Genomic DNA, 55,465 nt, shown 5'->3' on the forward strand with positions numbered 1-55,465 from the left:
TTCCCTGCGAAGTGCGCCCGGCAGCCTTATTGTTGCTAAGGCGAACGGGAGGCGCGGATGGATATCCGGGATCTGGATCGCAGGGCCGGCGCGGTGCTCGGAGAAGTCGTGATGCAGGTACGTACCGAGCAGCTGTGGTTCCCCACGCCGTGCCCGGATTGGACGGTTCGCGGGCTGATGCGCCACCTGGTCAGCCAGAACGAGGGCCTCGCCACGGCCGCGCTGAACGGCTCCGCCTCCGTGCACACCTGGAACAGCGGTCGCCTCGCCGACAACCCGGCCGGTGCCTACCGCCGCTCGAACGTGCGCGTTGCGGACGCGTTCGCCGACGGCGGTGCGCTGGACCGGCTGGTGGCGGTGCGCGAGTTCGGCTCGTTTCCGCGCCGGATCGCGCTGACATTCCACCAACTGGACTGCATCGTGCACGCCTGGGACCTGGCCCGCGCGATCGACGTCCCGTACAACCCGCCGCCGGACATGGTCGAGCTGGCCCTGCTGCTGGCCCGCCGGATCCCCGACACCGACGCGAACCGCGGCTCCGGCTACGCGTTCGAGCGCAGCGTCAAGGTGTCCGGCACGGCCCCCGACCTCGACCAGCTACTCGGCCTCCTCGGCCGCAACCCGGAGTGGGTCTCCCCGCTGGACTAGCTCGTGTCTGGATCACCGGACACGAGTTAAGTAGTCGGGCAGCTCGATCGCGTCCGGTTTCGCGGCCGACATCTTCGTGATGACTCCGGACATCACCCGCGACGTCATCACCCGGAGGCCGAAGTCGCGGTACGCGATCCCGAACGCCGTCATCGGCATCGCCAGCTTGATCCCGCCCGGCGGCAGCTCCATCCGTTGCTCGACGTACGCCTGCATCCGCCGCTGGTAAGCCCGGAACGCCCGGACGTGATCGCCCTCCGCGGCGGCCAACTCCCCCGCGAGTACGTACGCGCCGACGAGCGAGAGCGCCGTACCGTGACCGGCCATCGGCGAGCCGCAGTACCCGGCGTCGCCGACGAGCGCGATCCGGTCGCGCGACCACTGCGTTACGACGACGCGGCTGGTGGAGTCGAGGTAGAAGTCGTCCGCGAGATCCAGGCCCTTCAGCACCTGCGGCGTGTGCCAGCCGAGCCCTTCGAACCGCTCGCGGACCAGCCGCTTCTGCGCCGCGACATCGCGGCGGTCGTAGTTGAGGAGCGGCGACCGGAAGCTCAGCAGCACCTTCGCGTACCGCGGGTCGCGGTCCGGACGCAGGGCGACCCAGCGGCCGCCCGGCGCCGTGTAGACCTTCATCCAATGCTCCAGATCCTCCGGTGCCTCGATCGTGAAGTACGAGGTGTAGCCGCCGAGGTGGTGCACGTACTCCGGCTCTGGCCCGAACGCGAGCCGCCGGACCCGCGAGTGCACGCCGTCGGCCCCGATCACAAGGTCGAACCGTTGCCGGGTCCCGCTCGCGAAGGTCACGTCGACACCGGCCGGATCCTGCGCCAACTCGGCGATCGAGTCGCCGTACCGGAACTCCACGTCGCTCGCCGCCGTCATCAGGATCTCGGCGAGGTCGCCACGCAGGATCTCGATCTCGGCGACCGGTCCCGCGCCGTCGAGCAGGTCCGCGGGCATCTCGGCCGTACGCCGCCCGTCGGCCTTCACGTACGCGAGCCCGCGCTCGTGCACCTGCCGATCGGCCACAGCCGGCATCACCCCCATCCGTTCCGCGACCACCCGGGACACCCCGCGCAGGTCCACGGTCTGCCCGCCCGGCCGCGGCTCCGGCGCGATCTCGACAACCGTCGGCGCGAACCCGAACCGCCGCAGCCAGCACCCCAACGCCGGCCCCGCAATCCCAGCCCCCGAAATCAGCACAGTCTTCATCTCAAGCCCCTTAGAACTAGTGCGCGTACGCCGTACACGGTGCACTAGCTCACCCATCCAGCACCAGCGCGCACTAGTGCACCGCGGCGAGCTGCACTAGATGCGGATCCCCAGGCCATCACAAATGCGCACCCAGGCCAGGCCGACGCTCAGCGCCGGAGAAGACGGCTGATTGTGATGGCCTGGAGATCCGGACCTGCGCCACTCACCAAGCGCGATGCCGGGCCGGGCTCGCACCGGCGCCGAGCGCGGCGCCGCCCGCGGCGTGGCGGTTGGTGAGTGTCCCAGGTCCGCGTCAGAGCGTGAGGGCGAGTCGGGTTGCCTGTTCGATGGCTCGCTTGGCGTCCAGCTCTGCGGCTACGTCGGCGCCACCGATCAGGTGGACGGGGCGCCCGGTTGCGTGGAGGGCTTCGGTCAGGTCGCGGAGCGGCTCTTGGCCGGCGCAGATCACCACGTTGTCGACGGCCAGCACCCGCGGCTTCTCCCGCTTCGCGCCGAACGTGATGTGCAGTCCCTCGTCGTCGATGCGCTCGTAGTTCACCCCACGCAACTGCTCGACCTGCTTGTTCTTCAGCGCGGCGCGATGCACCCACCCGGTCGTCTTCCCGAGTCCGGCACCGATCTTCCCCGCCTTGCGCTGCAGGAGGTACACCTTGCGCGGCGACGGTTCCGGCTGCGGCACGGCGAGCCCGCCGGGCAGCTTGGTCGGATCGCCGACGCCCCACTCTGCCTTCCACGCCGCGAGATCCGGCGCCGCCGCGGTGGTCAGGAACTCGCTGACGTCGACCCCGATCCCGCCGGCCCCGATCACCGCGACCGCGTCACCGACCGGTCGCCCCGCGCGGACCACATCGACGTACGAGAGCACCTTGGGGTGGTCGATGCCGGGGATCGCCGGCACCCGCGGTACGACGCCGGTCGCGAGCACGATCTCGTCGAACCCGGCCAGGTCCTCGGCGCCGGCCCGGTGCCCGAGGTGCAGCTTCACGCCGGTGAGGTCGAGCCGCCGCCGGTAGTACCGGACCGTCTCGGCGAACTCCTCCTTGCCGGGGATCCGTTGCGCGATCCCGAACTGCCCGCCGATCTCTCCGGCCGCCTCGAACAGCTCGACGTGATGCCCGCGCTCAGCGGCCGTGACCGCCGCCGCCAGACCCGCAGGCCCGGCGCCGACCACCGCCACATCCTTGGTACGGCGGGTTGGCAGCAGCCGGAGCTCCGTCTCGCGGGCTGCCCGCGGGTTCACCATGCAACTCGCCTTCTTCTTGGCGAACACATGATCCAGACAGGCCTGGTTGCAGGCGATGCAGACGTTGATCTCGTCGGCGCGATCGGTGGTTGCCTTAAGCACCCATTCCGGATCGGCGAGGAACGGCCGTGCCATGCTCACCAGGTCCGCGTCGCCGCGCGCGAGCACCTCTTCGGCGACCTGCGGCAGGTTGATCCGGTTCGAGGTGACGACCGGGATCTGGACGTACGGCCTGAACGCCGCGGTCACGCTGGTGAAGGCTGCTCGCGGTACGGACGTGACGATGGTCGGCACCCGGGCCTCGTGCCAGCCGATCCCGGTGTTGATGATCGACGCCCCGGCGGCCTCGATCTCCTTGCCCAGCGCAACCACTTCGTCCCAGGTCTGACCACCCTCGACCAGGTCGGCCATCGACAGCCGGTAGATGATCAGGAAGTCGTCGCCGACCCGCTCGCGGGTCTGCCGGACGATCTCGACCGCGATCCGGCGGCGGTTCTCCGGGCTGCCGCCCCAGCGGTCGGTCCGGTGGTTGGTCCGCTCGGAGAGGAACTGGTTGATGAAGTACCCCTCGGAGCCCATGATCTCGACGCCGTCGTAGCCGGCCTCGCGGGCGAGCTCCGCACAGTCGACGTACGCCTTGATCTGACCGACGACGCCGCGGTCGGACAGCGCGCGGGGCTTGAAGGGGTTGATCGGGGCCTTCAGCGCGGAGGCGGAGACGCTGAACGGGTGGTACGAGTACCGGCCGGCGTGCAGGATCTGCAGCGCGATCCGGCCGCCTTCGGCATGCACGGCATCGGTCAGCAGGCGGTGCTTGCGCGCCTGACGACGGCTGGTCAGTTTGGAGCCGAACGGTGTGAGCCAGCCCCGCCAGTTGGGCGCGTAGCCGCCGGTCACCATCAGGCCGACACCGCCGCGGGCCCGCTCGGCGAAGTACGCCGCGAGCTTGGGCAGATCGCTCAGCCGATCCTCGAGCCCGGTGTGCATCGACCCCATGATCACCCGGTTCGGCAACACGACATGGCCGAGATCCAACGGCTCGAGCAGATGCGGATAGGCGCTCATGGGTGGTCCTTTCGGAGGGCGTCGATCACCTCGTCGCACCAGGCGACGAAGGATTCCTCGGCTCGGATACCGCCGCGCAGGACGAGGTACTGGTGCAGGTCGCGCCCGTGCAGGCCGGCCGGCTTCGGGAAGTCGCGCTTCTGGATGCCGCGGTACACCTCGTGCCGCATCGCGTGCTCGGCCCGGTGCCGCTCGACCTCACGCAGTACGACACCGGCGTCACCCAGGGAGGCGCCACGGAGCTTCACTCCCAGACCGTCCCGCAGTACGGCAGGATCCTCCGGCGCGGCCAGCCAACGGGTCAGCTCCGCGCGCCCGGCCGCCGCGATCCGGTACACCTTCTTGTCCGGGCGACCGTCCTGCGCGATCTCGGTGGGCCGCACCCAGCCGGCGTCGTCCATCCGCCGCAGCACCCGGTAGATCTGCTGGTGCGTGGCCGGCCAGAAGTACCCGATCGAACGGTCGAACCGCCGGGCCAGCTCGTACCCGGAACCGGCCCGCTCGGTCAGCGAGACCAGGATCGCGTGCTCCAGCGCCATGAACCGAGGCTACCTATGCAACTCGTTGCACTGCACCTGATTGCAGCCCATGTCACACGTCTTGTCCGAACAAGCCTTGCCGCGTTTGAGAGAATGGTTGCAGACGCCTTGTATTCGTACCCGATGGATCGGAGCATCATGGACGCCCAGGCCCACCCGACGAAGACACCGTTGCCGGGGATCGGTATGCGCTACGACCTGGTCACCGAGGCCGGCAAGCACATCTCGGTGGTGGCGCACAACGACGGCCGGCGGTTCCTGGGCTTCCACAAACCCGAGGACGACGACGAGTGCCAGGCGTCGGTGCCGTTAGGCCGCGGCGAGGCGGCCGCGCTCGCGCAACTGCTCGTCCCGGACCGGATCGACCCGGTCCGCGGCGAGATGGAGATCGACCTGGTCACCGAGCACATCCCGGTGACGGCCAAGTCGCCGTACGCGGGCCGTACCCTCGGCGACACCCAGGCGCGCAGCCGGACCGGGGCCTCGATCGTCGCCGTCCTGCGACGGACCGGGGCGACACCGTCACCGACGCCGGACTTCCGGTTCGCGATCGGGGACACGCTGGTCGTGGTCGGCACCCGCGAGGGCGTGGACGCCGTGGCCGATCTGATCGCGGGGGGCTGAGCATGCACGAAAACATCACCGCTCTACTGATCGAACTGGGCGCGGTCATTCTTGCCCTGGGCATCCTCGGCCGGATCGCCGGCCGACTCGGTTTCTCCCCGATCCCCCTGTACCTGCTGGCCGGGCTCGCGTTCGGGCACGGCGGCCTCCTGCCGCTCGCCGCGAGCGAGGAGTTCGTTGCCACGGGCGCCGAGATCGGCGTCATCCTGCTGCTGTTGCTGCTCGGCCTCGAGTACACGGCGTCGGATCTCGTCGGCACGCTCAAGACGCAGTACGTCTCGGGTGCGGTCGACTTCTTGCTGAACGCGTTGCCCGGTGCGGCAGTTGCGTTGCTGCTCGGTTGGGGTCCGGTGGCGGCGGTTGCGCTCGCCGGTGTCACCTGGATCTCCTCGTCCGGCGTGATCGCGAAGGTGGTCGGCGACCTCGGTCGGCTCGGTAACCGTGAAACCCCTGTGGTGCTGGGGATTCTCGTGCTCGAGGACCTGTCGATGGCGGTCTACCTGCCGATCCTGACTGCGCTGCTCGCGGGCGTCGGGCTGGCCGGTGGGAGCATGACGCTGCTGATCTCGCTCGGCACGGTCAGTGTGGTGCTGTTCCTCGCAGTGCGCTACGGGCGGGTGATCAGCCGGGCGGTCTCGTCGGACAATCCCGAGATGCTGCTGCTCGTCGTACTCGGACTCACGCTGCTGGTCGCGGGCATCGCGCAGCAGTTGCAGGTGTCGGCGGCGGTCGGTGCGTTCCTGGTCGGGATCGCTTTGTCCGGTGAGGTCGCGCACGGTGCGCGGAACCTGCTGAGCCCGCTGCGCGACCTGTTCGCCGCGGTGTTCTTCGTGTTCTTCGGGTTGAGCACCGATCCGCGGAAGATCCCGCCGGTGCTGGCGATCGCGTTCGGTCTGGCGGTACTGACGGCACTCACCAAGATCGCCACCGGGTGGTTCGCCGCGCGTCGTGCGGGGATCGCGACCGCCGGACGCTGGCGCGCCGGTGGGACGCTGGTCGCCCGCGGTGAGTTCTCGATCGTCATCGCCGGCCTGGCGGTCGGCGTCGAGCCGAAGCTGGGGCCGCTGGCCACGGCGTACGTGCTGATCCTGGTCATCCTCGGCCCGGTCGCAGCCCGCTACACCGAGCCGATCGCCCGCCGTCTCACCCGCAAAGCCCCAGCCCCGGCGGCAATGCCCGCCGCCGAGCAACTGGAAGAAGACCCCGCCAACACCTGATGCGGACCGCCAGCACTCATCAACTGCACGTCGAACCCCACCGCGAGCGTGAACCCGCCCGCAACAGCTCAATTGATGAGTGCCTGGCGTCCGCCCGCATGGTCAAGGAGGCACCCGCCTAGAACAGTTTGCCGCCCTGTTCGTGGTCGAGGAGCGTGCGTTTGCGCTCGATGCCGCCGCCGTAGCCGGTGAGGCTGCCGGTCGCGCCGAGCAGGCGGTGGCACGGGACGATGATGCTGATCGGGTTCTTCCCGTTCGCGAGACCGACCGCCCGGGCCGACTGCGGCTTCAGCCCGAGCGCGCCGGCGAGGCCGCCGTACGTCATGGTCTCGCCGTACGGGATGTCCTGCAGCGCATCCCAGATCCGCCGCTGGAAGTCCGTACCGACCAGGTGCAGCGGTACGTCGAACGTCGTACGCCCGTGGTGGAAGTACTCGTCCAACTGCTCCGCGACCGCGGGCAGCGCCGAGTCGTCGCGATCGCCGAATCGCGCCTCCTCCGGGCGGTAGCGCTGGCGATCCATGTACAGCCCGGTGAGCTCACCCGACTCGGTGCCCACGAGCGTGAGCGGACCGAGCGGGCTGTCGATCACCGCGTACGTCACCGGGTGGATTCCCACTGCTCACGGTCGATCCGGTAGAGCACGTGCCGGCGCAGCCGGTGCCCGTCCTCGATCCGTGGGTGGTCGAAGTCGCCGGGCTCGTCGTGCACCATGCCGATCCGCTGCATCACCCGCTGGGACGGCAGGTTCGTGGTCGTGGTGAACGACACCACCCCGTCGAGGCCGGCCGGGCCGAAGCCGTGCGCCAGCGACGCCCGGGCCGCCTCCGTGGCATAACCGTTGCCCCAGGCACCCTTCGCCAACCGCCAGCCGATCTCCACGGCCGGCAGGAAATGCGCCTCGAAACTCGGCACCGACAGCCCGGTGAAGCCGATGAACTCGCCGGTGTCGCGCACCTCGACGGCCCACAGCCCCCAGCCGCGCTCCTCGATGGCGGTCGTGTTCCGGTCGATCAGGCCGTCGCTCTGCTCGCGGGACTGCAGGGCCGGAAAGTGTTCCATCACCGCGGGATCCGCGTTCATCGCCGCGAACGGCTCCCGGTCGGAGTCCCGCCAGTTCCGGAGCAGGAGGCGGTCGGTGGTCAATTCGGTCATCGTCACTCCACAGGGATCTTGTTGATCGCATGGTCGCCGGTGGCCCACAGGTACTGCACTGCGTACGCACGCCAAGGCCGCCACGCCCAGGCGTGGCTGGTCAAGGGTTTGGGGGCCTCGGGCAAGCCTAGATCACGAGCGGCGTAGCGGATACCGAGATCACTGGCCACAAAGGCGTCCGGGTCGCCGAGCGCGCGCATCGCGATCGACTCGACGGTCCACGGACCGATCCCCGGCAGCGCGCTCAACTGCTCCCGCGCGCGATCCCAGTCGGCGCCCGCGCCCAGATCGATCTCGCCGTTCGCGAGAGTGCCGATCAAGGTGGTCAGTGTCGTACGGCGGGACTTGGGAAACGCCAGCGTCTCCGGATCGAGCCCCGCGAGCGCCTGCATCGTCGGGAACAGGTGCGTGAGTCCGCCGGCCGGATCCTCGATCGGCTCGCCGTGCTGCAGGACGAGGCGGTGCGCGTGGGTCCGGGCGGCTGCCGTCGACACCTGCTGGCCAAGAACCGCCCGTACGGCGAACTCCTCACCGTCGACCGTGTGCGGGACGCGGCGGCCGGGTGCCTTCGCGATCAGCGGCGCGAGGACAGGGTCGTTGCTGAGCAGGTCGTCGACCGCGACCGGATCCGCGTCGAGGTCGAGCATCCGGCGGCAGCGGCTGATCGCGATCGCCAGGTCGCGCTGGTCGGTGAGCGAGAGCTGGCAGGCGATGTGGTCGGGCATCGGCCGGAGCGCGACGACACCGTGGCCGTGCGGGAGCCGGAGCGTCCGGCGGTAGTAGCCGTCACGCCACTCCTCCACCCCTGGTACGCCGGTCGCGATCAAGTGCCCGAACAGGTTGTCGGGCGTCAGCGGCGCGCGGAACGGCAGCCGGAGCGAGATCGTGCCGGGTGTGGCCGTCGACGTCCCCTTGCGGGCTCGCCGCCGCAGCTCGGTCGGGGCGAGCGCGAACACCTCCTGCACCGTCTCGTTGAACGTCCGTACGCTGGCGAAGCCCGCGGCGAACGCGACGTCGGCCATCTGCAGCTCGCTCGTCTCGATCAGCAGCCGCGCGGTCTGGGCGCGCTGGGCGCGAGCGAGAGCGAGTGGTCCGGCGCCGAGCTCGGCGTGCAACTGGCGCTGGACCTGACGGACGCTGTACCCGAGCCGGGCGGCGAGTCCTGGTACACCGTCGCGATCGACGACCCCGTCTGCGATCAGGCGCATCGCCCGCGCAACCAGGTCGGCACGGTCGTTCCACTCCGGGGACCCCGGGCTGGCGTCCGGCCGGCAGCGCTTGCAGGCGCGGAACCCGGCCTGCTGCGCGGCGGCCGCGCTCGGGTAGAACCGCATGTTCTCGACCTTCGGCGGCACCACCGGACAGCTCGGCCGGCAGTAGATCCTGGTGGTCAGTACGGCCGTGAAGAACCAGCCGTCGAACCGCGCGTCCTTCGACTGCACCGCCCGGACACATCGCTCCCTGCACTCGTACACGCCCTCCAGCATCCCTGCCGGCGCCGACAGTCGCTAGCGGTTTTACGACATGGAGGTGCGGCGCCCGATCAGTTCCTCGGTCGACGCCTGGTACGCGGTGGCCGCCTCACCGAAGTACCGGAAGAGGGTCTCCTGCTCGGCGGCCGAGTACTCGCCGATCACCGCCCCGATCCGGCGGCGGGCGCCGGCGACGGCCTTGCCGACCGACTCCGGCGGCTTGCCCATCTCGACGACGACCTTGCGGCGGTCACTCGGATCGTAGCCGCGCTGCACGTGCCCGCGCTGCTCGAGGCGGTCGATCATCCGCGTGGTGGCGCCGGTACTGAGGCCGGTCCAGCGCGCGAGCTCGCCAGAGGTGAGGGGGCCGGTCAGGTCGAGCAGATTGAGGACGAAGTAGTCGGTCGCATTCAGTCCGGCCGCGTCGGCGCTGGCCAGGCTGTGCAGCACCATCGCGCTCAGGTACCGCCGGAAGACGGCGCTGTGGTCCTGATCGGTTGACATGGCGGGGCCACCTCCGGTTAGATATCTGCATCAGAGCAGATAATCACTTGGAACAGATACTGCAAGGGAGAAGCTATCATGAAGGTGCTGGAGGAGACCCGGATCCTGGCGGTGCTCGAGCGGCTGACGGCGGCCTGGGACGCCGGCGACGCGGTGGCGTACGGTCGGGAGTTCACGGCGGACGCGTCGTACGTGACGTACGTCGGGACGGTCTATCGGGGGCGGGACGACCTGGCGGCGGGGCATGCCGCGCTGTTCGGGAAGTTCCTGAAGGGCACGCGGATGTTCTCCGAGGTCGTCGAGCTGCGGATGTACGGCGAGCGGACGGCGGTCGTGGTGACGCGGGGCGACGTCGGGAAGAAGCGGCCGGCGCGACTGGCGAAGGTGCAGACGTTCACGCTGGTGCTCGAGGACGACGGGGAGTGGCGGGTGGCCGCGTTCCAGAACACCAAGCACCACAAGCTGATGGAGGCGGTGTCGTTCCGGATGCTGCCGGCCAGCGCGCCGCGGTGAGTTGGCGGTTTTGCGACGGCAGGATCCGGTGGCGGATTCTCGCCAGCTTCGCCGGCCGCGGACCGGTGAACTTGAAACATGAACGAACTGCTTGGCAAGAAGGCACTGGTGACCGGCGGCAGCCGCGGGATCGGCGCGGCGACCGCCGTCGCCCTGGCGGAGCGCGGCGCCGACGTCGCGATCACGTACAGCTCGTCCGCGGAGGCGGCACAGAAGGTCGTGAAGGAGATCGAGGCGCTCGGACGGCGCGGATATGCGTTCCCAGTCGACGCGGGTGACGCGGTGGCGGCTGCGGACGGTGTGCGGCGGGCCGCGGATTCCCTTGGTGGGTTGGACATCCTGGTCAACAACGCGGGCGTCGGGGCGATTGCGCCGATCGGCGACCTGACGCTCGAAGACGTCGACCGGGTCCTCGGCGTGAACGTCCGGGGTGTGTACACGACCACGCAGGCCGCTGTACCGCTGCTGTCCGACGGTGCGCGACTGATCCACCTCGGCAGCTGCGCCGCCGAACGCGTGACCTCTCCCGGCATGACGTTGTACGCGATGAGCAAGTCCGCACTCGTCGGCTTCAGCAAGGCGCTGGCCCGTGAGCTCGGCGCCCGCGACATCACCTCCAACGTCGTCCAGCCCGGACCCACCGACACCGACATGAACCCGTCCGACGGCCCCTTCGCGGAGCCCCAACTCGCCGACCTGGCCATCCACCGCTTCGCCACCCCAACCGAGGTCGCGGCCGCGGTCACCTACCTGGCCGGCCCGAACGCCTCCTACATCACCGGCACCGAACTGACGATCGCCGGCGGCCACACCGCCTGACCCGTACCGAAGAACGGGTAGTAGCACCGCGACACGCCCGTCCGGGCCCCATCCGCGCGCCGGACAGGCGACCACTACCCGTCCTTCGGTACGAAGTTGTCGGCGGAACGCCGTACCGTCGCCGCCATGAAGTTCTCGGTGACGGTCGGGGCGGCTGGGGTTGGGCGGGATCCGCGCGGGCTGGCGGAGTTGGCGCGGGTGGTCGAGGGTTCCGGGTGGGACGGGCTGTTCCTGGAGGACTACCTCGTCTACCAGGGCGATGCGCGCCTGCCGACGTACGATCCGTGGATCTGTCTGGCCGCGATCGCCGTCGCGACCGAGCGCATCCGGATCGGGACGACCGTCACCCCGCTCCCCCGCCGCCGGCCGTGGAAGGTGGCCGCGGAGGTCATTGCGCTGGACCAGCTCTCTGGCGGGCGGATGATCCTGGGCGTGGGGATCGGGGACCCCGGCGATCCCTTCCTGGAGAAGAAGAGCCCGCCAGTACTCGCCGCGATGCTCGACGAAGGGCTGGCGATCATCGACCAGTTGTGGACCGGGCAGCCCGTCAGCTTCCACGGGAAGCACTACCGGCTCGACGGCGTGCAGTTGACGGCGCGGGCGGTGCAGCGGTCACGGGTGCCGGTCTGGGTGGGTGGGAATCTGCTCGTTCCGGCCGTACGTCAGAGGATCCTGCGGTGGGACGGATCGTGTGCCTACAAAGGCACCACCGACTCTCCGCAGCAGATCACTCCGGACGACGTCCGCCGGTTGCGCGACGAAGGGGCGCGCGACGTGAAGGTGAGTGGTGGCGATCCGGCAGCGTTCGCAGCGGCGGGGGCGACCTGGTGGGGACGGTGGATCCCGCCACTGCCCGTGGCCGAGACCTTGGCCATCGTACGGCAGGGGCCGCCGACGATCTGAACCGTTGACAGGTTGACGATGGCGGGGGCAGACTGCGGGTAATTTGAACGTTCAAACGGGTGGAGGGTCTGTTGGCTACGTTGAAGCAGGTGGCTGCCCACGCGGACGTCTCGGTGCAGACGGTGTCGAATGCGCTGAACGCGCCGCACCGGCTTCGTGCGGACACGCTCGAACGGGTCAACCGGTCGATCGAGCTGCTCAACTATCGCCCCAATCGTAACGCCCGCAGTCTGCGGACCAGTGCGGTCGAGCTGATCGGGTACTGCGTGCCCAACTGGCCGAACCAGACGCACCTGGTGATGGACCAGTTCCTGCACGCCCTCTGTGCGGCCGCCGAAGGCAGCGGGCGGCACATCCTGCTGTTCACCGCGCCACCCGGTGTCGACGGCATGCCGACGTACGACGATCTGCACGCGCGCCGGATGGTCGACGGGTTCGTCCTGTCGCAGACGGAGACGCACGACCCGCGGCACGGTTGGCTGAAGGACCAGGGCATCCCGTTCGTCAGCTTCGGCCGCGTGTGGAAGCAGACCACGCAGCCCGGCCCGTGGGTGGACGTCGACGGCGCGACCGGTTCGGCGATCGCGGTTCGGCACCTGTACGAGACCGGCCGCCGCCGGATCGCCTTCCTGGGCTGGCCGAAGTCGTCCGGCCTCGCCGAGGATCGGGTCACCGGCTGGCGTACCGCCTGCAAGGATCTCGGCCTGCCGGTCAGCGGCCTGACCGTCCGTTGCCGCGAGGACAGCATCTCCGAAGGCGCCCGCGGCACCGCGCGACTGCTCGACGCCGGCCGGGACGTCGACGGAATCGTTGCCCTGAGCGACATTCTCGCGCTCGGCGCGCTCCGCGAGCTGACCCGCCGCGGCCTCACCCCCGGCCGCGACGTCGGCGTCGTCGGGTACGACGACTCACCACTCGCCGAGGTCGTCTCGCCCGGGCTGACCAGCCTCCGGCAACCGATGGACCAGATCGCCGAGGAACTGATCGCGATCCTCACCGGCCCCGAGACCGGGACGCCGGCCGAATGCCTGCTGCAGCCAGAACTGGTGATCAGGGGCAGCTCAGCCCCTGGATGATCCGGCGCTTCTCCCCGGGCGCCGCGAGAAGGAGGAACCGCCATGACTCCCCATCCGACCAACCCAACCAGCCGAAGTAGCTCATCGCCGCCCCGGCGCAGACCGGTCCGCCGTACGGTCGGCGTCGCGCTGCTCGCGACCGCAACCGTCCTTGCCGGCTCCGCCTCCGCCCTGGCCGGCCCGTCCCCAGCCGGATTCGCAACCGGCGCGTCCCCAGCAGCCGGCGTCGACACCAGCAATGCCGCAGCCTCCGCCGGCGGGTCCGAACTGTCCGAAACCACGCGCCTCGCCGATCGCCGCTCGCTCGTCGTCGGCGACCGCGCCTACGCGATGGGCGACGAGTCCGGCCTCTATCCCGCCGCCGGCTGGCACGTGCGCGGCGAGATGGGCGGCTTCTGGTCGCAGCCGATCAAGCTCCTCGACGGCATCTGGTTCGGCCTCGACGGGAACTGGCTCGGCAAGCAGGTCCCGGCCGCGAAATACACCAGCGGCCACGGCTACAGCCGGATCGACTACTCCGGCGCCGTGAACGTGCACCGTACGGACTTCGTCCCCGACGGGATCCGCGCGACGCTCGTCGGCCTGACGCTCAGCTCGAGTACGGCGAAGACGGTCAAGCTGGACGTCGACGCGCACTCGGAGTTGATGCAGTCGTACCCGTGGGACTGGACCGCGCCGGGCGCGGCGGACGCCAACCTGCCGGACACGGGTGCGTACGACGACGGCGCGCTGCAGTTCCGCGAGCAGGGCACGCCGCCGTACCCGAACGCGACCGCTCACGACTACGCCGCGTTCGTCGGATCGTCCCTGCGTCCGACGAGCCACGCGCTCGGCGCGGACCATCGCGGCCCGCAGGACCCAGCCGTGATCTGCCCGAAGGACGGGACCACACCTGCGCGCTGCGACGACTCGCTCGTCGGCAAGGGCACCGGCGGCCGGCTCACGTACGACGTGCAGTTGCAACCGGGTCAGCAGAAGACGATCTGGTTCGCCGTCGCCGGATCGGACCAGGGCAGCCGGGCCGCGGAACGTGAGTACGGCAAGGCGTTGAGCAACCCGGACAAGTTGCTGCGGGCAAAGACCGCGGCGCGGCAGCAGATCGACGCACAGTCCGCAGTGGACCTTCCTGGTGACCGGCTGCTGCAGCAGAGCGTCGAGTGGAGCAAGCAGAACCTCGCGGACTCGGTCCAGGAGGCGCGCAACCTGCAGATCCGGGACGTGAACGAGGGCAAGGACTACCCGGCCCCGCTCGGTACGGTACCGACCGCGCGCTGGTTCGGCGCCGGCTTCCCGGACTATCCGTGGCTGTTCGCGACCGACGGTGAGTACACGGCGTTCGCGGCCGTCGCGGCCGGTCAGTTCGACACCGTGAAGGAGCACCTGCGTGCGCTTCGCGACGTCAGCGACATCTTGAACAACCGCAGCGGCAAGGTCGCGCACGAGGTGACGCCGACGGGCTCGGTGTACTTCGGCTCGAATCAGAGCGCGGGCAACACCGACGAGACGGTGAAGTTCCCCAGTACGGTCGCGCTGTTGTGGCGGTGGACGGGCGACAACAAGTTCCGCGACGAGATGTACGACTTCAGCGTGCGGAACCTGCAGTACGTCTACAAGAACCTCGACAAGGACGGCGACGGCTGGCCCGAGGGCCTGGCGAACGTCGAACGCGCCGGCATGGGCGTGGAGAAACTCGACAGCACCGTGTACCTCGCCCGCGGGCTGCGCGACCTCGCCGACCTCGCGGCGTCCAAGCACGACGCGAAGGTGCAGCAGTGGGCAACCAGCCGGGCCAACGACCTGGAGTCCCGCTTCGAGGCGCAGTGGTGGGTGCCGCAGGCAATGGGGTACGCCGACTCGGTGGACAACGCGACCGATCCGGCGAACGACAACACCCCGATCTTCCAGCGGCACTGGATCGGCGTGACGCCGATGGAGGCCGTACTCAACCGCCCGGGCAACACCTCACCGCTCGCGTCGCCGGAGCACGCGAACACCGCACTCGATCAGCGCGAGAAGCCTTGCTACACAGGAGAATTCGGCCTGTTCCACACCGGTACCGGGCCGACGTCCGACCCGAAGGGCAACCCCGGCGCATCCTGTGACGGCATCGTGTCGCAGGTGCCGAGCGAGCGCAGCATCTTCGGTCTGAACACCTCGATCATGGCCGTTGCGGAAGGCAACTTCGGTCGCCTCGGTACGAAGCAGCAGCAGGTCTACACCACCGGGAACGCGCGGATCCAACTCGACCCGTCGGTGTGGGAGACGCCGGGTGCGATGCCAGAGATCGCGCCGTCGCCGGACTCGGCCGCGAACATCGGCCGGCCGTTCTACGACCGCTCGATGGCGCTGCAGGCCTGGGGAACGTACGGCATCCTGTGGCCGGTCGTCCACCAGCAGCTCGGTGTCGACCCGAATCTCGGTCACGGGCGGATTTCCGTTGTACCGCAGGTCCCGCAGGGCCAGCAGAAGGTGGCCGGCAGCAACATCCGGGTCGGTCGCGGAGCCGTCGAGGTGTCGGCACGCCTTGCTGGTAAGGCGTTGTCGACCGATGTGACCGCGAAGGGCGTCGGCGCGGCGCTCACGGTCGGTGCGGTCCTGCCGTCCGGCGCGACGGTCCGGAGCGTGAGGGTCAACGGCCACACTGCGTCGTACCGACTGGTGACCACCACCCGCGGGACGGAGGTGCAGGTGCCGGCGCACGGCGCGCACACGGCGCTCGCGATCACGCTGAAGTAGCACGTACAGCCTCGGACCCGGTCGGTGCGCAACCGTTCTGCGCATCGGCCGGTTCGGCATTTCCGGTACTTCGGAGTTCCCGTCCGCGCGGTCTTTGCGCAACAGAAGGCGGGCCCCTCCGAGTATGAGTCGGAGGGGCCCGCGCAGCTGAAGGAAAGTGACGTCTCCAGCTTCCCGATACGGGTCCGTGGAGGCCGGCAGACCCCGTCACCGGTCTACCTCGGTGGGGATCCCCACCGCGAGGGCCCTCGGTTTCCGTTCGACCCGCCGCCCCGATCCGAAGCAGCGTGTCGACAGTTCTACGCCCGTCGGCCGGGTCGGCACAAGCCTTTCCAGGCAACAGATTCGGTCGTCCACAGTGATCGCGCAACCATCCACAGAAACAACCCGAGTTATGCACACCCCCTGTGCATAACGTCTCTTAGCCCTTAGGCGGTTTGAGGGGCATCGGTTGCAGGATGCGATAGCCGGCGTACAGACCGAGTGCACTCACGACGAGCACCGACGGTACGGCGAGCGCGAGCGGTGGACGGTGGTAGCCGAGGTTGTTCAGGACGTCGGCGAGCCACTGTGCGACGAGCAGGAACTCCGCGGCCGCGGCCGGCAGCAGCGCGAGCGGCAGCACCAGGAGACCGCGCCAGAACCGGAGCCGGAGGAACGTGATGCCGAGCAGCCAGCCGGTCACCTCGTGGGACACGATCAGCAGGAAGAACTCCGCAAAGATCAGACCTGCCTGCGACGGGCTGGTGAACAGGTGCGGGTTGTTCAGCTTGTCGGGCCAGCCTTGCCACGCGTACAGCCCGCGTTCCACCTGGTAGACCAGCACCCAGAGCAACGCGGTCGCCGCCGCGGCGCCGGTCAGGTAGATGCCCGCAGCAAGCGAGAACATCCGCCGGGTGACGCCCTGTGAGACCAGCAAGGAGAAGTACGCCGGGGTGATGGTGATGCCGATCGCCATCGAGAAGTACTTCGGCGACTGGGTTCCGTAGTCCCACGCGCTACCGGTGACGCCGCCGGCCACGACCTGGATGATGACGCCGACGAGGAACAGGGCGAACACCATCACCACCCAGTAGCCCAGGAGCATCGGCCGCAGCCCGATCACCATCGACAGGACCACCTGCTTCAGCCGGTGCCAGTCGGTGGCCCCACGCGGCAGCGCGGCCCGCTCAACCGTCGTACTCACGAAGAGGCTCCCGTCAGGTGGACGAAGAGGTCCTGCAGGCCGACCGGGCCGATCTCCAGACCTGCCGCGGCGGCCTGGTCGAGCAGTGCCGGGTCGAGGTCGCCGAGGACCGTGGTGGACTTGGTGCCACCGAGGCGCTCCTCCGCGAGCACGGTGAACCCGGCGGTGAACTCGTCGACCGCCGCGGACGGGCCGACGATCGACGCTCCGCGGCCGCGGAGTGCGTCCACCGGCGACTGCGTGACAAGCCGGCCCTTGTCCAGAATCACGACCTCCTCGAGCATCGCGCTGACCTCGCTGACCAGGTGCGTGGAGAGCACGATCGTGCGCGGTACCTCCACGTAGTCGGCGAGCAGCATGTCGTAGAACAGGTTCCGGGACGGGACGTCCATGCCGAGGTAGCTCTCGTCGAAGATCGTCAACGGCGCGCGGCTGGCCAGCCCGAGGACCACGCCCAGCGCGGACTTCTTACCGCGGGACAGCTTCTGGATCTTCTTCGCCTGCGGCACCTCGAAGCGGTCCAGGAGCTCGTCGGCCAGCTCGGCGTTCCAGTACGGGCGGAGGGCGCCGGCGAGCCGGACGGCATGCTTCACCGAGGCGCTGTCCGGGATGTCACCGGACTCCCGGATCAGGCAGACCCGGCTGGTGACGACGGAGTTCTCGTACGGCTCCTGCGCCGCGCCGAGGTCACCGCCCTCGATCAGCACCCGGCCCTCGTCGGGGCGCCGGAACCCGGCCAGCGTGGCGGCGAGCGTGCTCTTGCCGGACCCGTTCCGGCCGAGCAGCCCGTGAATCTTCCCCGGCGCCAGCCGCAGGTCGAGCCGGTCCAGCGCAGGCACGTCGGCGAACCGTACCGACAGATCCTCGGTCCGCACAGTCAGAGCGGCGGTCATCAGACCCCACCCCCAGAACGGATGTGTTGCTGGATGTCTTTGAGGGGGATGCCGATCGCTTTGGCCTCCCGGATCATCGGGTCGACGACGTCGGCGAAGAACGAGTCGCGACGGCCGGTGCGGAGCAGGTCGCGGGCGTTCGGCGCGACGAACATGCCGATCCCGCGGCGTTTGTAGAGGATGCCGTCGTCGACCAGCTGGGCGAATCCCTTCGCCGCCGTGGCCGGGTTGATCCGGTAGAAGGCGGCGTACTGGTTGGTCGACATCACCTGCTCGTCCTCGGCCAGCACCCCACCGACGATGTCGTTCTTGATCTGCTCCGCAATCTGCAGATAGATCGGACTCCGATCGTCGAACACACCATCCCCCCTTCCTCGGTTCACTACCCGAGTAGTGGACCGTAGCACCGGGGCAGGGTCACCCCGCCGCGGAGTATTGGGATTGCTGGAGAGCCTTCTTCAAGGCCGGTACGGCAGGACCGACGCGAACCGCGAGCTGTGCCAGCCGATCCTTGTTACGCGTGCGCTGATCCTTGGAGACGACCGTCCGCAGATCCGCGGTCGCCGCGAGAACGACAACCGACGCGTCCCGGAGATCGACGCGGGACACCAGGCGCGAAGGCCGCAACGTGTCCTGGGCGCTGCGCAGAACGTGCCGCCGTACCAACGGATGCCGCAGCGCGATCCGGTCGGCCGGAATGATGCCGAGCACGCGATGCGGTTCGACCTTGATCAGATGCGCGCGGGCGAGCTCGTCGCGGACCAGGCGAACGGTGGCGCCACCACGGCGGTCGATCCAGTGCCGCCAGCGCCGCGGACCGACCGCGCGCAGCTCCTCGAGCACGGCCGCGCTCACCGGATCCACCGGCGACGGAGCGTTCGTCACCCGCGCACGTCCGTTGTCGTCGTCGAGGTTCCCGTTGAGTTGCAGGTCGACCAGTACGGCCGCCCGCAACACCTTGCCCAGCTTCGAACGGGCCGTCAGCCGGCCGCGCTGCGGATCGTAGGCCAGCAGGAAGATCCTTGCCGCCAAGGACTCCGGGCTCGCCGCGCTGCCGAGGGCAACCGTCTTCCGCAGCCGCGCCGGGTGCCTGGCCGACGTCGAACGCTCCGGCCGCCGCAGCGGCATCACCACAGCTCTACTCATCGTCTTCCTCCTTGGACGGGCGTCCCGGCCGGCGTTGCCTGGCGACACCGGACGGGAGCCGACCGGCGTCGGACAGGGCGCGACGGAGCAGGTACTCGATCTGGGCATTCGTGCTGCGCAGGTCGTCGTTCGCCCACCGGGCGAGCGCATCGTGCACCGCAGGATCCAGCCGGAGCAGGATCTTCTTCCGTTCGGCAGCCACCGGAGGCTGCCTAGTACAAGGAGCCGGCGTTGACCACAGGCTGGGCGTCGCGGTCGCCGCAAAGCACCACCATCAGGTTGCTCACCATGGTCGCCTTGCGCTCTTCATCCAGCTCGACGACCTCATGCTCGGACAGCCGGTCAAGCGCCAGCTCGACCATGCCGACCGCGCCCTCCACGATCCGCTGCCGGGCCGCGACCACGGCGCCGGCCTGCTGGCGGCGCAGCATCGCCTGGGCGATCTCCGGTGCGTACGCCAGGTGGGTGATCCGCGACTCGATCACCCGGACGCCGGCCGCATGCACCCGCGCCCCGATCTCCGCCGACAGCGTCTCGGTGATCTCGTCGGTACTGTCCCGCAGCGACAGGACGCCGTCGTCGGAGTGCACGTCGTACGGGTAGCTGTTGGCGATGTGCCGGACAGCGGTCTCGGTCTGGATCGCGACGAACTCGACGAAGTCGTCCACCTCGAACATCGCCTGGGCGGTGTCCTCGACCTGCCACACCACGACGGCGGCGATCTCGATCGGGTTGCCGTCGGCGTCGTTGACCTTGGCGACCGCGGTCTCGTGGTTCCGGATCCGGGTCGACACCTCGCGCCGCGAGGAGATCGGGTTCACCCAGCGCAGACCGTTGGTCCGGATGGTGCCGGAGTACCGCCCGAGGACCTGCAGCACCCGCGCCCGGCCCGGCGACACCGCGGTCAGTCCGGCGGCAACGATCATCGCGGCGAGCGTCACCAGGACACCGAGCCCGATCACCACACCGTTCGAGCCGTTGGCCCCGAGGATGATCACCACGATCCCCACCACCGCGAGCACGAACGCCAGTCCCGCTATCGGCCAGCCGTTCTGCTCGCCGCCGGCCCGCTCGGTCACCTTCGGCGCCGGCATCTCCACCACAACATCCGTCATCACAAGCTCCTCTCGAATAGCCCAAAGGTAGCAAAGTGATATCACATTTAGCAAGTGCGCGTGCAGCTCGACAGGACGTGTCCCGCTCTCGCGCAGGAATCCAGACCTCCGCAGGCGGGACCTGGCCGGCCGCCGGCGTATACGTCCTGTCGAAATTGCCGCTAGGGCGTGCGGTGAGGTGCCGTGCCGAGTGCCCCGCAGTCGGCGCGGGGTCAGGAGGCACGCCCTAGGGGAGGTTGGTGGCGAGGGCTTCCAGGTGTGACTGCCAGAGAGGGGCTTGGGAGTTGGGGAGGGGGTCGATGGGGGATGGGCCCCAGGCGTGGATGGGGCGGATGCCGTGCAAGGCGTTGACGAGCCAGGCTTCGGTGGTGTTCCGGAGGGCGTCGGGGGTGATGGGGTGTTCCGACACCTCGACGTCTTCTGTGGCAGCGATCCGGCGCAGGAGCGTTGCGGTGACGGACGGGAGGAGCGGCCGGTCGGCGGGCGGGAGGCAGAGCGTGCCGCCCTCCCACCACGCGACGGCAGAGTACGCAGCCTCGAGCACGGTGCCGTCCGCGTCCAGCAGCAGGATCTCGTCCGCACGGTCGGGCGCGGACTCCTTGAGCTTGCCGAGCAACTCGAGGTCAGGCCCCTTCACCCGCGGCGCGGTCCGTGGATCCGGTCCGTCGAGTACGGCGACCCGCACCCGACCACCGATCGGCGGCGCCGGCCGCAACTGCACCGCCAACTCCCCCGACCCCTGCAGCTCGAACCGCGGGAACCACCGCCCGAACCCGGGCAACCGGCCCGTCTGCTCGTCCCAGAACCGTTCCGCATCCACCCCCGCCGCCGCACACGAACCGACGAACCGCTCCCGATGCAGGTCCAGCCCGCGAACCTTGCCATTGGCAACCAAGAACGAATCCGCCACCAGCAGTTCAGTCATCCACCACTCCCCCAGCCCGGGCCCCGACCGCAGCCGTTGCCTTCAGCACCATTTCGTCGTACTCCGCGACCGGGTCGGAATCGAGCACGATCGCACCCCCGGCCCCGATCACCGTCTGGTCCGGCGTCAGCACCGCCGTCCTGATCACCACGCTCAGGTCCGCCCGCCCGTCCACGGTCAGATAGCCGAGCGCCCCGGAGTACACCCCCCGCGCACTCGACTCGAGCTCGTCGATGATCCGCATCGTGCGGATCTTCGGCGCACCCGTCATCGATCCCGGCGGGAAGCACGCCCGGACGGCGTCCACGGCCGTCACCCCGTCGCGCAACCGTCCCCGTACGGTCGTCACCAACTGGTGCACGGTCCGGTAGCTCTCGACCTGCATCAACTGCGGCACCGTCACGGTCCCTGGGACGCTGACCCGGCCGAGGTCGTTCCGGATCAGGTCGACGATCATCAGGTTCTCGGCGCGGGTCTTGTCGTCCTCGGCCAGCGCCTTCGCGGCGAGCTGGTCCTGCGCCGCGTCGAGGTCCCGCGGCGCGGTGCCCTTGATCGGCCGGCACTCCGCCCAGCCGTCGGCTTCGACAGTCAGGAACCGCTCCGGCGAGGAGCTCGCCACCGCGAGGTCGCCGTACCGGAGGAAGGCGGCGTACGGCGCCGGGTTCGCGGAGCGTTGCCAGCAGAAGAACTCGAACGGGTCCGGTACGGCGGGCAGGCGCACGCGGTTCGTCAGGTTGACCTCGTAGGTCTCGCCCGCCTCGAGCTCCTCCAGGACGCGGGCGACCCCGGCCAGGTACGTCGTCCGGTCCTGCTCGAGGTGCGACTCGAGATCGAGACGGGCGATCGCGGGCGCGTCCACGCCGCCCATCCACCAGTCCGCCGCGGCCTCCTCGGCACGATCCAGCCAGGCGTCACCACTGTCGAGACCACCGTCGAGGTCACCGTCGAGGGCGACCAGGTGCGTACGGTCCCGGTCGTGGTCGATGACGACGAACCGGTTCGCCCAGATCCACAGTGCGTCGGGCGTCGGGGCCTCGTGGGCGGTCACGCCACCGGTCAGGGCCTTCAGCTCGTACCCGAAGTAGCCGACGTAGCCGCCGCAGAACAGGCCGGCAAGCTCCGGCGGCGGCTCGGCGGCGCGCTCCGCGAGCAGCTGGTTCAGCTCGGCGAACACATCACCGTCGGCGACATCCCGCGTGATGACCTCCGCACCGGCACTCGTCCCCAGGACCGAGACGCGGCGCGGCAGCCGATCCGTGAGGCTGCCGTCGAGCCAGAACGCGACCGGTTCCGCGGCCAGCAGCTCGCGGTAGACCGTCTCACCGTCGAGCGCCCGGTCGAGCGTCCGGACAGACCACCGCAGCACACTCACAGACACACGTTACCGACCCAGACGAGTGTCAGACAGTCAGAGCGACCTTCGTCCGCATGGCGGTAATTCGGCGGATCGGGATTGCTACCTCGAGGCCGTCCTTGGACTCGGCGCGGTCTGCGAGCCAGGCGGCCGCGGTGTCCCGCCGTACGTCGGGGGTTCCCGGGAGGTAGAGCGCGTTCACCAGGCGGAGCGCGTCGTCGCGGCTGCGGATCATGTAGACGTACCGCTCGCGCTGGCTCTCCATCACGTCGAAACCGGCGTGCTTCAGCTGATCCTTGAGCTCGGTGATCTCGCCGCCGGCCGGGAACTGCGGTGTCGACCGCAGCCGGGTGGTGAGCCCGCTCAGCGTACGGATGTCGCCGCGCCGCAACGGCCGGACCGCGGGAACGATCGCGGCCAGTACGCCGCCGCGCCGCAGCACCCGCGCCGCCTCCGCGAGGACGTCCGGGAGTGGCTGCAGGACCATCAGCCCCATCGAGCAGGTGACGACGTCGAAGACCTCGTTCGCGAACGGCAGGTGCAGCGCGTCCGCCCGTACCTTCGGCCCCGGCGCGCTCTCGAGCTGGGCCGCGTTGTTGTCCACGCCGACCACCCAGCGCCCGTACAGCTCCCGGGCGACCGGCCCGTTGCCGCAGGCCAGGTCGAGAACCCGGCGGGCCTCACCCGAGACCGCGCGGACCAGCCATCGGTACGGCGTGTGATCGCCCGCTACGGCACGCGACAGCAACGCCTCCGTGCTACCCGGTGCGGCGGTGTGGAACTCCCGCAGGTACTGCGGCCAATCGACAGGATTCTCAGACATTGCGGCCCGACGCTACCGGCAGACCACCCGATGTACCCCATCGGGTGCTCTGCGTTAACGCAGAGTTGACTGTCGTCAGACCCGGCTGACGAAGATGTGGCCCGCGGTCTCGTCGCTGATCACGCCGCCGGCCTCCCGGCTGCCGACCAGCACGCCCTCGGCGTCCAGCGTCGAGTCGACCTCGCGGCCCGGCAGGGCACCGGCCTTCCGCAGCACGGCCATCGCGCCGTCGTCGGTCTGCACCGGCTCGGCGATCCGCCGGACGAGCACCCGGACGCTCTCGCCGGTGGCCGTGTCGAGCACCTGGTCGAGCGGCTCGACGCCGACCCGGAAGTCCTCGATGCCGCTGGCCTGGTGGTCCTTCTGCAGCTCCTCGAGGCCCGGGATCGGGTTGCCGTACGGCGATTCGGTCGGGTTGCCGAGCAGCTGCAGGAGCCGGAGCTCGACCGCGTCGCTCATCACGTGCTCCCAGCGGCAGGCCTCGGTGTGCACGTCCTCCCACTCGAGCCCGATCACGTCCACGAGCAGCCGCTCCGCGAGGCGGTGCTTGCGCATCACCCGGACGGCCTGCTTGCGGCCGACGCCGGTGAGCTCCAGATGGCGGTCGCCCTCCACCTTGATCAGGCCGTCGCGCTCCATCCGCGCCACCGTTTGACTGACCGTCGGACCGGACTGGTGCAGCCGCTCGGCGATCCGTGCCCGCAGCGGCACGATGCCCTCTTCTTCCAGCTCGTAGACGGTCCGCAGGTACATCTCGGTGGTATCGATCAGGTCGGTCACGACAACCATTCTCACCTATGCAGGCAAGCCTTACCCAATTGCCGTGGGTACTGGCCGAGGATGAGCATGGTGACGACAGTGATGTGGTTCCGGCGCGACCTCCGGCTGGGCGACAACCCGGCGCTCCTCGAGGCGGCGGCCGCGGGCCGGGTTGTGGGCCTGTTCGTGCTGGATCCGTTGCTCTGGGAACGATCCGGCGACCCACGGCGCGAGCACCTGGCGGCGTCGCTGCGCAGTCTGTCGGCCTCGATGGGCGGGCGACTCGTCGTCCGGCGGGGGGATCCGGCAACCGTCGTACCGGCGGTCGCGGACGAGGTCGGCGCCTCGAGTGTGCAGATCAGCGCGGATTACGGCCCGTACGGACAGCAACGTGACGAAGAAGTTGAAGCCTCATTGAACTGTCCGTTGCTGCGGACGGGATCGCCGTACGCCGTCGCACCGGGGCGGGTGCTCAACCAGCAGGGACGCTCGTACCAGGTGTTCACGCCGTACTTCAAAGCCTGGCTGGCGCACGGATGGCGGCAACCGGTGGAACCGCCGTCGAACGTTGAGTGGGTCAAGGCGGCCAGTGAGGAGCTGCCGGACAGGGCACAGGGCGCAGGCGCCGGCGCCGGCGAGCAGGCGGTGCTGACGCACTGGCACGAGTACCTCGACGGCGTCACGGAGTACGACGACCAGCGCGACCGGCCTGACCTCGACAGCACCTCGCGGATGTCGATCCCGCTGAAATGGGGCGAGATCCATCCGCGGACGATGCTCGCCGACCTCGCGCGCAAACGCAGCGACGGCGCGAAGGCGTACGCCCGCGAGCTGGCCTGGCGCGAGTTCTGCGCGGACCTCCTGGCCCGGAACCCGCATGCCGCGTGGAAACCGCTGCGGCCGGAGTTCGAGAGGATGCAGTACGACGAGCCGGACGAACTGTTCGACGCCTGGTGCGCGGGCCGTACCGGCTTCCCGTTCGTGGACGCGGGGATGCGGCAGCTCGCGGAGACCGGGTTCATGCACAACCGGGTCCGGATGGTCGTCGCGTCGTTCCTGGTCAAGGACCTGCATGTGCACTGGAAGTACGGTGCGCGCTGGTTCATGCGCTCGCTGTACGACGGCGACCTCGCCTCGAACTCGCTGAACTGGCAGTGGGTGGCCGGCTGCGGTGCGGACGCGGCGCCGTACTTCCGGATCTTCAACCCGGTCGGCCAGGGGCTGAAGTTCGACCCGGACGGGACGTACGTCCGGCGCTGGGTGCCCGAGCTGCGGCACCTCGACGGCCAGGCAGCGCACGAGCCCTGGAGGCACGGCGGCGCCGGCGGCTATCCCGAGCAGGTCGTCGACCACGGCGAGGCCCGGCGCGAGGCGCTGCGGAGGTACGCCGCGATCCGCTCTTGACATCCACTTGCTCCAAACATCTATAGTGCTAGTTACCTAGATGAATGGGGTTACGGATGATCGAGTTCCATCTGGACGGGCGGTCGGGGGTCTCGCCGTACCAGCAGATCGTGCAGCAGGTCCGGAACGCGCTGCGGCTCGGCCTGCTGCGGGAGGGTGACCAGCTGCCGACCGTGAAGGACGTGGTCGCGGCGTTGGCAATCAACCCGAACACGGTGCTCAAGGCGTACCGCGAGCTCGAGCACGAGGGCCTGGCGCAGGCCCGGCCCGGGCGCGGCACGTTCGTCACCCGGACGCTCACCGACAACACGCTCGCCGCCCACGGCCCGCTCCGCCAGGACCTCCGCCGCTGGCTGGCGAAGGCCCGCAAAGCAGGCCTCGACGACGAAAGCATCGAGGCCCTCTTCCTGACCACCTTTCGGTCCGCCGCTCAGGAGGACATAGCGTGAGCGCCGTTCTGCAGGCACATGGGTTGGGGAAGAAGTACGGGCGGCGTTGGGCGCTGACTGATTGCGAGTTGGAGGTGCCGGCGGGGCATGTCGTCGGGCTGGTCGGGCCGAACGGGGCCGGCAAAAGCACTCTGCTCAATCTGGCGGTCGGGATGATCACGCCCTCCGCGGGGGCGGTAGAGGTGCTCGGGGCCGCGGCCGGTGCGCAGCAGGCGAAGGTCGGGTACGTCGCGCAGGACACGCCGACGTACGCGCGGCTGAGTGTCGCCGACCACCTCAAGCTCGGCGCGCGACTCAACCCGGCATGGGACGATTCCCTTGCCCAGCAACGGATCCAGCACCTCAAGCTGGATCCGAAGCAGCGGGCGGGCCGGCTGTCCGGCGGCCAGCGTGCGCAACTCGCGCTCACGCTCGGGCTGGCGAAACATCCCGAGCTGCTGATCCTCGACGAACCCGTGGCCGCGCTCGATCCGCTCGCCCGGCGCGAGTTCCTCCAGGACCTGATGGAGGCGGTCGCCGACCAGGAGCTGAGCGTCCTGCTCTCGTCCCATCTCGTCTCGGACGTGGAACGCGCGTGCGACTACCTGATCGTGCTGGTGGACTCACGGGTGCAGGTCAGCGGCGAGATCGACACGCTGCTCGGGACGCACTTCCGGCTCGTCGGTCCGCGGCGCGACCCGAAGGACCTGCCGCAGGACCAGGTCGTGGTGACCGCGAGCCACACCGACCGGCAGTCGACATACCTGATCCGGACCGACCGGCCGATCCTCGATCCGGCCTGGACGGTCACCCAACTCACGCTCGAGGACCTCGTACTGGCCTACATGGGCCGCGATGTCCAGCCCGAGCGCCCGGTGCTGGAGGTGCAACGATGATCTGGCTGACCTGGCGACAGTTCCGCGTCCAGTTCCTGGTCGTCGCCGCGGTGGTCCTCGCCGCGCTGATCTTCCTCGCGGCCACCGGTCCGGGCCTGCTCGACCAGTACCACGAGCTGGCCGGCAACTTCATCAAGAACCTCGGCCTGGAACGGCTCAATCCCTTGCTCTACCAGTTCGGGATCGTCCTGCCGTACGTCGTGCCACCGGTGATCGGCGCCTTCTGGGGCGCGCCGCTGGTCGCCCGCGAACTGGAGACCGGCACCCACCGGCTGGTCTGGAGCCAGAGCATCTCACGGTGGCGCTGGCTGGCCGTCAAGCTCGGCGTCACCGGGGTGTCCGCGGTCGGGCTGGCCGGGCTGCTGAGCCTGGCGACGACCTGGTGGTCGGCCCCGATCGACGATGCACTCGACGCCGGCCAGGACTCGAACAGCTACCTGCCGCGGATGTTTCCCAGCACGTTCGGCTCCCGCGCACTGGTACCGGTCGGGTACGCCGCGTTCGCGTTCGCCCTCGGAGTCGCGGTCGGCCTGGTGGTACGCCGGACGATCGTGGCACTGGCCGTGACGCTGGCGGTCGTGATCCTCGTCGAGATCCTGGCCCCGTCACTGATCCGGCCACATCTGCTGCAACCGACCGACAAGTACGTCGTCGCGACCGCGGACAACATCCGTGGGTTCATGATCAACGGCGACGAAAGCAATCCCACGGTGAAACAGATCGAGGTCGCCACCAACGCCGTGGGTGCGTGGAAGCTGTACGACCGGACCGTCGACAAGTCGGGCAATGCCCTGAACAGCCTGCCGAGCTGGACCATCAAGTGCGCGCCGGGCGGGCCCGGTCCGGGCTCGGGCAAACCGGCGGTCTCCCCCGCCGACCAGGCTGCCTGTTTCCAGCGGCTCGCCGACGAAGGCTACCGGCAGCACATCAAGTACTTCACCGCTGACCGGTTCTGGGCTCTGCAGTGGCGGGAGTTCGGGCTCTTCATGGTGCTGGCACTGTTGCTGGCCGGGTTCAGCTTCTGGCGGATCCGGCGCGACCTGTCGTGAACCGCCGTACCAGCAGGCCGGCGGCGAGGAAGGCCGCGGCGACGATCGCGGACGTCCAGGGCAGCGACACCGCGAGCACGACGCAGCCGACCAGGCCGATCACGTTCACCGCGCGCGGCCACCGGCGCTGATCGGCCGGCTGGGTGAACGCGGAGGCGTTCGCGATCGCGTAGTACAGCAGGACACCGAACGAGGAGAAGCCGATCACCGCCCGGAGATCGGTGCTGAGGACGAGGATCCCGACCACCACGGCGAGCGCGAGCTCGGCGTGGTGCGGGACCTGGTAGCGCGGATGTACGGCGGCCAGCCAGCCCGGCAGGTCGCGATTGCGCGCCATCGCGAGCGTGGTGCGGCCGATGCCGGCGATCAGGGCGAGCAGGGCGCCGAGACTCGCCAGCGCGGCACCGATCCGGACGACCGGTGTCGCCCAGGCCGCACCGGCCCCGTCGACCGCGGCCGCGAGGGGCGCCGTGGTCGACGCGGGGTCGCCGGTCCGGAGCAGCGCGAAGGCCACCGCGAGATAGATGCCGATGGCAATCACCAGCGCGATGCCGATCGCCCGCGGGATGGTCCGCGCGGGCTCCCGGACCTCCTCCCCCATGGTCGCGATCCGCGCGTAGCCGGCGAACGCGAAGAACAGCAGGCCGGCCGACTGCAGCACGCCGTACGGAGACGTACTCCCCGAGGAGTGGTGAACCGGCGCGGAGGAGTACAGCAGGACGAGGACGAGGGCCAGTACGACGAGGGTGCAGGTGACGAGGATCCTGGTCAGGCGTGCCGTTCGCGTGACGCCGCGGTAGTTGACGGCCGCCAGCGCGACCACGGCGGCGAGTGCGAGGAGGCGCTGCAGCCAATGGTTCGGTACGACGTACGTCGCGAACGTCAGCGCCATCGCGGCGCAGGACGCGGTCTTGCCGATCACGAAGCACCACCCCGCGGCGAAACCCCACCACTCGCCGAGGCGCTCGCGCCCGTACATGTAGGTACCACCTGAGACCGGATAGACGGCCGCGAGCTGCGCCGACGACGAAGCGTTGCAGTAGGCAACCACCGCGGCGATCAGCAGGCCGATCAGCAGACCGGACCCGGCGGCCCGAGCGGCCGGGGACCAGACGGCGAAGACGCCGGCCCCGACCATCGAACCCAGCCCGATCACCACGGCGTCGCCGACTCCGAGGCGCCGCGCCAGCGCGGGCTGCTGCTGCTGGCTCATGTCAGCTGCTCGCCGCCATCGCCGCTGCGATCTTCGACTCGGCATCGGCAACAACCTCCTGAGGAGCTTCCGGCATCAGATCCGCCCACAGCGGCAGCATCTCCTTGCGCGCCTCCAGCATGCCCAGCGGGCGTGGGTAGAACCACACATGGAAGTGCGCCGACCCGTCGCCCCAGCGGTAGACGTGCACCCGCGCGATGTCGCCGAGCCCGAGGATGGCCCGCTCGATCCGCCCGACCACCGGGCCGTAGCTCTGCGCGACCTTGTCCGGCAGGTCGGCGAACGAGTCGTGGTGGCCGCGGCTCGCCAGCCAGACCAGGCCGGGGATGGTGACACCGGTCGCGCGGCACAGCGCCCAGTTGTCGTCGGTCCACAGCGGCGGCTGATGCTCGGAGTGCTCGAAGTCGGCCAGCCAGTCGCACAGGCTGCAGTGCGGTCCGCCGGGCTCACCGACCCGAAGAGGTTCAGGGATGACGCGCGGCTGCGGCGCGAGGCGGACGAGCGGTTCGGCGTACGGAAGTGTCATGACGAGCTCCTGCGCTCTGCGGTGATGATGCCGTCAGTGAAACATGCTTGTTGCAGGAAATGCAACAAGTATGTTTCAGGCCTCGACGACGCCACGGAGCACCAGATCCTGGGTGAGCTGCCGGGACCGGGACCGCGACCAGTGGTGGCGGCCGCGCATGTGCACGTAGGTGAAGGCCGCGGAGACCATCAGGACCTCGGCCACATCGCTGATCCGGCCGTGCGGGTGCAGCGAGCCGTCGGCGGCACCCTCGCGGAGGAACCGCTCGAACGGGTCGAGGAACGACACCGGCCCGCTGCGCGCCTGCTCCTGATGGAAGACCAGGTCGGATGAAAGCATCAGCGGAAGGTGCCGGTCGATCACGTCGAACAGGGCGCCGAGCGTACGGATCAGGCCCTCGCGTCCGGAGCCCGAGGCGGCCAGCACCGGCCACATCGTGTCGCGGTAGTCGTCGGCCAGCGCATCCAGCAACGAGTCCAGCAGCGCCTCGACGGTCAGCCCCTGGCGCCACAGGGTCACGCGCGAGCGGCCGACCTGCGCCGCCACCCGCTCCAGCGTCACACCGGTCCAGCCGTGTTCGCGCAGAACGGCGATGGTCGCCGTACGCAGCGTCTCGTCCACCGCGACCCCTTACTCTTGTGCAACACGACCGTTGCATTGCACGATGACTGTACCAACGATCGAGGAGGTACGCGTGGACACCAGGACCGAGCTCCGGGTGCAGTTCACCGATCAGGAGCGCGCCGGGCTGAGCGCGTTCGCGGCCGGGCTGCGCGGCGTGGCCGAGGTCGAGCTCAGCGAGGAGGACGCCCTGGTCGCGGCGCTGGAGTTCGCGCTCACCCGGTTGATCGACGACTTCGAGGTTCCGGACCCGGAGGCCCGCGAACAGGTCCAGGTCGCGCGCGACAACCTCCGCGCGCACTGGATCCGCGGCGGCGCCTCGCTCGGGTAGGTCAGGCGGCCTTCAGTACGCCGAGCAGCCGGGCCACCTCGGCGGCTACCGCGTCGCGGGCCGGGCCGAGGTACTTGCGGGTGTCGACGAGCTTCGGGTTGCCGGCGAGGACCTCGCGGACCTTGTCGGTGAAGACGTTGTTGAGGTGCGTCGCGATGTTCACCTTGGTCATGCCGGCCTCGACCGCACGGGTGAGGTCGGGGTCCGCGACACCCGACGAGCCGTGCAGGACGAGCGGTACGGCGACGGCCGCGTGCAGGCGGGTGATCAGGTCGAAGTCGAGCGTCGCCGTCCGCTCGGTCATCGCGTGCGACGAGCCGACCGCGACCGCGAGCGCGTCGACTCCCGTCGCCTCCGCGAACGCCACGGCCTCCTCCGGACGGGTCCGGGCGCCGGGCGCGTGCACACCGTCCTTGCCGCCGACCTCGCCGATCTCCGCCTCGACGAAGACGCCGTGATCGTGGCAGAAGGTGGTCACCTCGGTCGTCGCCGCCACGTTGTCGGCGTACTCCAGCTTCGACGCGTCGTACATCACCGACGTGAATCCGAGCGTCACCGCCTCGGTCACCAGGTCGCGATCCATCGCGTGGTCGAGGTGAACGACGACCGGCACCGTCGCGGCCGCCGCAGCAGCGAGCGTCGCGACACCGATCGGTTTGAGCGCGCCGTGGTACTTCACCGCGTTCTCACTGATCTGCAGGATCACGGGCGCACCGACCTGCTCGGCGCCCGCGATCAGCGCGATCGCGTGCTCCAGCTGGATCACATTGAACGCACCAGCACCACGCCCGGCCTTCGCGGCGCTCAGCACCACCTCGGCTCCGGAAACCAACGGCATGCGTCCTCCTAGTTCACAGTCACTTGGGGTTGCCAGCGGCGGTATGCGGCCAAGTCGATGTCTCCGGCAACGGGCGTCAGCACGGCAGCCGCAGAAGCGGCAACAGCAGACTTGAGTACGACGGACCAGTCCGGCTCGGGCGCTTCGGCCACCGCGGCCGCGACCACCGCCGTACACGCATCGCCTGCACCCGTGGGGTTTCCGCGCACGGTCTCGACCGGCAGCGCCCGCCAGACGCCCTTCTTGCTGGCGGCAACCATCCCGCGCGTACCGTCGGTGATCACAGCGGCCGACGCACCGAGCGCAACCAGCTCGGACGCACCGTCCTCGACGTCCACATCGCCAACAGCGGCACGCAGTTCGGCAGCGTTCGCCCGCACGACGGCGCCGGCGCTCGCCGCGGCCTTCAGCGCCTCACCACCGGCATCGATCACGGACAGTACGTCGTGATGCCGCGCCCGGACAGCGAGATCGGCGTACGCGCCGGAAGGTATTCCGGGCGGCAGGCTGCCCGAGCACGCGAGCACTCCGAGCCGTCCCCACGGCATCCGGTCGCCGAAGGCACGCCACTCGTCCGACGTCACCGTCGGGCCGGCCTCGTTGAAGATCGTGGCGTCCCCGTCCACATCGTTGACAATGGCAACGGTACGGCGGCTCTCACCGGCGATCGGCGTGAGCAGCGCGGTCAGCCCCGCGTCGAACAGCTCCTCCGCGACCAGCTCGCCCGTCACGCCGCCGACGAACCCCAGGACGAGCGCCTGGTGCCCGAGCGTCGCGGCGACCCGTGCCACGTTCACGCCCTTGCCGCCCGCGCGCCGCCGGATCCGGTCGACGCGATGGCTGCCGCCGACCTGCAACCGGTCGACCTCGTACGTCACGTCCAGCGCGAGGTTGAGCGTGACGGTCCCGATCAGTCCAGCCACGTCCCCGCCCGCATGACCTTCTGGACGGCGTACCCGTCGTCGAGCAGCACCAGGTCCGCCCGCTTCCCGGTCTCGATCGAACCCACGTCGTACCAGCCGAACTGCTGTGCCGGCGTGGTCGACGCCATCCGCGACGCGTCGACCAGTGAGACACCGGCCTGGACGGCGTTCTTGTACGCGACGTCCATGGTCAGTGTGCTGCCCGCGATCGAGTGGCTGCCGTGGGCGAGCGTCGCCAGGCCGTCCTTCACATCGACCTCGAGACTGCCGAGCATGTACCGGCCGTTCGGCATCCCGGTGGCGACCATCGCGTCGGTGATCAGCGCGATCCGGTGCACGCCGGCCGCGGCGAGCGCGACCCGGACCACCTGCGGGTCCAGGTGCATGCCGTCGTTGATCACCTCGAGCAGCAGCCGCTCGTCGTTCAGCGCGGCGCCGACCGGACCGGGATCGCGGTGGTGGAACGGCCGCATCCCGTTGAACAGGTGCGTGGCCACCGTCGCGCCGGCGTCCGCGCCCGCGACCATCTGCTCGTACGTCGCGTCCGTGTGCCCGAGCGCGGCGACCGCACCCGCGTCGACCACCTGGCGGATCGCGTCCAGCCCGTTCTCGAGCTCAGGAGCGATCGTGACCATCTTGACCGCGTCGCTGAGCACCTTGGCGACGTCGTCCTTCAGCGGCGGCCGGAGCAGCGACGGCTCGTGCGCACCGCAGCGGGCGGCCGACAGGAACGGTCCTTCGAGGTGGACGCCCGCGATCACGCCGTCCTCGATCAGCTCCGCGAGACAGGCGGTCTGCGCGACCAGTTCGTCGAGCGGCCCGGTCACCAGGCTGGCGAGCGTGGTCGTCGTACCGTGCCGGGAGTGGAAGGCCGCGACCTTGCGCGCCTCCTCGGGATCGGTGGTCGAGTACGTCGACCCGCCGCCGCCGTGGGTGTGGATGTCGACGAAGCCCGGGACGACCGTCACGTTGCCGAGGTCCTCGGGCCGCTTGCCGTCGGCCGGCATCCCCTCGGACCGGCGGCCGAACGCGCGGATGTCCTCGTCCTCCACCTGGATCCAGGCGTTCTCCAGTACGTCGTCCGGAGTCACCACCCGGCCCACCCGGTACGTCGTCATCGGGTCTCCTCCTCGTTGGCGCGGTCCCAGGCCATCTGGGCGGCGCCGAGCATGCCGGCTTCCTCGCCGAGTACGGCGGCGACGATTTCCGGCTCGCGCTGGAACGTGAGCCGGGCGTGGACGCCTTCGCGCAACGGCTGCAGCAGCGTCTCGCCGGCGCCGATCAGGCCGCCGCCGATCGCGATCCGGGTCGGCGCGACCAAGGTCGTGTAGAGGACCAGCGCGTCGATCAGCGCGGCCAGTGCGTCCTGCCAGACCTGCGCGGCGTCCGGGTCCCCGGCCGCCAGCAGCTCCATCACCTCGCGGGCGCCGTCAACAGTCCGTCCGGTACGGGCCGCGTACCGGCGGGCCAGCGCGGCGGCGGAGGCGACCGTCTCGAGGCAGCCCCACTGACCGCAGGCGCAGAGCTCGGCGGCGTCGCCGTGGATGAACTTGGAGTGGCCGAGCTCACCGGCGTACCCGTCGCCGCTGACCAGGGAGCCGTCGACGATCATCGCGGCCGCGATGCCGGTGCCGAGCGGCAGGAACATCGAGTTCGTGGTGCCGGCCAGGGCGCCCTGCCGGAACTCGGCGTACCCGCCGGCGCGGACGTCGTGGGCGAGCACGATCGGTACGTCCTCGGCGCCTGTCGCCCGGACCGCTGCCTGCAGCTCGGCGAGGACCGGCGTACCGACCCACTCCAGGTTCTCGGCGCCGACGGTGCCGTGCTCGGCATCGATGACGCCGGGGACGACGACGCCGATGGCGCGCACCCGATGGCCCTCGGCGGTCGCCTTCTGGCCGAGCTCGACGACGGTCTCCAGCAGCGCATCGAGCACGGCACGCCCGCCGTCCCGGGCGTCGGCCCGGGGTGTCGGCCTGGTCTCGCGGTGCAGCACGGCACCGTCCGCGGCGACCAGGCCGCACTTCATCCGGGTTCCACCGAGGTCGACGGCAACCACGACTTCACAGGGGTCCACGGAGCGCCATTATGCAGGCTTAACCTCCAGTCCGAACATCCACGAGCAAAACCCGGACAAACTCACAGGACCACTGTGGGCAGGGGAACCACAGTTTTCCGGTGATCAGGTTCGCAGGCCGCGGTCGAAGGCGGCGACCAGGAAGGCCACCAGGTTCTCGGCGAGCTTGCCCGGGTCCTCGGGGCCGGGAGCACCCGGCGGCGGGGCGAGGGCCTGCGACTGGTGCAGGGCCAGCAGGCCCTGCATATTGACGTACCCGAAGGCGACCGCATCCGGTGCCGCCTGTGGGAGCGCCCGTTGCAGCGCGGTCAGGTACCGGCTCTCGACCGGATCCGACTCGGCCGCGTACAGCTCACGGATCCGCCGGCTCGGGTCGAACGCGATCCGGCCGATGAACCGCGCGACCACGGCACCACGCTCGCCCCGGCGCAGCACCAACTCCAGCCCGGGCTCCACGAACGCCCGGATAAGTTCCTCGGGCGTCGGCGTCCCGCCCGCTTCCAACTGGTCCAGCCGACGTCGCCGTTCGGTGTTGACCGGCGTCATCGCCCGCCCCACGGCGGCCCGCAGCAGGGCTTCCTTCGAACCGAAGTGATAGTTGACCGCCGCGATGTTCGCGGCCGCCGCGACCGTGATGGCGCGCAGCGAGGTCCCTTCGTAACCCCCTTCACCGAACCGTTGCTCGGCGACGTTGAGCAATCGCTCCCTGGTCGTTTCGACCGGTGTTTCCACAGAGTTCTCCTTCCCCCCGACCACCGCTCGCGCAGGCACCCCACCTGCTCACGCGCAGTAGCCTGCAGTCAGCATAGTTCAAACGGTCGTTTGAACTGGAGGGCTCAGCTCGGTTATCTCCGAGAAATCCTCAGATTTCTCTGAACCCCATTTCTTCCCAGCACCCCCTCCCTTCACACCTCCACCACACTCAGTGCACGCCTCGGTGGAATCTGTTAGTGGGTTAGGCTCGGCGCCCATGAGTTTGGTGCGGGTCGAGCGGCGGTTCCAGGGGCCGGAGCGGTCGGGCAACGGCGGGTACGTCGCCGGTCTGGTCGGGACCGCGGTGGCGGCAGAGCTGGACGGATCGCACGTCCCGAAGGTGACGCTGCGGATGCCGCCGCCGCTGGACAAGGACCTCGAGCTCGCGGACGGCCGGCTCACCGACGGCGACGTACTGGTGGCCGAGGCCGTGCCCGTCGACAGCGACTTCCTGACCGACGCGACGATCGATCCGGTGCTGCCCGAAGAGGCCCGCGCGGCCGAGGCGTCGTACCGGGGGCTGCACGACCACCCGTTCCCGACCTGCTTCGTCTGCGGACCGGCGAACCAGAACGGCCTGCAGCTCAAGCCGGGTCCGATCGGCGACGGCCGGACGGCGTGCACCTGGGAGCCCGCGGCGGATCTCGCGACCGACGGTCTCGTCGACGAGGTGTTCCTGTGGGCGGCTCTCGACTGCCCCGGCGGCTGGACGATCGACCTCGAAGGACGACCGTCGGTCCTCGGCCGGCTGACCGCGTGCATCGACGCGCGCCCGCAGGCCGGCGAGGAGTGCGTCGCGCTCGGCCGCTACCTCGGCGAGGACGGCCGCAAGACGTTCACCGCGAGCACGCTGTACGACGCCGACGGCCGGGTCCTGGCCCGCGCCAAGCACACCTGGATCACGGTCGACCCGGCCGCCTTCAACTGATCCGGTTCTGCACGCAGGCAGAAGCCCGCGAAACCGGGCCAAAACGGGCCGAAAACGGGGGTTCTGCCTGCGTGGCGGTCCGTACCGCTACTAGCGCGCCGGTTGGGTGGCGTTCGGGACCTGGGTGGTGCCCGGTCCGCCGCCGGACTGGTTCGGCGTCGGCTGGGTGGGGGTCGGCACCGGGATGCTGACGTTCCCGTTCTGCGGGATGACCATGAACTGGATCTTGCCGGACTCGATCGCGGACTTCAGCAGGTAGCCGTTCGGGCCGAGCAGCTTGACCTGCTGCTGGACCGACTGCAGCTCCACCTGGACCTGCTGGTTCTTCTGCTCCTGGGTGGCCTTCGCCAATTCGGCGCGCTGCTTCGCCTCGAGCCCGTCGATGATGCCCTTGTCCAGCGGCATCGGCTTCTGGATCGTGAACGACAGCTCACCGCAGTCGTTGCTGCCGTTGTACCCCGGACCGCAGAAGTAGTCGCCACCGACCGCGGCCGGCAGCAGCCGGGTGAACTCCTTGGCCGCCGCGGACTGGAACTGCGACTTCTTCGCCTCGTTGTTGTACAGCTCGGCCCAACCGTAGGTGGACGCGATCGCGGCCAGCGCACGGTCGATCTGCGGCCGGAAGTAGCTCTGCAGCATGTCGTTCCAGCCGCGTTCCTCGTACGCGTCGGTCTTCAGCCCGATGCGCTCGTGGAACGACTTCAGCACGTTCTGGTCCCGGTTCAGCGTGAAGTACACCTGGACGCGGACGCCGAGCCGGACGTTGTCCTTGCTGACCACCGTCACCTCGTCACCGGCGTCGGTGTCGGCACCGTCGCCGCCGATGATGTACGAGCGCTGGTCGATCGGGTACGTGTACACGGTGTCGCCCGGGCCGATCAGCTTGTTCGTCGAGCCTGGCGGGATCACCGACTTGAACTTCTTGTCCTCGATCACGCCGCCGCCGTAGTGCAGGCCGATCCGGTTCGCGTCGGTGTTCGCGAAGTTGAAGATGTTGAACAAGATGATCAGCGCGATCACGCCGACCACCAGGCCCCCGATCACCTTCACCTTGACGCTGCCGCCCCCCTTGGGCTTGATCGCCGCCGCAGCGTTCCCCAGCTTTGCCATCAGTCGTCGGTCTCCTTGCGATCCACTAGTCGCCGGACATCGGCGATGGTCAGGTCGGCGGTGACCGCGACGTCGCGCGGCACCGACGGATGCGAGCTGAGCGTACGTAGCCCCTGCTCCGCAGCCGCGACTGCCCGCTCGAGCGCCCTGACCTCCTGCATCAGTGCCCGGTGCTCGTTGTTCAGTTCGGTCAGAGCCTGCTCCGCGTTCACCGCCCGGCGGTACGACGCCCACGCGAACCAGGCCGTTCCGATCAGCAGCACGATCGCCGGCAGTCCGAGTCTGATCATGCCGTCGATTGTGGTTCATCCCAGGGCGAAATCCGGTTGAAGGACGAACGTGGCGGCAGTAGGTTCTCAGTACACGCGAAGGGAGGTGGTCCAACGCATGAATTGCTATCGGACTCGTGAGGTGGCGGCGGGCTAACCGCCAACCACAGTTAAGTGGGCAAGTGGTCGGCCAATTCAACGCCAGCCACCGGGCCTGCGGGCAGTCAGGTAGTCCGCCTGACCCTGAGCGTTCCGGCCACCCGGCCGGTCGGTTCTGGAAGCGCCCGCAGGCTTCTTTCTGTTCTGAGGCTTATTCCGGGGCCGGGCAGTCCAGCCCGAGGGCCAGGCCGATCTCGTAGAGCTGCGCCTCGAAGTAGGCCGCAGCATCCGGCAGGACCCAGTGCAGCTGGCCGAAGACCTCCATGCAGATCAGGCCGTAGAGCCGCGTCCAGTACGTGAGCGACAGGTAGATCGCCCCGGGCGGCATGCCCTGGAACTCCTCTGACTCCGCCGCCAGCTGCGCGACGAGCTCGGCGCCGAGCCGTTCCTCCGGTGGGTACGGGAACGGCTTCCAGTGCCAGATCTGCGCGACCAACTCCTTGAACAGGCCGCCGAACCGCATCGCGGCCTGATGCCCCGGCGTCTCCTCGTGGTCGGCGGCGTCCGGGCTGAGCACCGCCGTACCGAACAGCAGCGTGAACTCCGCCGGGTGTGCCAGGCCCCAGTCGCGGAAGCCGTTCGCCAGCAGATAGAGCCGGGCGCCGAGATCCGCGTCCTCGTCGCTGCACTGCAGGTCCATCAGCGCGCCCGTGAGCTCGTCGTACAGGTCCGCGATCAGCGCCCCGATCAGCGCCTCGTGACTCGGGAAGTAGCGGTACAGCGCCGGCGGGGTGAGGCCGAGCTCGCGCGCGACCGCGCGCAGGCCGACCGCCGACGATCCACCGTTGACGAGCAGCTTGCGCGCGGCCGCCTTGATGTCGGCCAGCGTCGCCGCCCGGCGCCGGTCGCGTCCGGTCCCGCCCGAGTCCACGCGGAATTCCTCCTTGACATGAGTCCAGGTCACGAGTCTAGAGTGAACACCGTTAACAGTTAACGCTGTTCACTCATACTTCTGCGGTTCAATCTACGCCCTGGGGGACAGTTTCGTGTTCGAGGCACTCGGCCGCTTCACGTACCGGCGGCGCCGTCTGGTGCTCGCCCTGACCGGGGTCTTCGTGGTGCTCGGGCTCGCCTGGGGCACCGGCGTGTTCGGGTCGCTGGCGAACGGCGGCTTCGACGCGCCGGACACCGAGGCCGCGAACGCGGTCAGGACCATCGAGCAGAACGTCGGCCGGACCGGCACCGACGTGGTCGTGCTGTATCGCAGCCCGTCCGCGACCGTGGCCGACCCGGCCTTCCGGCAATCGGTCGAGAACCACCTGTCCGGGTTGCCGCACGCCGACGTGACCGGCGTCGCGACGTACTGGAGCACCAAGTCGCCGGCGTTCGTGTCGAAGGACCAGCACAGCACGTACGCCGTGCTCACCCTGGCCGGTGCGACGCAGGAGGAGCGGCTGGACACGTTCCACAGCATCGCCGCGCAGGTACGTTCGCAGGCGGACGGGCTGGAGACCAAGGTCGGCGGCGAGGTCGCGGTGTTCGACGAGGTGAACACCCAGACCGAGCACGACATCGTGAAGGCCGAGTCGATCTCGACGCCGATCGTGCTGATCCTGCTCGTCCTGGTCTTCGGTGGTCTGGTCACCGCCGCGCTGCCGCTGTTCGTCGGCGCGCTCGCGATCCTCGGCGCGTTCGTGCTGCTCCGCGGCCTGTCCGCGGTCACCGACGTGTCGATCTTCTCGATCAACATCGTCACGATGATCGGCCTCGGGCTGGCAATCGACTATGCGCTGTTCATCGTCACCCGGTTCCGCGAGGAGCTTGCGCACGGCAACGATATCGAGACCGCGCTGACCGCCACGATGGCGACCGCCGGGCGGACGGTGGCGTTCTCCGGCGTGACGGTCGGGGTCGCGATCAGCAGCCTGATGCTGTTCCCGGTGATGTTCCTGAAGTCGATGGCGTACGGCGGTGTGGCGGCGGTCGCGATCGCGATGATCGCGGCGCTCACCGCGCTGCCCGCCCTCCTGGGCGTACTGGGGCATCGGGTGAACAACCTGCGGATCCTCAAGACCCGTAAGGCTTCCGCGGAGCACGGCGCCTGGTACCGGCTCGCGCACAGCGTGATGCGGCGGCCCGTGCGGTACATCGTGGTGCTCGTGCCGGTGCTGCTCGTGCTCGGCATCCCGTTCCTGGGCGCGCAGCTCGGCGGCGTCGACCACCGGTCCTTGCCGGCCGGGGCGACCTCGCGGACCGTGACCGAGACGCTGCAACGGGACTTCCCTGGTGCCGGCGGCACGGACATCTACTCAGCGGTGCGATTCGACGCTGCTCCAGGCGATCCGGCGGCGGCGTTGGCGCCGTACATCGCGTCTCTGAAGCAGGTGCGGGACGTGGACGACGTACGGCTCGGTGGGTACAAGAACGGTGTCGCGTCGGTCGTGACGCACACCCGCTTCACCGGGCAGGAGTTGGCGGCGCGGGACGTGGTCCATGGTGTACGTGCAGTGCCGGTGCCGGCCGGGACGCAGGTGCAGGTCGGTGGTGAGACAGCGGCTGTGATCGATCTACTCGACGTGCTGAAGCAGCGCGCGCCGTATATGGCCGGGTTCATCGTGGTGGTCACGTTCGTGCTGCTGTTCGTTGCCTTCGGCTCCTTTGTACTGCCGGCGAAGGCGTTGCTGATGAACGTACTGTCATTGTCCGCGGCGTTCGGTGCGATGGTGTGGATCTTCCAGGACGGGCACCTGTCCGGGTTCCTGGACTTCACACCGGCCGGCTTCCTGGACGCGACCAACCCGGTGCTGCTGTTCGCCGTGCTGTTCGGGTTGTCGATGGACTACGAGGTGTTCCTGCTCAGCCGGATCCGGGAGGAGTACGACAAGACCGGCGACAACACGCAGGCGGTCGCGCTCGGGCTGCAGCGTACCGGCGGCATCATCACGAGCGCGGCGCTGCTGCTGATCATCGTGGTGGCGGCGTTCTCCACCTCGGGCATCGTGTTCGTGAAGATGATCGGCGTCGGGCTGGTGATCGCGATCGCGCTGGACGCGACGATCGTGCGGGCGCTGCTGGTGCCGGCGACGATGCGGCTGCTCGGCCGTGCGAACTGGTGGGCGCCGGCGCCGCTGGTGCGATGGTGGAAGCGGCACGGCTTCCGCGAGATCGACGATCAGGGCTGGAGCCGGGACAGCTCCCAGTCCTCGCCGGAGCTCGCGCGGCGGTAGGCCAGGCGGTCGTGCAGGCGGCCGGTGCGGCCCTGCCAGAACTCAACCGTCTCCGGGGCGACCAGGTAGCCGCCCCAGAAGTACGGTGTGGAGATCCCGGTGCCTTCCGGCCACTGCCGCTCGTACGACTCGTACTGCAGGTCGAGCTCCTCGCGGGACGCGACCGGCTGGCTCTGCTGCGACGCCCAGGCGCCCAACTGCGAGCCCCGCGGGCGACTGGCGAAGTAGTCGTCGACCTCGTCGGTGGGCAGCTTGGTCACGGTGCCTTCGACGCGGACCTGACGTTCCATCGCGTGCCACGGGAAGACCAGCGCGCACCTGGGGTTGGCGGCCAGGTCGTCGCCCTTGCGTGACTGCTGGTTGGTGTAGAACACGAAGCCGCGCTCGTCCACCCGCTTCAGCAGTACGGTCCGCGCCGACGGGCGGCCGTCCGCGTCGGCCGTGGCCAGCACCATGGCATTGGGCTCGGACAGGCCGGCCTGGCGCGCCTGCTCCAGCCAGGTCTGGAACTGCACCACCGGGTCGGCGTCGACCTGGCTCTCGAGCAGCTCACCCAGTCCGTACGTCTCCCGCATCTCCGCAAGGTCCACGCATCGAGCGTACTTACGCCCGTCGCTGCAACTTCCGGTAGGCCCTCCGCAACCTGCCGTTCGGTGCCGGGGTGATGTAGCGGTTCACCTCGGCCAGATGCTCGTCGAAGGTCGCCCGCCAGAGCGCCTGGCGCAGTGTGGCCTCACCGGTCGCCGAGCTGGCACCGACCGCCGAGGCAGCCCACAGGGTGTCGAGCGGCTCGAAGCCGTCGACGTGCTCGAGGAGCTGCTCGATCTGGTCTCGGTCGGCCGCGTCCGCAAGACAGCGCACCTTCGGCGTTCGCCGGGCGCTGACCATCGGGTTGGGAGTGAAGTACGGCACGTCGGTCCACTCCGGGACCAGGCGCCGTACCAGCTCCTGATGGAGTACGTTGCCGACACGTTGCGCAGGGTCGAGCGCGAATGCCGCTCGTACGAACGAGGGGATCAGGAGCGGCGAGACGATGCCAGTGCGCTCCCCTGCCGTACTCCAGCGGCGGAGTCGTTCGTCGACGAAGAAGTAGTCGAGCATCGTCGCGTTCTCGATGCCTCCGTGGACGGCGGTCCGCAGTACGTGCTCGATCTGTTGCGCGACTGCGGCCCGTGCCTCCTCGGTCGGCCCGGCGGTGGCAGGTACCAGCCGCGTCTGCAGGTGGTTGCTGAAGGCACGCAGCTTGCGCGGCAGCTGGAGTGCGTCGAGCTGCTGTACGTCGTGCGGGTAGAAGTACCCGTGCGCGACCTCGCCGCCGACACCGTTGATGGTGAGGTCGTCCTGCGTCCTGGGAGGTGTGTGGAACAGGTAGCTGGATGGTCGTAGCCCTTCCGCGTACCGGTGCCAGCTGAGGGCTCGGTTGATCATCTCCAGCGGCTGCGGCCTGGTTTGGGTGATCGTCCTGCGGCTCACCACCAGCTCCACTGGTTGCTCGAGGTGCGCTACGAGCGACTCCGCGACTTGCAGCTCACCTGGTACTGCGTCGCAGCTGTTGAGCTTCACGTCGACACCTGCGGCGAGGAAGGCGCCGGCAACGACTCGTGAGTCGCGGCCACCGCTCAGGTCGACGGCAGGTTGCCCCGGCCACAGGGCCGCCACCGAACGCGCCACGTCCTGCAGGGCCGCTGCTGTCTCCTCTGCGGCGCTCGCGGTGTCTGTCTTGTCGGTCGACCACACGCTGGTGGTTTCGATCCGGCTGACGGCCCGTTGCTGACGGTAGCCGTCGGCAACGATATGCGTAGCGCCCGGGACCGCCAGCACACCTTCGTACGGCGTGCTGTCGTCCATGAACCAGCCACAGGCTGCAGCGAACGTCCAGCCCCGTGATGCGGCCGCGGCCGGTACGCCGGCGAACAGCAGCGCCGCCACGGGCCGATTGGTCCAAACCCATCCGTCCGGCACCCGGAGCTGGAAGAGGCGTCCGACACCGACCGAGTCGGTGAAGAGGTCCAGACGCTGCGCTTCCGGGTCCAGGACCGCCATTGTGAACGGCGGCGCCAGTTCGAGGAAGTCGCCCGGAGCGCGCCGTACTGCCTTGGCCAGCAAGGCAGGAGCGTCGTACGGCGCCACGTCCCCGATGACACGTTGATAGCCGAGTGGTGCGTGCACGCTCGCCACCCGGAGGTCGCCGGCGTCCTGCCAGGACGGCCAGCGACACGTACGGTCCGGGCGATCCCACACGTGCAGTCCGACCGACTGGCTGTCGTACCCGTGGTGATCGGCCGTGTGCTGCCAGAGATCGCCGTAGTACGCCGCGACCCGCGCACACCCGGCAGCGGCCCGCGCCCGCGCGTCCTGCGCGAAGGTGTAGGCGATCAGCGTCTCCATGCAGAGCCAGATGCAAGCCCTGCGGTGAAAGTTATCGCGGTGGTTGCTGGCCCGGGTACTGCGGCGGCTGCTGCTGGCCCGGGTGCTGTGGCGGCTGATAGGGCTGCTGGCCCGGGTAGCCACCCCACTGCTGCGTCTGCGACGGGAACGTGTCCTGCAACTGTCCCTGCGGAAGCCTTGCCAGCTTGGCGTCCAGGGCCCAGCGCCGGATGCCGACGAGCAGCAACGGTATGCCGAGCAGGATGAGCGACCCGTCGTACATCATGTAGGTGCCGCCGAGCTTCGAACCGGGCAGCTGGAAGAGCTTCACGAAGTCGAACGACTGCCGCATCGGCAGCAGCATCGTGACCAGCGCCACCACGGTCAGCAAGAGTCCGGAACCGGTCGTCACACCGGCGCCGATCGACGGCACGATCATCAGCACGCCGAGCACCGCCGCGATCAGGACCAGCAACGCGAGCCACGGCAGCATCGAGGACTTGCTGCTGAACATCTGGATGCGCATGACCAGCCGGAAGGCCGTGTAGGAAGCGACGAGCAGCGCACCGTAGGTCGCGATGACGCCGATCACGAGCCCGAGGGCGGGGAGGGGCTTTGTCATGCGCCGACACTAGACCTCTCACCGGTCCACCCCCGACCGGCCGAACCCGTCACAAAGCTGTCCGCTCGCCGACGCGGAGAACTATGCTGCCTGAGCGCCCAGGATGCGCGGGCTGTCTGGTGTGCCCGCGTCCTGACCACGAGGACGAGGGAGTCGTAGTCGTATGTCTGATCCGAGGACCGAGGTGCAGCACGGGCTGGAGGGTGTGATCGCGTTCGACACCCAGATCGCCGAACCGGACAAGGAGGGTTCGGCGCTCCGCTACCGCGGTGTGGACATCGAGGACCTGGTCGGCCGGGTGCCGTTCGAGAACGTCTGGGGCCTGCTGGTCGACGGCGCATTCACGCCGGGTCTGCCGCCGGCCGAGCCGTTCCCGCTGCCCGTGCACACCGGCGACGTGCGCGTCGACGTACAGTCCGCGCTCGCGATGCTCGCACCTGCCTGGGGTCTGCGGCCGCTGTACGACATCGACGACGTGCAGGCCCGCGAGGACCTGTCGCGCGCGGCAGTGATGGCGTTGTCGTACGTCGCGCAGGCAGCCCGCGGTACGGGACAGCCGATGGTGCCGCAGCGCGAGGTGGACAAGGCGCAGACGATCACTGAGCGGTTCATGATCCGCTGGCGTGGCGAGCCGGACCCGAAACACGTGCGGGCGGTCGACGCGTACTGGACCTCCGCTGCCGAGCACGGGATGAACGCGTCGACGTTCACCGCTCGGGTGATCGCTTCCACCGGCGCTGATGTTGCTGCGGCGCTCTCAGGTGCGGTCGGCGCGATGTCCGGGCCGCTGCACGGCGGTGCGCCGGCCCGGGTGCTGACGATGATCGAGGGCGTCGAGCGTTCCGGCGATGCCCGGGCGTACGTGAAGGGTCTGCTGGACGCGGGCGAGCGGCTGATGGGCTTCGGGCACCGCGTGTACCGGGCCGAGGACCCGCGGGCGCGGGTGCTTCGCCGTACGGCACGTGAGCTGGCCGCCCCGCGGTACGAGGTGGCCGAGGCGCTGGAGCAGGCCGCGCTGGCCGAGCTCCGCGAGCGCCGGCCGGACCGGGTGCTGGAGACGAACGTGGAGTTCTGGGCGGCGATCGTCCTGGACTTCGCGGAGGTGCCGCCGCCGATGTTCACGTCGATGTTCACCTGCGCGCGTACCGCGGGCTGGAGCGCCCACGTCCTGGAGCAGAAGCGCACCGGCCGGCTGATCCGCCCGTCCGCGATCTACTCGGGCCCGCCGACCCGCCCCGCCGACTCCATCGAGGGCTGGGACACCAACTGGGCCTGACCGCCTACCGGTCCTGGCTGGGGGTGCGGCCGGTGCGTTGTTTGTACTGGCGGCTGAAGTACGGGACGTCTGTGTAGCCGAGAGCGGTGGCCGTTTCAGTGACGGTCATCCCGCTCTCGGTCAGCAGTTGGTGCGCGCGGTCGATCCGCGCCTGGATCAGGTACTGCGCCGGGGACATACCGAACTGCTTGATGAAGCGGCGGGTGAACTGCGCCCTGCTGAGTAGGGCACCGTCGGCCATCTCGCTGACGGTCCACTCGCGGCCCGGGTCCTGCCGGAGCTGCCGGGCGATCTCGTCGACCGCGGTGTCGGTGGCGGTGCGGTCCGGGCGGTGGACTGCGTCCCGGACCAGTGCGATCAGTTGCTCCAGGCACAGTTCGGCCTGATGGCGGCCGAGCGGGTCGCCGCGGCGAAAGTAGGCGTCGCTGGTGCGCGCCAGTACTCCGAGGAACTCGCGGTCCAGCACCTCGCCCCAGCGCGGCTCGGGCGCGGCTGGTTCGTTGTCGCTCGTGACGTCGAAGTGCATGCCGAAGACCAGCAGCCGCCGGTGCGGGTCGTGCGTCGCCCGCGGCGCGTCACCGGGCCTGAACACCGCGCACACCCCCGGATGCAGCTCCTGCCGATCGCCGGTGAGCTCGAGCTCACCCCGGCCGTCGAGCACACACCACAGCAGGTGATCCGCCAGCCGCCGCGAGGTCCAGGACCAACTGGGCTCGCACCGCCAGAACGTCGGTGGCGTCATCCGCACGATCCGGTGCATCAAAAGTTCAAGTCCTCGCGTGAATCGTCCGTGGTCCGGTACGAGCAGTTCGCAGGAAAATGGGGTCTGCTGGAACCCTATGGCACAGATGCGGGAGCTGTACATGAGCGTTTCATACAACCTCGATGCCGACGTACGCCGGGACGAGTTCGAGCAGGCCGGCTATACGCTCGTCCGGGGGCTGTTCTCGACCGACGAGGCCGAACGGCTGCGGGACCACTACATGACCGTCCGGAAGCACGGACCGCGGGCGCACGACTTCTCCGCCGACACCGCGACCAGCCGCGACCCACTCAAGCGGTACCCGCGGCTGGGGCAGATGCATCGCTGGGACGACGCGTCGCTGCAGTGGCTGATCGACCCACGCATCGACCAGGTGATCACCGCGCTGCTCGGCAGGTCGCCGTACGCGGTCCAGACGATGGTCTACTTCAAGCCGGCCGGCTCGCGTGGGCAGGCGCTGCACCAGGACAACTTCTATCTGAAGGCGGATCCGGGCACCTGCATCGCGGCCTGGATGGCGCTTGACCGGGTCGACGTCGCGAACGGTTGCCTCGAGGTCGTACCCGGCTCGCACCGCTGGCCGATCCTGTGCACCGAGAAGGCCGACACGACGGTCAGCTTCACCGACGTCACGGTGCCGCTGCCGACCGCCGCAGCCGCCGTACCGGTCGAGATGGAACCGGGCGACGTGCTGTTCTTCCACGGTGCGCTCGTGCACGGCAGCAACCCGAACGTCACCACGGACCGATTCCGGCGCGCGCTCATCGGGCACTACATCGAGGGCGAGGCCGAGCGCGTGGCGCAGTACTACCACCCTGCCCTCCGCATGGACGGCACCGAGCTCGCCCTGGAGGTAGCCGAAGGCGGCGGCGCCTGCGGCGAATGGACCGACACCCCCAACGGCCCCGTAGCCGTCCTGACCGGCACCGAAAACACCACCCGCAAACACGAGTAGCGCCGTCGGCGCCGACTTTGTGCACCAGGTCCGTGTTCGGCGGGTGCTGCGTACGGATGTGGTGCACAAGGTGCGGGGGTGGGTGTCCGGGCGGTGGGCCTGGGGCGGGGTGGTTGGGCGAGGTGTGCGAAGATGGAGCGCGCTGACAGCGTCGTCGGCCTACTGAAGTGCAGACGACGAAGGGAAACCGCTGGTGACCAGCGATATTACGATTCCTGCAGAGCTCAAGCCCGCCGACGGGCGCTTCGGCGCCGGACCGTCGAAGGTTCGCCCGGAAGCCGTCGCCGCACTGGCGACCGAGGGCGCGAAGCTGCTCGGCACCTCCCACCGTCAGGCCCCGGTCAAGAACCTGGTCAAGCGCGTCCAGGACGGCGTGGCCGAGCTGTTCCAGCTGCCGGACGGGTACCAGGTCGTGCTCGGCAACGGCGGCTCGACGGCGTTCTGGGACATCGCGACCTTCGGGCTGATCCGCGAGAAGAGCCAGCACCTGAGCTTCGGCGAGTTCTCCTCGAAGTTCGCGAAGGCCGCCCAGCAGGCGCCGCACCTCGGCGACCCGAGCGTCGTCAAGGCCGAGCCCGGCACCCGCCCGGTCGCCGTCGCGGAGGCCGGTGTCGACCTGTACGCGTGGCCGCACAACGAGACCTCCACCGGCGTGATGGCCCCGGTCAAGCGCGTCGAAGGCGCCGACGAAGGCGCGCTGGTCGCGATCGACGCGACGTCGGGTGCCGGCGGCCTGCCGGTCGACATCAACGAGGTCGACGCGTACTACTTCGCCCCGCAGAAGTGCTTCGCCTCGGACGGCGGCCTGTGGATCGCCGTGCTCAGCCCGGCGGCGCTCGCCCGGGTCGAGGAGATCACCGCTTCCGGCCGCTGGACCCCGGCGTTCCTGGACCTGGCGACCGCGATCGACAACTCGAGCAAGAACCAGACGTACAACACCCCGTCGCTGGCCACGCTGTTCCTGATGGCGGAGCAGACCGACTGGATCAACGGCCAGGGCGGCCTGGAGTGGAGCGTCGGCCGGACGACCGACTCCAGCAACCGGCTGTACACGTGGGCCGAGAAGTCGGAGTACGCGACGCCGTACGTCGCCGACCCGGACGCCCGCTCGCTGGTGATCGGCACCATCGACCTCGACGACGCGATCGACGCCGCCGCGGTCGCGAAGACCCTGCGCGCGAACGGGATCGTCGACACGGAGCCGTACCGCAAGCTCGGCCGCAACCAGCTCCGGGTCGCGATGTTCCCGGCCGTCGACCCCGACGACGTCGAGAAGCTCACCCAGGCCATCGACTACGTCGTCGAGAACCTGAAGTAGCCACCCGAAGCACCGCGCTCCACCCAGCAGCCGCCGTCCCCACCGGGCCGGCGGCTGCACTCGTCCCGGCCCCTGGAGGTTGCTGGGTGGGCAAGCGCAGCGCGGGGTGCCGGGTGCTGGTGGGGTCAGGAGTGTTGGCGGCGGCGGGGGGTTTGCGTGCCTTGGCCGGTGAGGCGGGCGTTTTCGGCTTGACGGTCCCGGCGTTCGCGGCGGCCCGGCGGGAAGGTGAAGACGGTGATGAGCAGGGCGAACAGGGCTGCGCCGATGATGATCCAGCGCAGGTTGTGGCTCTTGCCGGAGTCGGAGCTGTTGCTGTCCGGGGCGGTCGAGGCCTTGGGGGTGGCACTCGCGGTCGGGGTCTTGGCGGTGGTCGTCTTCGCCGGCACCTGGATCTGGTAGATGCCCGAGTTCGCACCTTCGCTGCCGACCACGACGGTGTTGTCGGTGGGGCCGAGCGCCACGGTCTCGCCCTGCCCGAGCGGCACCGGTCCGCGGGCAATCGCGGTCGGGGTGTCTCCCCACGCCACGGTCGCGGCGTCGGTGTACGTCCGCAGGATCACGCGCTGGCCGTCCGGCAGGAACGTGCCGTCGGTGATCACTCCCTCCGGCGCCGGCGCGAGCTTGCTGAGGTCGTTGGTGCCCTGGCGGCTCGGCGCGGGCGGCGCGGCGTAGATCGTGCCGGCGCCCTTGAGCGCCTTGGTCACGATGTACAGCTGGCTGGTGCCCGGCTCGATCAGCAGCGTCTCGGCGTCGTGCGCGCCGTCCGGGTACTGGAAGTCGTACTGGTGGTACTTGACGTTGGAGTCGCCTTGCAGGGTCTCCGGCTCCGGGATCGTGTAGATCTCGACCTGGTCCCGGTTCGCCTTGTTGTCGCCGATGTCCGCGACGTACAGCGTGCCGTCGCGGTCGATCCCGAGCGCCTCGACGTCCTTGACCTTCGCGCCGAACCGGAGGACCGCCTTCACCTTGCCGGTCAGGTCGACGCCGTAGATCCGGCCGCTGTCACCGGAGTCGTTCACGGTCCAGTACAGGTCCTGGTGCTTGGCGCTCTTGACGAGGCCGGACGACTCCTTGATCCGGTCGTCCTTGATCGAGAACAGCTTCTTCGGCGCGGGCGCCGTCGGGTCCGCGGTCCCGGCCGCCGACGCGGTGGTCGGCAGTGCGGCCCCGGCGAGGGCGCAGAGCGTCGCACCCAGCAGCGCGACCGCGGTCCGGAGCTGTCTCACGAAACCACCTCGGGATCGAGCAGGAGTTGCGCCAGCCTGGGCCTCACGTGCCACTCGTCGACCATTGCCTGGTACTCGGCGCGCAGGTCGGGAGTCGGTTTGGCCCCGGTCCGCGCGGCGCGGAGCAGGAGATTGCGCGGCGTGTGCTGACTGTCCACGAACTGCACGACCTCCACTCGGTACCCCACTTGTCGCAGCACCGCCGCCCGCAGGGAATCCGTCAGGACGTCGGCGAACCGCTCACGAACGATGCCATATCTGGTCATCAGCGCATAAGGCGCCGGTGGTGTGACGCTTCTCAGCTGCTTTTGGATGTCGTGATGACAACATGGGGCCGCGAGAACCAGTGCGGCCTCCCAGCGAACGGCCCGAGCGAGCGCGTCGTCGGTCGCCGTGTCGCAGGCGTGCAACGCCAGCACCACGTCCGGCTGCACATCCAGCTCGGCGCCCTCGATGGTCGCGTCCAGGAACCGCAGATGCTGCTCCCAGCCGAGCGCCTCGACGACTCGGGTGTTCCGCTTCCGAGCCGCCGGATTGTGGTCGATACCGGTCATCCGTACGTCGTGCCCGCCCGCGGTCAGCAGGTGGTACGCCGCCAGCGTCAGGTACGCGTTCCCGCAGCCGAGGTCGACCACCTGCAACGGCCGGCCTGCCGCGATCCGCCCCGCCGCGACCGCCTCGTCCAGTGCCGGCGCGAGCAGCTTGCAAAACTCTTCGATCTGCTTGTACTTCGCCTGCCGGGACGGCTTCACCCGGCCCTGGTGGTCGCTGATCCCGAGCTCGATCAGGAACGGCGCCGCCGGGTCGAGCACCCGCTGCTTCACCCGGTCGTGGCCGGTCTGCTGCTCGCGGGTGTCCTCCTGGCGATGCAGCAGCTCCTTGCCCTTCTTGGTGTACCGCAGCCGCAGTGTCTCGCTCGTCGTCTCGACGTGCCACGACCCGTACCCGACGTCGAGCAGCTCGTCGACGGCCTTCTCCAGGTCCTCGGCGGGCACGTTCCGGGTATGCGCCTGGCGCTCGTCGAACTCGGTGATCTGCAGGTGCCGCTGCCCCTTCAGATCGACGTACCGCACCTCGGCCCGCAGGTACGCCGGCGCCTCCGTCCCCCGCCGCCGGCCCGACCCGAGCGCCCGCACGAGTCCTGCCCGATCGAGCAACGCAGCACGCACCACGCCGAGCGCCCCGGACTCCTCCGGCTGCGCCGGCTCGCCCGACCGCACCTCAAGCTGCATCAGCCCATTGTCCCCGACCACCGGTCCCGACCCCAAAACCCGCCCCGGACGCCCCTCACCTCCGCACTCGCGCACAGAGCCGGTCAGGGGAGTCTCTGGTCCTCTTCCAGGAGGCCCAGGCCTCTCAGGCGGGTGATGATGCCGCCCTCCTGACGGCCGAGGGTTTCGATGAGGTGGTCGAGGGTGGCGCCGTTGTTGTACATCTCGACCAGGGTGTGTTCGTCGTCCGGACTCCACTGGCGGAAGGCGTTCGGGTGGGTCTTGCGGGCCTTCTCGATCTTGCGGGTCATCGATCGCGGGTTCAGCGGCTGGAGCGAGCTGATCCGGGCCTGCCGGTGGCGGCCGACCTCCTCGCCGTTGCGCCAGAACACCACCGCCCCGTCGTCGAACGTCAGCAGGTCGGCCGGGAGGTCGCAGTAGTCGGCGTCCTCGAGGGTCACGCGCATCATCGGTGGTCTCCATTCCTCGGTGGATGCGTGGTCGACAGAGAAGATGCCGCGATCCGCCCCACCCCGGCACACCGATCTGCAAGCTGTGGACAACCAATCGCACAATTCGTTTGCAAAATCTCTTTGCAAAGAGTCTTTGCAGTCCTATGCTTCAGTCATGAGCGACGACACCACCCCGGGCGCCACAGCAGACGGCGCAGCAGACGCAGCGCGTACCGTGCGCCTGGACCGGCACCTGGTCCGGGCCCTCGCGCACCCGATGCGGAACCGGATCCTCGGTCTGCTCCGGGTGTACGGCCCGCAGACCGCGACCTCGCTGGCCGGCCGGCTCGGGGTGAACACCGGTGCGACCAGCTACCACCTGCGGCAGCTCGCGGACGCCGGTCTGGTCGCCGAGGACGACAGCCGCGGCAACGCCCGCGACCGGTGGTGGAAGTCGGCGCACCAGGGCACCGAGTTCGACAAGGCCGAGCTGCTGGACCAGGAGCCGGAGCTCGCGCTGGGCTTCCTGCACGGTGTCGGCCAGACGTACGCCGAGAACATCTTCGGCTTCATCGACGCGATGCAGACGATGCCGGAGGACTGGCGCGACGCCAGTCTGCTCTCGGACTTCTTCTTCCACCTCCGCGCCGACCAGCTCGGCGCGATGATGCAGGAGGTCCTCGCGGTCCTCGAGAAGTACAAGACGGCCGACCTCACCGCTCCCCTGCCCGAGGGCGCCGAGCAGGTCACCGTCCAGATCCAGGCCTTCCCCCGCGAGACCCGGTAGGAGCAGCAGTGAGGCAGAAGGACCGTGCGCCCCTGGTGGCGTTCCTGGTGGCGAACGTCGTGTCGATCTGCGGGACCCGCGTCAGCGCGATCGCGATCCCCTGGTTCGTACTGATCACCACCGGCTCCCCCATCAAGACCGGCCTGGTGGCGATGGCCGAGATGGCCCCGCTGGTCATCGTGAAGGCAGTCGGTGGACCGCTGATCGACAAGGTCGGCGCACGCCGGATCAGCGTCCTGGCAGACACCGCCAGCACCGGCGTGGTCGCACTGGTACCGCTCCTGCACACGCTCGGCCTGCTGCACTTCCCCATCCTGCTCGTGCTCGTCGCGATCGCAGGCGCGCTCCGCGGTCCAGGTGACTCCGCCAAGGAGACGCTGATCCCTGACATCGCCCGAGCCGCCAAGGTTCCGCTTGAGCGAGTGACCGGCCTGGAGAGTACGACGGAGCGTCTGGCCGGCTTCTTCGCGTACGCACTGGCCGGCGGACTCATCACCCTGGTCGGAGCGGTCAACGCCCTGTGGATCGACGCCGCATCGTTCGGCATCTGCGCCGTACTGATCGCCCGCTGGATCCCCAAGCAGGACAAGCAGGTGGTGAGCGCCGAGGAGCCGTACGGACGCAGGTTGCTGGAGGGCTGGAACTTCCTCCGCACCGACAGGCTCCTGCTGCCGCTGGTCTCCATGATCGCGGTGACCAACCTGCTGGACGCCGCGACCAGCACCGTACTGCTGCCCGTCTGGATCAAGTCCCACGGCTACGGCCCCGGCCACACCAGCCTGATCCTCACCTCGTTCGGTGTGACCGCCACCGCGTTCGCCCTGCTGGCGTCTGCGATCGGCGACCGCATTCCACGCAAGCTGATCTTCACGCTCGCGTTCCTGATCGCCGGAGCACCGCGGTTCGTCGCGATGGCGACGGACGCGCCGGTCTGGGCGTTGATGGCGGTGTACGCCGTCGGCGGCATCGGCGCCGGCTTCATCAACCCGGTGCTCGGTGCGATCCGTGTCGAGCGGATCCCCAGCCATCTGCTCGGCCGCGTCAACTCGCTGTCCAACGCGGCCTGCTGGACCGGCGTACCGCTCGGTGGCGTGGTCGCGGGTGCCGGCATCGCCGCGATCGGTCTGGCACCGGCACTGCTCGCAGGTGGTGCGATCTACCTGATCGCGACCATGTCACCGGTACTGATCGGCCGCCGCGAGAACTGGAAAGCTACACCGGGTCCGTCGGATCCTCCGGAAACGGCGGAAGGTCCGGCTCGGGTGGCAGTCGGTGCGTCTTAGCCTTCGCGGCGTCGTCCAGTACGCGTCGCATGCGCTCCCGCTCCGCACGGAGCAGCCCGAGCATCACCAGGTCCAGGAGCATGCCACCGGCCGCCGCGAACTGTGTCGCGGCGAACTGGAAGACCTGTGTCATCAGCAACGACACCAGCACCGCCAGCTCGAACAGCCGGACCGCCCGCGCCCGGTTGCCCTTCCGCAACTGCAGTGCACCGCGCACCGTGAACGTTGCTGACAGCAAGCTCCCAGCACTCACCCCCAGCACCGGGAGGTGGTTGAACCCATTTCCGAGTACGGCTGCGATCACGAGCGCGCCGACCACCTGGATCGCCAGTACGGCGACCGCTACCGCGGGCGTTCTCGGGTGCGTGGCGAGCCGTTCGAACCCGCGCTGGATTGCCTGCCACGCTGCGTCCACCGGTGCCGCCAACTCGACCTCGTCAGGCGGGCAGACGGACAGCAGTTCGGTGGTTTCACGCCGCCCGCGCACCTCGCGGGGCACCAGGCCGAGCAGTTCCTCGGCCTCGGCGCGGCGGCGACGGGACAGTCCGCCGGCGACACCCTCGACGGCGTGGTCGATGACGTTCGCCAGCTCCTCGCGGGGGTCGATCGGCCGCCGCGTGGTGAGGAAGCGGAAGCCCAGCACGATCAGTACGAAGACGACGTACACGATCGCGGCACTGGGCTTGTAGAAGTAATTGTTGTCCGACGTGACGAACTTGCCCACCTCGTCGATGAACAGCCCGAACCCGATCCCGCCCACCGTCGCGGCGGCCGGCCGGACAACCGGGCCGACGTACCCGAGCAGCAGCGAGATCGCGATCAGCATCAGCAGCCCGCCGGGGAGGACGTGGGCGATGTGCAGGCCCTTGCCGCCGATCTGCGGGTACCCGCTGAGGCTGAGGAACAGCCGAGTCACGAGCACCGTCGCCACCCCGGACACCACGAACGTCGTCAGGTGCTCCCCCGACCGCACGTTACGAACCATCCCGGCCCGCAACAAGTACGACGAACGCTCACCGGTGGCGGAGGTGGTCACGGGGCCTCCCGGCCTGGACTGAGGAGTGGAGGGAGCGTAGCGACCGGAGCGACGAGGGAAGGGCGGGAGTTAGAGCCCCGTGACCCGCCGCGACGGAGTCGCGGCATGTGCACAGTCATGCAGGCGGACGTTACCGGAGGAAGGCCGCCACGACGACGATGGCGACCAGGGCGGCCAGTACGAGGGAGGTCACCAGTCGGCGCGTGCGGGGGTCCACGTGGTCAGGGTAGGCGGAAGTTCCCCACGAACGTGTCATCGGGGTCGACGCGGCGCTTGATCTCCCGCAGCCGCGTCAGGTCCGCCTCGCTGTAGCAGTCCCGCAGGGTGTTCCACGCGGACAGCCCGGACGGTGGCATGTACCCGGTACGCCAAGGCAACAGCCCCTCCTGCAACGCGCGTAGCTGATCCTCAGCAGCCTGCTGCAACTCCGGCGACGGCACGATGGACACAGCCAGGACCATGTACGGAGCTACCGGGTCCGCGGCCGCCGCACCGGGCCGGCCGCCCACCCCGCCGGACCGCAGGTGCCGGATCGCGACCTGGAAGATCAGTGAGGGCTCCCCGGCGTACGAGAGCAGCGTCCCGATCAGCTCCGGGGTGACCTCCTGGAATGCAGAGGTGATGAGCGACAGCGCCTGTGGCGGCGTGGGCACTGAGTTGAGGTCAGCGACCTCACTGGGCTGCAGCGGCCTGATGACCTCGGACAGTACGGTCCCAGCGGACCGGACCGTCGCCAGCACGCCGTCCAGCTCCCCGTCAGGTGTGATCACGTCGACCATGCAGAACGACTTGCCGCGCACGGCCTCGGGCAGCGCCGGCGACTGCGGGTAGTGCACCAGGTACGCCCACAGCGTCACGCTCTCCGGCGCCTCCTGCGTGGCCTTGCCGTACGCCGTGAGCACCGCAGCCGCCTGCTCGATCGGGAACATCAACCGACCACCTGTGATCGCAGGAGCCGGGTGCAACTCCACCTCAGCCGCAGTGACCACACCGAAGTTCCCGCCGCCACCGCGCAGCGCCCACATCAGGTCCGGATCGCTCGCGTCGTCGACCCACCGGCGGTCACCAGCCGCATCGACGAGCTCCACCGCGCGCAGGCTGCCCGCACCGCTCCCGTACGGGCGGGAGAACCAGGAGAAGCCGCCGTTCAAGCAGTACCCGACCACTGACACGCTCGCGGACGACCCGGGCAGTCCGGTCAGCCCCGTGCCGTCCAGGGCACCCTGCAGCGAGCCCCAGCGCACACCAGCACCCACCCGGGCGCTGCGAGCGGGCACATCGACAGAGAGCTCGTCCAGTGCATCCGTACGTACGACGATCGTGTCGTCGAGAGCATGGGTCGCGCCGTGCCCACCAGCTTGCGCAGAAACCTGCAGCCCGTGCGTACGCGCGTACCTGACGACCTGCTCGACGTCACCCGGCCCCGCTGCCTCAACGACAGCAGCAGGACGCTGATCGACGGACAGATTCCACCCGCTGCGCACCTGCTCCCAGTCCGGGCTCTCAGGTGTCACCAGCCGTCCACGCAGTTGTTCCAGCATGAACCC

Annotated in this window: 57 protein-coding genes; 20 read left to right on the plus strand and 37 right to left on the minus strand. The window is 69.3% G+C overall.

Annotated features, from left to right (window positions below):
- Positions 1 to 57 precede the first annotated feature (57 nt).
- Positions 58 to 648: a TIGR03086 family metal-binding protein gene (locus ACGFI6_RS18135; RefSeq protein WP_393119847.1), complete on the plus strand. Its 591-nt coding sequence runs from the start codon at positions 58 to 60 to the stop codon at positions 646 to 648.
- 12 nt (positions 649 to 660) lie between these two features.
- Here the strand turns inward: ACGFI6_RS18135 and ACGFI6_RS18140 are convergent, their stop codons facing one another.
- From ACGFI6_RS18140 to ACGFI6_RS18150, 3 genes are all read right to left on the minus strand, one after another.
- A complete protein-coding gene (locus tag ACGFI6_RS18140; protein WP_393119849.1) occupies positions 661 to 1,860 on the minus strand; it encodes an FAD-dependent monooxygenase in 1,200 nt (399 codons plus the stop codon).
- Positions 1,861 to 2,155: 295 nt separating this feature from the next.
- Entirely contained in the window at positions 2,156 to 4,171 is a 2,016-nt protein-coding gene (locus tag ACGFI6_RS18145; protein WP_393119851.1) for an FAD-dependent oxidoreductase, read from the minus strand.
- Positions 4,168 to 4,710: a PadR family transcriptional regulator gene (locus ACGFI6_RS18150; protein WP_393119853.1), complete on the minus strand. Its 543-nt coding sequence runs from the start codon at positions 4,708 to 4,710 to the stop codon at positions 4,168 to 4,170. The genes ACGFI6_RS18145 and ACGFI6_RS18150 overlap by 4 nt, the downstream gene beginning before the upstream one ends.
- Positions 4,711 to 4,833: 123 nt before the next feature.
- Between ACGFI6_RS18150 and ACGFI6_RS18155 the strand changes: the two genes are divergently transcribed.
- Both ACGFI6_RS18155 and ACGFI6_RS18160 read left to right on the plus strand, forming a co-directional pair.
- Complete coding sequence (locus tag ACGFI6_RS18155) at positions 4,834 to 5,334, plus strand: cation:proton antiporter regulatory subunit (RefSeq protein WP_393119855.1); 501 nt, start codon at positions 4,834 to 4,836, stop codon at positions 5,332 to 5,334.
- A gap of 2 nt (positions 5,335 to 5,336) precedes the next feature.
- On the plus strand, positions 5,337 to 6,551 hold the full coding sequence (locus tag ACGFI6_RS18160) for a cation:proton antiporter (protein WP_393119857.1): 1,215 nt from the start codon (positions 5,337 to 5,339) through the stop codon (positions 6,549 to 6,551).
- A 118-nt stretch (positions 6,552 to 6,669) separates the two neighbouring features.
- Here ACGFI6_RS18160 and ACGFI6_RS18165 read toward each other — a convergent pair whose 3' ends face one another.
- The 4 genes from ACGFI6_RS18165 to ACGFI6_RS18180 form a co-directional block, all read right to left on the minus strand.
- Positions 6,670 to 7,155 carry a methylated-DNA--[protein]-cysteine S-methyltransferase gene (locus ACGFI6_RS18165; RefSeq protein WP_393119859.1) on the minus strand — a complete coding sequence of 162 codons (486 nt, stop codon included), beginning with the start codon at positions 7,153 to 7,155 and terminating at the stop codon, positions 6,670 to 6,672.
- Positions 7,152 to 7,706, minus strand: coding sequence for a GNAT family N-acetyltransferase (locus tag ACGFI6_RS18170; RefSeq protein WP_393119861.1), 555 nt, complete (start codon positions 7,704 to 7,706; stop codon positions 7,152 to 7,154). Before ACGFI6_RS18170 ends, ACGFI6_RS18165 begins: the two co-directional genes overlap by 4 nt.
- A gap of 2 nt (positions 7,707 to 7,708) precedes the next feature.
- Positions 7,709 to 9,148 carry an AlkA N-terminal domain-containing protein gene (locus ACGFI6_RS18175; RefSeq protein WP_393119863.1) on the minus strand — a complete coding sequence of 480 codons (1,440 nt, stop codon included), beginning with the start codon at positions 9,146 to 9,148 and terminating at the stop codon, positions 7,709 to 7,711.
- A 75-nt stretch (positions 9,149 to 9,223) separates the two neighbouring features.
- A complete protein-coding gene (locus ACGFI6_RS18180) occupies positions 9,224 to 9,682 on the minus strand; it encodes a MarR family winged helix-turn-helix transcriptional regulator (RefSeq protein ID WP_393119865.1) in 459 nt (152 codons plus the stop codon).
- Between the two features lie 78 nt (positions 9,683 to 9,760).
- Here ACGFI6_RS18180 and ACGFI6_RS18185 point away from each other — a divergent pair, with 78 nt between their 5' ends.
- The 5 genes from ACGFI6_RS18185 to ACGFI6_RS18205 all read left to right on the plus strand — a co-directional run bounded on the left by ACGFI6_RS18185 (position 9,761) and on the right by ACGFI6_RS18205 (position 15,729).
- Complete coding sequence (locus ACGFI6_RS18185; protein WP_393119866.1) at positions 9,761 to 10,195, plus strand: SgcJ/EcaC family oxidoreductase; 435 nt, start codon at positions 9,761 to 9,763, stop codon at positions 10,193 to 10,195.
- Positions 10,196 to 10,273: 78 nt separating this feature from the next.
- Positions 10,274 to 11,014: an SDR family NAD(P)-dependent oxidoreductase gene (locus ACGFI6_RS18190; RefSeq protein WP_393119868.1), complete on the plus strand. Its 741-nt coding sequence runs from the start codon at positions 10,274 to 10,276 to the stop codon at positions 11,012 to 11,014.
- Positions 11,015 to 11,140: 126 nt separating this feature from the next.
- Positions 11,141 to 11,917, plus strand: a complete 777-nt coding sequence (locus tag ACGFI6_RS18195) for an LLM class flavin-dependent oxidoreductase (protein ID WP_393119870.1) — start codon at positions 11,141 to 11,143, stop codon at positions 11,915 to 11,917.
- Between the two features lie 71 nt (positions 11,918 to 11,988).
- The gene (locus ACGFI6_RS18200; RefSeq protein ID WP_393119872.1) at positions 11,989 to 12,993 is read left to right on the plus strand and encodes a LacI family DNA-binding transcriptional regulator; all 1,005 of its coding nucleotides are present in this window, start codon (positions 11,989 to 11,991) and stop codon (positions 12,991 to 12,993) included.
- Between the two features lie 42 nt (positions 12,994 to 13,035).
- Positions 13,036 to 15,729 carry a glycogen debranching protein gene (locus tag ACGFI6_RS18205; RefSeq protein WP_393119874.1) on the plus strand — a complete coding sequence of 898 codons (2,694 nt, stop codon included), beginning with the start codon at positions 13,036 to 13,038 and terminating at the stop codon, positions 15,727 to 15,729.
- A gap of 421 nt (positions 15,730 to 16,150) precedes the next feature.
- On the opposite strand, the gene ACGFI6_RS18210 is transcribed toward ACGFI6_RS18205, so the two are convergent.
- The 10 genes from ACGFI6_RS18210 to ACGFI6_RS18255 all read right to left on the minus strand — a co-directional run bounded on the left by ACGFI6_RS18210 (position 16,151) and on the right by ACGFI6_RS18255 (position 23,951).
- The gene (locus ACGFI6_RS18210; RefSeq protein ID WP_393119875.1) at positions 16,151 to 16,915 is read right to left on the minus strand and encodes a hypothetical protein; all 765 of its coding nucleotides are present in this window, start codon (positions 16,913 to 16,915) and stop codon (positions 16,151 to 16,153) included.
- Positions 16,912 to 17,808 carry an ATP-binding cassette domain-containing protein gene (locus tag ACGFI6_RS18215; protein ID WP_393119877.1) on the minus strand — a complete coding sequence of 299 codons (897 nt, stop codon included), beginning with the start codon at positions 17,806 to 17,808 and terminating at the stop codon, positions 16,912 to 16,914. Before ACGFI6_RS18215 ends, ACGFI6_RS18210 begins: the two co-directional genes overlap by 4 nt.
- Positions 17,808 to 18,167, minus strand: a complete 360-nt coding sequence (locus ACGFI6_RS18220; protein WP_393119879.1) for a GntR family transcriptional regulator — start codon at positions 18,165 to 18,167, stop codon at positions 17,808 to 17,810. Before ACGFI6_RS18220 ends, ACGFI6_RS18215 begins: the two co-directional genes overlap by 1 nt.
- A gap of 58 nt (positions 18,168 to 18,225) precedes the next feature.
- Positions 18,226 to 18,954 carry a GPP34 family phosphoprotein gene (locus ACGFI6_RS18225; protein WP_393119881.1) on the minus strand — a complete coding sequence of 243 codons (729 nt, stop codon included), beginning with the start codon at positions 18,952 to 18,954 and terminating at the stop codon, positions 18,226 to 18,228.
- Positions 18,947 to 19,156 carry a hypothetical protein gene (locus ACGFI6_RS18230; protein WP_393119883.1) on the minus strand — a complete coding sequence of 70 codons (210 nt, stop codon included), beginning with the start codon at positions 19,154 to 19,156 and terminating at the stop codon, positions 18,947 to 18,949. The genes ACGFI6_RS18225 and ACGFI6_RS18230 overlap by 8 nt, the downstream gene beginning before the upstream one ends.
- Positions 19,157 to 19,166: 10 nt before the next feature.
- Positions 19,167 to 20,069 carry an SPFH domain-containing protein gene (locus tag ACGFI6_RS18235; RefSeq protein WP_393119884.1) on the minus strand — a complete coding sequence of 301 codons (903 nt, stop codon included), beginning with the start codon at positions 20,067 to 20,069 and terminating at the stop codon, positions 19,167 to 19,169.
- Between the two features lie 226 nt (positions 20,070 to 20,295).
- Positions 20,296 to 20,994, minus strand: a complete 699-nt coding sequence (locus ACGFI6_RS18240) for an aminotransferase class IV (protein ID WP_393119886.1) — start codon at positions 20,992 to 20,994, stop codon at positions 20,296 to 20,298.
- On the minus strand, positions 20,987 to 22,366 hold the full coding sequence (pabB, locus tag ACGFI6_RS18245; protein ID WP_393119888.1) for an aminodeoxychorismate synthase component I: 1,380 nt from the start codon (positions 22,364 to 22,366) through the stop codon (positions 20,987 to 20,989). The genes ACGFI6_RS18240 and pabB overlap by 8 nt, the downstream gene beginning before the upstream one ends.
- 28 nt (positions 22,367 to 22,394) lie before the next feature.
- A complete protein-coding gene (locus ACGFI6_RS18250) occupies positions 22,395 to 23,171 on the minus strand; it encodes a class I SAM-dependent methyltransferase (protein ID WP_393119890.1) in 777 nt (258 codons plus the stop codon).
- 75 nt (positions 23,172 to 23,246) lie between these two features.
- A complete protein-coding gene (locus tag ACGFI6_RS18255; protein ID WP_393119892.1) occupies positions 23,247 to 23,951 on the minus strand; it encodes a metal-dependent transcriptional regulator in 705 nt (234 codons plus the stop codon).
- Between the two features lie 66 nt (positions 23,952 to 24,017).
- Between ACGFI6_RS18255 and ACGFI6_RS18260 the strand changes: the two genes are divergently transcribed.
- Genes ACGFI6_RS18260 through ACGFI6_RS18275 form a run of 4 tightly spaced genes read left to right on the plus strand, consistent with a single transcriptional unit; the run spans position 24,018 to position 27,707 of the window.
- Positions 24,018 to 25,334, plus strand: coding sequence for a cryptochrome/photolyase family protein (locus ACGFI6_RS18260; RefSeq protein WP_393119894.1), 1,317 nt, complete (start codon positions 24,018 to 24,020; stop codon positions 25,332 to 25,334).
- A 56-nt stretch (positions 25,335 to 25,390) separates the two neighbouring features.
- On the plus strand, positions 25,391 to 25,783 hold the full coding sequence (locus ACGFI6_RS18265; RefSeq protein WP_393119895.1) for a GntR family transcriptional regulator: 393 nt from the start codon (positions 25,391 to 25,393) through the stop codon (positions 25,781 to 25,783).
- A complete protein-coding gene (locus ACGFI6_RS18270) occupies positions 25,780 to 26,658 on the plus strand; it encodes an ABC transporter ATP-binding protein (protein WP_393119897.1) in 879 nt (292 codons plus the stop codon). The genes ACGFI6_RS18265 and ACGFI6_RS18270 overlap by 4 nt, the downstream gene beginning before the upstream one ends.
- Positions 26,655 to 27,707 (plus strand): ABC transporter permease, encoded by a 1,053-nt coding sequence (locus ACGFI6_RS18275; protein ID WP_393119899.1) that lies wholly within the window; start codon positions 26,655 to 26,657, stop codon positions 27,705 to 27,707. The genes ACGFI6_RS18270 and ACGFI6_RS18275 overlap by 4 nt, the downstream gene beginning before the upstream one ends.
- On the opposite strand, the gene ACGFI6_RS18280 is transcribed toward ACGFI6_RS18275, so the two are convergent.
- From ACGFI6_RS18280 to ACGFI6_RS18290, 3 genes are all read right to left on the minus strand, one after another.
- Positions 27,673 to 28,920: an APC family permease gene (locus ACGFI6_RS18280; RefSeq protein ID WP_393119901.1), complete on the minus strand. Its 1,248-nt coding sequence runs from the start codon at positions 28,918 to 28,920 to the stop codon at positions 27,673 to 27,675. The genes ACGFI6_RS18275 and ACGFI6_RS18280 overlap by 35 nt on opposite strands.
- Before the next feature lies 1 nt (position 28,921).
- A complete protein-coding gene (locus tag ACGFI6_RS18285) occupies positions 28,922 to 29,446 on the minus strand; it encodes a hypothetical protein (protein WP_393119903.1) in 525 nt (174 codons plus the stop codon).
- Positions 29,447 to 29,521: 75 nt separating this feature from the next.
- The gene (locus ACGFI6_RS18290; protein ID WP_393119905.1) at positions 29,522 to 30,067 is read right to left on the minus strand and encodes a hypothetical protein; all 546 of its coding nucleotides are present in this window, start codon (positions 30,065 to 30,067) and stop codon (positions 29,522 to 29,524) included.
- A gap of 43 nt (positions 30,068 to 30,110) precedes the next feature.
- Here ACGFI6_RS18290 and ACGFI6_RS18295 point away from each other — a divergent pair, with 43 nt between their 5' ends.
- Positions 30,111 to 30,398: a hypothetical protein gene (locus ACGFI6_RS18295; protein WP_393119906.1), complete on the plus strand. Its 288-nt coding sequence runs from the start codon at positions 30,111 to 30,113 to the stop codon at positions 30,396 to 30,398.
- A 1-nt stretch (position 30,399) separates the two neighbouring features.
- Here ACGFI6_RS18295 and ACGFI6_RS18300 read toward each other — a convergent pair whose 3' ends face one another.
- From ACGFI6_RS18300 to ACGFI6_RS18320, 5 genes are all read right to left on the minus strand, one after another.
- Positions 30,400 to 31,236 (minus strand): ketose-bisphosphate aldolase, encoded by an 837-nt coding sequence (locus ACGFI6_RS18300; protein ID WP_393119907.1) that lies wholly within the window; start codon positions 31,234 to 31,236, stop codon positions 30,400 to 30,402.
- A gap of 8 nt (positions 31,237 to 31,244) precedes the next feature.
- Entirely contained in the window at positions 31,245 to 32,159 is a 915-nt protein-coding gene (locus tag ACGFI6_RS18305; RefSeq protein ID WP_393119909.1) for a 1-phosphofructokinase family hexose kinase, read from the minus strand.
- Complete coding sequence (gene nagA / locus ACGFI6_RS18310; protein ID WP_393119911.1) at positions 32,147 to 33,277, minus strand: N-acetylglucosamine-6-phosphate deacetylase; 1,131 nt, start codon at positions 33,275 to 33,277, stop codon at positions 32,147 to 32,149. The genes ACGFI6_RS18305 and nagA overlap by 13 nt, the downstream gene beginning before the upstream one ends.
- On the minus strand, positions 33,274 to 34,236 hold the full coding sequence (locus ACGFI6_RS18315; RefSeq protein WP_393119913.1) for an ROK family protein: 963 nt from the start codon (positions 34,234 to 34,236) through the stop codon (positions 33,274 to 33,276). Before ACGFI6_RS18315 ends, nagA begins: the two co-directional genes overlap by 4 nt.
- A 105-nt stretch (positions 34,237 to 34,341) precedes the next feature.
- A complete protein-coding gene (locus ACGFI6_RS18320; RefSeq protein ID WP_393119915.1) occupies positions 34,342 to 34,968 on the minus strand; it encodes a TetR/AcrR family transcriptional regulator in 627 nt (208 codons plus the stop codon).
- Positions 34,969 to 35,206: 238 nt separating this feature from the next.
- Between ACGFI6_RS18320 and ACGFI6_RS18325 the strand changes: the two genes are divergently transcribed.
- Positions 35,207 to 35,917 (plus strand): hypothetical protein, encoded by a 711-nt coding sequence (locus ACGFI6_RS18325; protein ID WP_393119916.1) that lies wholly within the window; start codon positions 35,207 to 35,209, stop codon positions 35,915 to 35,917.
- A 90-nt stretch (positions 35,918 to 36,007) separates the two neighbouring features.
- Here the strand turns inward: ACGFI6_RS18325 and ACGFI6_RS18330 are convergent, their stop codons facing one another.
- The 3 genes from ACGFI6_RS18330 to ACGFI6_RS18340 all read right to left on the minus strand — a co-directional run bounded on the left by ACGFI6_RS18330 (position 36,008) and on the right by ACGFI6_RS18340 (position 38,359).
- Positions 36,008 to 37,027 (minus strand): SPFH domain-containing protein, encoded by a 1,020-nt coding sequence (locus ACGFI6_RS18330; protein ID WP_393119918.1) that lies wholly within the window; start codon positions 37,025 to 37,027, stop codon positions 36,008 to 36,010.
- Complete coding sequence (locus tag ACGFI6_RS18335; RefSeq protein WP_393119920.1) at positions 37,027 to 37,317, minus strand: hypothetical protein; 291 nt, start codon at positions 37,315 to 37,317, stop codon at positions 37,027 to 37,029. Before ACGFI6_RS18335 ends, ACGFI6_RS18330 begins: the two co-directional genes overlap by 1 nt.
- A gap of 289 nt (positions 37,318 to 37,606) precedes the next feature.
- On the minus strand, positions 37,607 to 38,359 hold the full coding sequence (locus ACGFI6_RS18340; RefSeq protein ID WP_393119922.1) for a TetR/AcrR family transcriptional regulator: 753 nt from the start codon (positions 38,357 to 38,359) through the stop codon (positions 37,607 to 37,609).
- 82 nt (positions 38,360 to 38,441) lie between these two features.
- Between ACGFI6_RS18340 and ACGFI6_RS18345 the strand changes: the two genes are divergently transcribed.
- A complete protein-coding gene (locus tag ACGFI6_RS18345; RefSeq protein WP_393119923.1) occupies positions 38,442 to 40,622 on the plus strand; it encodes an MMPL family transporter in 2,181 nt (726 codons plus the stop codon).
- Here the strand turns inward: ACGFI6_RS18345 and pdxH are convergent.
- The 3 genes from pdxH to ACGFI6_RS18360 are packed head-to-tail and all read right to left on the minus strand — an operon-like array spanning position 40,568 to position 43,611.
- Positions 40,568 to 41,212, minus strand: a complete 645-nt coding sequence (pdxH, locus tag ACGFI6_RS18350) for a pyridoxamine 5'-phosphate oxidase (protein WP_393119925.1) — start codon at positions 41,210 to 41,212, stop codon at positions 40,568 to 40,570. The two genes, ACGFI6_RS18345 and pdxH, sit on opposite strands and share 55 nt — an antisense overlap.
- A gap of 13 nt (positions 41,213 to 41,225) precedes the next feature.
- On the minus strand, positions 41,226 to 43,010 hold the full coding sequence (locus ACGFI6_RS18355; protein ID WP_393119926.1) for a hypothetical protein: 1,785 nt from the start codon (positions 43,008 to 43,010) through the stop codon (positions 41,226 to 41,228).
- Positions 43,011 to 43,041: 31 nt separating this feature from the next.
- The gene (locus tag ACGFI6_RS18360; RefSeq protein WP_393119928.1) at positions 43,042 to 43,611 is read right to left on the minus strand and encodes a hypothetical protein; all 570 of its coding nucleotides are present in this window, start codon (positions 43,609 to 43,611) and stop codon (positions 43,042 to 43,044) included.
- A gap of 163 nt (positions 43,612 to 43,774) precedes the next feature.
- On the opposite strand from ACGFI6_RS18360, the gene ACGFI6_RS18365 reads away from it, so the two are divergent.
- The gene (locus ACGFI6_RS18365; RefSeq protein WP_393119930.1) at positions 43,775 to 44,887 is read left to right on the plus strand and encodes a citrate synthase 2; all 1,113 of its coding nucleotides are present in this window, start codon (positions 43,775 to 43,777) and stop codon (positions 44,885 to 44,887) included.
- A gap of 4 nt (positions 44,888 to 44,891) precedes the next feature.
- Here ACGFI6_RS18365 and ACGFI6_RS18370 read toward each other — a convergent pair whose 3' ends face one another.
- Positions 44,892 to 45,647, minus strand: coding sequence for a helix-turn-helix domain-containing protein (locus tag ACGFI6_RS18370; protein WP_393119932.1), 756 nt, complete (start codon positions 45,645 to 45,647; stop codon positions 44,892 to 44,894).
- A 103-nt stretch (positions 45,648 to 45,750) separates the two neighbouring features.
- Between ACGFI6_RS18370 and ACGFI6_RS18375 the strand changes: the two genes are divergently transcribed.
- A complete protein-coding gene (locus tag ACGFI6_RS18375; RefSeq protein WP_393119934.1) occupies positions 45,751 to 46,605 on the plus strand; it encodes a phytanoyl-CoA dioxygenase family protein in 855 nt (284 codons plus the stop codon).
- Positions 46,606 to 46,798: 193 nt separating this feature from the next.
- On the plus strand, positions 46,799 to 47,923 hold the full coding sequence (gene serC / locus ACGFI6_RS18380; RefSeq protein ID WP_393119935.1) for a phosphoserine transaminase: 1,125 nt from the start codon (positions 46,799 to 46,801) through the stop codon (positions 47,921 to 47,923).
- A 125-nt stretch (positions 47,924 to 48,048) separates the two neighbouring features.
- Here serC and ACGFI6_RS18385 read toward each other — a convergent pair whose 3' ends face one another.
- From ACGFI6_RS18385 to ACGFI6_RS18395, 3 genes are all read right to left on the minus strand, one after another.
- Positions 48,049 to 49,149, minus strand: a complete 1,101-nt coding sequence (locus tag ACGFI6_RS18385) for a hypothetical protein (protein WP_393119937.1) — start codon at positions 49,147 to 49,149, stop codon at positions 48,049 to 48,051.
- Positions 49,146 to 50,381, minus strand: a complete 1,236-nt coding sequence (locus ACGFI6_RS18390) for a class I SAM-dependent methyltransferase (RefSeq protein WP_393119939.1) — start codon at positions 50,379 to 50,381, stop codon at positions 49,146 to 49,148. The genes ACGFI6_RS18385 and ACGFI6_RS18390 overlap by 4 nt, the downstream gene beginning before the upstream one ends.
- Positions 50,382 to 50,464: 83 nt before the next feature.
- On the minus strand, positions 50,465 to 50,830 hold the full coding sequence (locus tag ACGFI6_RS18395; RefSeq protein ID WP_393119941.1) for a hypothetical protein: 366 nt from the start codon (positions 50,828 to 50,830) through the stop codon (positions 50,465 to 50,467).
- A gap of 157 nt (positions 50,831 to 50,987) precedes the next feature.
- Here ACGFI6_RS18395 and ACGFI6_RS18400 point away from each other — a divergent pair, with 157 nt between their 5' ends.
- Both ACGFI6_RS18400 and ACGFI6_RS18405 read left to right on the plus strand, forming a co-directional pair.
- Entirely contained in the window at positions 50,988 to 51,599 is a 612-nt protein-coding gene (locus ACGFI6_RS18400; RefSeq protein ID WP_393119942.1) for a helix-turn-helix domain-containing protein, read from the plus strand.
- Between the two features lie 8 nt (positions 51,600 to 51,607).
- Positions 51,608 to 52,882 (plus strand): MFS transporter, encoded by a 1,275-nt coding sequence (locus tag ACGFI6_RS18405; protein WP_393119944.1) that lies wholly within the window; start codon positions 51,608 to 51,610, stop codon positions 52,880 to 52,882.
- Here the strand turns inward: ACGFI6_RS18405 and ACGFI6_RS18410 are convergent.
- Positions 52,812 to 53,918 carry a hypothetical protein gene (locus ACGFI6_RS18410; protein ID WP_393119946.1) on the minus strand — a complete coding sequence of 369 codons (1,107 nt, stop codon included), beginning with the start codon at positions 53,916 to 53,918 and terminating at the stop codon, positions 52,812 to 52,814. The two genes, ACGFI6_RS18405 and ACGFI6_RS18410, sit on opposite strands and share 71 nt — an antisense overlap.
- 221 nt (positions 53,919 to 54,139) lie before the next feature.
- A complete protein-coding gene (locus ACGFI6_RS18415) occupies positions 54,140 to 55,459 on the minus strand; it encodes an FAD-binding oxidoreductase (RefSeq protein ID WP_393119948.1) in 1,320 nt (439 codons plus the stop codon).
- Positions 55,460 to 55,465 lie beyond the last annotated feature (6 nt).

It is taken from the genome of Kribbella sp. NPDC048928, from assembly GCF_043197975.1.
Lineage (GTDB): Bacteria > Actinomycetota > Actinomycetes > Propionibacteriales > Kribbellaceae > Kribbella.

Coding starts and splice junctions, on each gene's coding strand:
- ACGFI6_RS18135 (WP_393119847.1), top strand. CDS start 58: ATGGATATCCGGGATCTGGATCGCAGGGCCGGCGCGGTGCTCGGAGAA.
- ACGFI6_RS18140 (WP_393119849.1), bottom strand. CDS start 1,860: ATGAAGACTGTGCTGATTTCGGGGGCTGGGATTGCGGGGCCGGCGTTG.
- ACGFI6_RS18145 (WP_393119851.1), bottom strand. CDS start 4,171: ATGAGCGCCTATCCGCATCTGCTCGAGCCGTTGGATCTCGGCCATGTC.
- ACGFI6_RS18150 (WP_393119853.1), bottom strand. CDS start 4,710: ATGGCGCTGGAGCACGCGATCCTGGTCTCGCTGACCGAGCGGGCCGGT.
- ACGFI6_RS18155 (WP_393119855.1), top strand. CDS start 4,834: ATGGATCGGAGCATCATGGACGCCCAGGCCCACCCGACGAAGACACCG.
- ACGFI6_RS18160 (WP_393119857.1), top strand. CDS start 5,337: ATGCACGAAAACATCACCGCTCTACTGATCGAACTGGGCGCGGTCATT.
- ACGFI6_RS18170 (WP_393119861.1), bottom strand. CDS start 7,706: ATGACCGAATTGACCACCGACCGCCTCCTGCTCCGGAACTGGCGGGAC.
- ACGFI6_RS18180 (WP_393119865.1), bottom strand. CDS start 9,682: ATGTCAACCGATCAGGACCACAGCGCCGTCTTCCGGCGGTACCTGAGC.
- ACGFI6_RS18185 (WP_393119866.1), top strand. CDS start 9,761: ATGAAGGTGCTGGAGGAGACCCGGATCCTGGCGGTGCTCGAGCGGCTG.
- ACGFI6_RS18190 (WP_393119868.1), top strand. CDS start 10,274: ATGAACGAACTGCTTGGCAAGAAGGCACTGGTGACCGGCGGCAGCCGC.
- ACGFI6_RS18195 (WP_393119870.1), top strand. CDS start 11,141: ATGAAGTTCTCGGTGACGGTCGGGGCGGCTGGGGTTGGGCGGGATCCG.
- ACGFI6_RS18205 (WP_393119874.1), top strand. CDS start 13,036: ATGACTCCCCATCCGACCAACCCAACCAGCCGAAGTAGCTCATCGCCG.
- ACGFI6_RS18215 (WP_393119877.1), bottom strand. CDS start 17,808: ATGACCGCCGCTCTGACTGTGCGGACCGAGGATCTGTCGGTACGGTTC.
- ACGFI6_RS18225 (WP_393119881.1), bottom strand. CDS start 18,954: ATGAGTAGAGCTGTGGTGATGCCGCTGCGGCGGCCGGAGCGTTCGACG.
- ACGFI6_RS18235 (WP_393119884.1), bottom strand. CDS start 20,069: ATGACGGATGTTGTGGTGGAGATGCCGGCGCCGAAGGTGACCGAGCGG.
- ACGFI6_RS18240 (WP_393119886.1), bottom strand. CDS start 20,994: ATGACTGAACTGCTGGTGGCGGATTCGTTCTTGGTTGCCAATGGCAAG.
- ACGFI6_RS18250 (WP_393119890.1), bottom strand. CDS start 23,171: ATGTCTGAGAATCCTGTCGATTGGCCGCAGTACCTGCGGGAGTTCCAC.
- ACGFI6_RS18260 (WP_393119894.1), top strand. CDS start 24,018: ATGGTGACGACAGTGATGTGGTTCCGGCGCGACCTCCGGCTGGGCGAC.
- ACGFI6_RS18265 (WP_393119895.1), top strand. CDS start 25,391: ATGATCGAGTTCCATCTGGACGGGCGGTCGGGGGTCTCGCCGTACCAG.
- ACGFI6_RS18275 (WP_393119899.1), top strand. CDS start 26,655: ATGATCTGGCTGACCTGGCGACAGTTCCGCGTCCAGTTCCTGGTCGTC.
- ACGFI6_RS18280 (WP_393119901.1), bottom strand. CDS start 28,920: ATGAGCCAGCAGCAGCAGCCCGCGCTGGCGCGGCGCCTCGGAGTCGGC.
- ACGFI6_RS18285 (WP_393119903.1), bottom strand. CDS start 29,446: ATGACACTTCCGTACGCCGAACCGCTCGTCCGCCTCGCGCCGCAGCCG.
- ACGFI6_RS18295 (WP_393119906.1), top strand. CDS start 30,111: ATGACTGTACCAACGATCGAGGAGGTACGCGTGGACACCAGGACCGAG.
- ACGFI6_RS18300 (WP_393119907.1), bottom strand. CDS start 31,236: ATGCCGTTGGTTTCCGGAGCCGAGGTGGTGCTGAGCGCCGCGAAGGCC.
- nagA (WP_393119911.1), bottom strand. CDS start 33,277: ATGACGACGTACCGGGTGGGCCGGGTGGTGACTCCGGACGACGTACTG.
- ACGFI6_RS18325 (WP_393119916.1), top strand. CDS start 35,207: ATGAGTTTGGTGCGGGTCGAGCGGCGGTTCCAGGGGCCGGAGCGGTCG.
- ACGFI6_RS18330 (WP_393119918.1), bottom strand. CDS start 37,027: ATGGCAAAGCTGGGGAACGCTGCGGCGGCGATCAAGCCCAAGGGGGGC.
- ACGFI6_RS18335 (WP_393119920.1), bottom strand. CDS start 37,317: ATGATCAGACTCGGACTGCCGGCGATCGTGCTGCTGATCGGAACGGCC.
- ACGFI6_RS18355 (WP_393119926.1), bottom strand. CDS start 43,010: ATGGAGACGCTGATCGCCTACACCTTCGCGCAGGACGCGCGGGCGCGG.
- ACGFI6_RS18360 (WP_393119928.1), bottom strand. CDS start 43,611: ATGACAAAGCCCCTCCCCGCCCTCGGGCTCGTGATCGGCGTCATCGCG.
- ACGFI6_RS18365 (WP_393119930.1), top strand. CDS start 43,775: ATGTCTGATCCGAGGACCGAGGTGCAGCACGGGCTGGAGGGTGTGATC.
- ACGFI6_RS18370 (WP_393119932.1), bottom strand. CDS start 45,647: ATGCACCGGATCGTGCGGATGACGCCACCGACGTTCTGGCGGTGCGAG.
- ACGFI6_RS18375 (WP_393119934.1), top strand. CDS start 45,751: ATGAGCGTTTCATACAACCTCGATGCCGACGTACGCCGGGACGAGTTC.
- ACGFI6_RS18390 (WP_393119939.1), bottom strand. CDS start 50,381: ATGCAGCTTGAGGTGCGGTCGGGCGAGCCGGCGCAGCCGGAGGAGTCC.
- ACGFI6_RS18395 (WP_393119941.1), bottom strand. CDS start 50,830: ATGATGCGCGTGACCCTCGAGGACGCCGACTACTGCGACCTCCCGGCC.
- ACGFI6_RS18400 (WP_393119942.1), top strand. CDS start 50,988: ATGAGCGACGACACCACCCCGGGCGCCACAGCAGACGGCGCAGCAGAC.
- ACGFI6_RS18415 (WP_393119948.1), bottom strand. CDS start 55,459: ATGCTGGAACAACTGCGTGGACGGCTGGTGACACCTGAGAGCCCGGAC.